At 40.0% G+C, this 46,544-nt stretch carries 39 protein-coding genes, 7 tRNA genes, 1 rRNA gene and 2 pseudogenes; 5 read left to right on the top strand and 44 right to left on the bottom strand.

The features are described from left to right. Positions 1-173: 173 nt before the first annotated feature. The 11 genes from EDD59_RS14030 to EDD59_RS13980 all read right to left on the bottom strand — a co-directional run bounded on the left by EDD59_RS14030 (position 174) and on the right by EDD59_RS13980 (position 14,085). A complete protein-coding gene (locus tag EDD59_RS14030) occupies positions 174-1,601 on the bottom strand; it encodes an ATP-binding cassette domain-containing protein (protein WP_132382955.1) in 1,428 nt (475 codons plus the stop codon). An 8-nt stretch (positions 1,602-1,609) separates the two neighbouring features. Next, positions 1,610-2,383: a sensor histidine kinase gene (locus EDD59_RS14025; RefSeq protein WP_132382953.1), complete on the bottom strand. Its 774-nt coding sequence runs from the start codon at positions 2,381-2,383 to the stop codon at positions 1,610-1,612. 14 nt (positions 2,384-2,397) lie between these two features. Continuing rightward, complete coding sequence (locus tag EDD59_RS14020) at positions 2,398-4,008, bottom strand: response regulator transcription factor (RefSeq protein ID WP_165920950.1); 1,611 nt, start codon at positions 4,006-4,008, stop codon at positions 2,398-2,400. Between the two features lie 128 nt (positions 4,009-4,136). After that, positions 4,137-4,772: a TetR/AcrR family transcriptional regulator gene (locus EDD59_RS14015; RefSeq protein ID WP_132382949.1), complete on the bottom strand. Its 636-nt coding sequence runs from the start codon at positions 4,770-4,772 to the stop codon at positions 4,137-4,139. A gap of 27 nt (positions 4,773-4,799) precedes the next feature. After that, complete coding sequence (locus EDD59_RS14010; protein WP_132382947.1) at positions 4,800-5,243, bottom strand: aconitase X swivel domain-containing protein; 444 nt, start codon at positions 5,241-5,243, stop codon at positions 4,800-4,802. A 2-nt stretch (positions 5,244-5,245) separates the two neighbouring features. Then, complete coding sequence (locus EDD59_RS14005) at positions 5,246-6,517, bottom strand: aconitase X (protein ID WP_132382945.1); 1,272 nt, start codon at positions 6,515-6,517, stop codon at positions 5,246-5,248. A 12-nt stretch (positions 6,518-6,529) separates the two neighbouring features. Further along, positions 6,530-8,812 (bottom strand): oxidoreductase, encoded by a 2,283-nt coding sequence (locus tag EDD59_RS14000; RefSeq protein ID WP_132382943.1) that lies wholly within the window; start codon positions 8,810-8,812, stop codon positions 6,530-6,532. A 229-nt stretch (positions 8,813-9,041) separates the two neighbouring features. Then, positions 9,042-9,899, bottom strand: coding sequence for an AraC family transcriptional regulator (locus EDD59_RS13995; RefSeq protein ID WP_165920949.1), 858 nt, complete (start codon positions 9,897-9,899; stop codon positions 9,042-9,044). Between the two features lie 5 nt (positions 9,900-9,904). Next, positions 9,905-12,340, bottom strand: a complete 2,436-nt coding sequence (locus EDD59_RS13990; protein WP_132382939.1) for a glycoside hydrolase family 31 protein — start codon at positions 12,338-12,340, stop codon at positions 9,905-9,907. A gap of 45 nt (positions 12,341-12,385) precedes the next feature. Next, a complete protein-coding gene (locus EDD59_RS13985) occupies positions 12,386-13,180 on the bottom strand; it encodes a carbohydrate ABC transporter permease (RefSeq protein WP_330572150.1) in 795 nt (264 codons plus the stop codon). A gap of 29 nt (positions 13,181-13,209) precedes the next feature. Continuing rightward, positions 13,210-14,085: a carbohydrate ABC transporter permease gene (locus EDD59_RS13980; RefSeq protein ID WP_132382935.1), complete on the bottom strand. Its 876-nt coding sequence runs from the start codon at positions 14,083-14,085 to the stop codon at positions 13,210-13,212. A 192-nt stretch (positions 14,086-14,277) separates the two neighbouring features. Between EDD59_RS13980 and EDD59_RS13975 the strand changes: the two genes are divergently transcribed. Both EDD59_RS13975 and EDD59_RS13970 read left to right on the top strand, forming a co-directional pair. Beyond that, positions 14,278-16,086 carry a sensor histidine kinase gene (locus EDD59_RS13975; RefSeq protein WP_132382933.1) on the top strand — a complete coding sequence of 603 codons (1,809 nt, stop codon included), beginning with the start codon at positions 14,278-14,280 and terminating at the stop codon, positions 16,084-16,086. After that, a complete protein-coding gene (locus EDD59_RS13970) occupies positions 16,064-16,819 on the top strand; it encodes a response regulator transcription factor (RefSeq protein ID WP_132382931.1) in 756 nt (251 codons plus the stop codon). The genes EDD59_RS13975 and EDD59_RS13970 overlap by 23 nt, the downstream gene beginning before the upstream one ends. A gap of 93 nt (positions 16,820-16,912) precedes the next feature. Here the strand turns inward: EDD59_RS13970 and EDD59_RS13965 are convergent, their stop codons facing one another. The 8 genes from EDD59_RS13965 to EDD59_RS13930 form a co-directional block, all read right to left on the bottom strand. Then, positions 16,913-18,241, bottom strand: a complete 1,329-nt coding sequence (locus tag EDD59_RS13965; protein ID WP_132382929.1) for an ABC transporter substrate-binding protein — start codon at positions 18,239-18,241, stop codon at positions 16,913-16,915. A 177-nt stretch (positions 18,242-18,418) separates the two neighbouring features. Continuing rightward, complete coding sequence (locus EDD59_RS13960; RefSeq protein ID WP_243117437.1) at positions 18,419-18,697, bottom strand: hypothetical protein; 279 nt, start codon at positions 18,695-18,697, stop codon at positions 18,419-18,421. Positions 18,698-18,702: 5 nt separating this feature from the next. Continuing rightward, positions 18,703-19,842 carry an aminotransferase class V-fold PLP-dependent enzyme gene (locus tag EDD59_RS13955; protein ID WP_132382925.1) on the bottom strand — a complete coding sequence of 380 codons (1,140 nt, stop codon included), beginning with the start codon at positions 19,840-19,842 and terminating at the stop codon, positions 18,703-18,705. 3 nt (positions 19,843-19,845) lie between these two features. After that, a complete protein-coding gene (locus tag EDD59_RS13950) occupies positions 19,846-21,213 on the bottom strand; it encodes a hypothetical protein (protein WP_132382923.1) in 1,368 nt (455 codons plus the stop codon). Between the two features lie 172 nt (positions 21,214-21,385). Further along, positions 21,386-22,114, bottom strand: a complete 729-nt coding sequence (locus EDD59_RS13945; protein ID WP_207670411.1) for an amino acid ABC transporter ATP-binding protein — start codon at positions 22,112-22,114, stop codon at positions 21,386-21,388. Continuing rightward, a complete protein-coding gene (locus EDD59_RS13940; RefSeq protein ID WP_132382919.1) occupies positions 22,102-22,767 on the bottom strand; it encodes an amino acid ABC transporter permease in 666 nt (221 codons plus the stop codon). The genes EDD59_RS13945 and EDD59_RS13940 overlap by 13 nt, the downstream gene beginning before the upstream one ends. Positions 22,768-22,771: 4 nt before the next feature. After that, positions 22,772-23,584: a transporter substrate-binding domain-containing protein gene (locus EDD59_RS13935; protein WP_132382917.1), complete on the bottom strand. Its 813-nt coding sequence runs from the start codon at positions 23,582-23,584 to the stop codon at positions 22,772-22,774. A 4-nt stretch (positions 23,585-23,588) separates the two neighbouring features. Then, the gene (locus tag EDD59_RS13930) at positions 23,589-24,161 is read right to left on the bottom strand and encodes a CD3072 family TudS-related putative desulfidase (protein WP_132382915.1); all 573 of its coding nucleotides are present in this window, start codon (positions 24,159-24,161) and stop codon (positions 23,589-23,591) included. 253 nt (positions 24,162-24,414) lie between these two features. Between EDD59_RS13930 and EDD59_RS13925 the strand changes: the two are divergent. Further along, positions 24,415-24,633, top strand: a pseudogene (locus tag EDD59_RS13925) (type II toxin-antitoxin system RelB/DinJ family antitoxin); the annotation flags it as partial. 138 nt (positions 24,634-24,771) lie between these two features. Here the strand turns inward: EDD59_RS13925 and EDD59_RS18315 are convergent. From EDD59_RS18315 to EDD59_RS13845, 17 genes and pseudogenes are all read right to left on the bottom strand, one after another. Beyond that, entirely contained in the window at positions 24,772-24,906 is a 135-nt protein-coding gene (locus EDD59_RS18315; RefSeq protein ID WP_279233366.1) for a hypothetical protein, read from the bottom strand. A gap of 212 nt (positions 24,907-25,118) precedes the next feature. Next, positions 25,119-27,113: a glycoside hydrolase family 31 protein gene (locus tag EDD59_RS13920; RefSeq protein ID WP_132382911.1), complete on the bottom strand. Its 1,995-nt coding sequence runs from the start codon at positions 27,111-27,113 to the stop codon at positions 25,119-25,121. A 31-nt stretch (positions 27,114-27,144) separates the two neighbouring features. Next, positions 27,145-28,221 (bottom strand): substrate-binding domain-containing protein, encoded by a 1,077-nt coding sequence (locus EDD59_RS13915; RefSeq protein WP_132382909.1) that lies wholly within the window; start codon positions 28,219-28,221, stop codon positions 27,145-27,147. A gap of 18 nt (positions 28,222-28,239) precedes the next feature. Next, the gene (locus tag EDD59_RS13910; RefSeq protein WP_132382907.1) at positions 28,240-30,513 is read right to left on the bottom strand and encodes a beta-L-arabinofuranosidase domain-containing protein; all 2,274 of its coding nucleotides are present in this window, start codon (positions 30,511-30,513) and stop codon (positions 28,240-28,242) included. A 33-nt stretch (positions 30,514-30,546) separates the two neighbouring features. Then, on the bottom strand, positions 30,547-31,395 hold the full coding sequence (locus EDD59_RS13905) for a carbohydrate ABC transporter permease (RefSeq protein WP_132382905.1): 849 nt from the start codon (positions 31,393-31,395) through the stop codon (positions 30,547-30,549). Between the two features lies 1 nt (position 31,396). Further along, the gene (locus EDD59_RS13900; protein WP_132382903.1) at positions 31,397-31,840 is read right to left on the bottom strand and encodes a carbohydrate ABC transporter permease; all 444 of its coding nucleotides are present in this window, start codon (positions 31,838-31,840) and stop codon (positions 31,397-31,399) included. 71 nt (positions 31,841-31,911) lie between these two features. Then, the gene (locus tag EDD59_RS13895) at positions 31,912-32,409 is read right to left on the bottom strand and encodes a type 2 periplasmic-binding domain-containing protein (RefSeq protein WP_165920948.1); all 498 of its coding nucleotides are present in this window, start codon (positions 32,407-32,409) and stop codon (positions 31,912-31,914) included. 317 nt (positions 32,410-32,726) lie between these two features. Next, positions 32,727-33,917 carry a uroporphyrinogen decarboxylase family protein gene (locus tag EDD59_RS13890; protein ID WP_243117435.1) on the bottom strand — a complete coding sequence of 397 codons (1,191 nt, stop codon included), beginning with the start codon at positions 33,915-33,917 and terminating at the stop codon, positions 32,727-32,729. Positions 33,918-34,018: 101 nt separating this feature from the next. Further along, positions 34,019-34,768 carry a response regulator transcription factor gene (locus EDD59_RS13885; RefSeq protein ID WP_132382899.1) on the bottom strand — a complete coding sequence of 250 codons (750 nt, stop codon included), beginning with the start codon at positions 34,766-34,768 and terminating at the stop codon, positions 34,019-34,021. A gap of 2 nt (positions 34,769-34,770) precedes the next feature. Continuing rightward, positions 34,771-36,552, bottom strand: coding sequence for a cache domain-containing sensor histidine kinase (locus EDD59_RS13880; protein ID WP_132382897.1), 1,782 nt, complete (start codon positions 36,550-36,552; stop codon positions 34,771-34,773). A 116-nt stretch (positions 36,553-36,668) separates the two neighbouring features. Next, the gene (locus EDD59_RS13875) at positions 36,669-37,781 is read right to left on the bottom strand and encodes an autoinducer 2 ABC transporter substrate-binding protein (protein ID WP_132382895.1); all 1,113 of its coding nucleotides are present in this window, start codon (positions 37,779-37,781) and stop codon (positions 36,669-36,671) included. A 33-nt stretch (positions 37,782-37,814) separates the two neighbouring features. Next, a complete protein-coding gene (locus tag EDD59_RS13870) occupies positions 37,815-38,792 on the bottom strand; it encodes an ABC transporter permease (protein ID WP_132382893.1) in 978 nt (325 codons plus the stop codon). Further along, a complete protein-coding gene (locus EDD59_RS13865; protein ID WP_132382891.1) occupies positions 38,792-39,784 on the bottom strand; it encodes an ABC transporter permease in 993 nt (330 codons plus the stop codon). The genes EDD59_RS13870 and EDD59_RS13865 overlap by 1 nt, the downstream gene beginning before the upstream one ends. A gap of 1 nt (position 39,785) precedes the next feature. Then, positions 39,786-41,306 (bottom strand): sugar ABC transporter ATP-binding protein, encoded by a 1,521-nt coding sequence (locus EDD59_RS13860; protein WP_132382889.1) that lies wholly within the window; start codon positions 41,304-41,306, stop codon positions 39,786-39,788. 979 nt (positions 41,307-42,285) lie between these two features. Then, positions 42,286-43,095, bottom strand: a complete 810-nt coding sequence (locus tag EDD59_RS13855) for a CPBP family intramembrane glutamic endopeptidase (protein ID WP_132382887.1) — start codon at positions 43,093-43,095, stop codon at positions 42,286-42,288. Between the two features lie 422 nt (positions 43,096-43,517). After that, the gene (locus EDD59_RS13850) at positions 43,518-43,994 is read right to left on the bottom strand and encodes a cation transporting ATPase C-terminal domain-containing protein (protein WP_132382885.1); all 477 of its coding nucleotides are present in this window, start codon (positions 43,992-43,994) and stop codon (positions 43,518-43,520) included. Continuing rightward, positions 43,994-44,266, bottom strand: a pseudogene (locus EDD59_RS13845) (flavodoxin family protein); the annotation flags it as partial. The pseudogene EDD59_RS13845 and the gene EDD59_RS13850, both read right to left, overlap by 1 nt. Before the next feature lie 278 nt (positions 44,267-44,544). Here EDD59_RS13845 and EDD59_RS17850 point away from each other — a divergent pair. Together EDD59_RS17850 and EDD59_RS13835 are read left to right on the top strand one after the other, a co-directional pair. Then, positions 44,545-44,715 (top strand): hypothetical protein, encoded by a 171-nt coding sequence (locus EDD59_RS17850; protein ID WP_165920947.1) that lies wholly within the window; start codon positions 44,545-44,547, stop codon positions 44,713-44,715. Positions 44,716-44,878: 163 nt separating this feature from the next. Further along, positions 44,879-45,406, top strand: coding sequence for a tyrosine-type recombinase/integrase (locus tag EDD59_RS13835; protein ID WP_132382883.1), 528 nt, complete (start codon positions 44,879-44,881; stop codon positions 45,404-45,406). Positions 45,407-45,413: 7 nt separating this feature from the next. Here EDD59_RS13835 and EDD59_RS13830 read toward each other — a convergent pair. The 8 genes from EDD59_RS13830 to EDD59_RS13795 all read right to left on the bottom strand — a co-directional run. Continuing rightward, positions 45,414-45,498 (bottom strand) — tRNA-Leu (locus EDD59_RS13830). A 187-nt stretch (positions 45,499-45,685) separates the two neighbouring features. Continuing rightward, a tRNA-Val gene (locus EDD59_RS13825) sits at positions 45,686-45,758 on the bottom strand. 6 nt (positions 45,759-45,764) lie between these two features. Further along, positions 45,765-45,838, bottom strand: a tRNA-Asp gene (locus EDD59_RS13820). Positions 45,839-45,888: 50 nt separating this feature from the next. Continuing rightward, a tRNA-Ile gene (locus tag EDD59_RS13815) sits at positions 45,889-45,962 on the bottom strand. A 42-nt stretch (positions 45,963-46,004) separates the two neighbouring features. Continuing rightward, positions 46,005-46,077: transfer RNA gene (locus EDD59_RS13810), tRNA-Thr, on the bottom strand. A gap of 100 nt (positions 46,078-46,177) precedes the next feature. Continuing rightward, positions 46,178-46,249, bottom strand: a tRNA-Glu gene (locus tag EDD59_RS13805). Positions 46,250-46,312: 63 nt separating this feature from the next. Beyond that, a tRNA-Asn gene (locus EDD59_RS13800) sits at positions 46,313-46,384 on the bottom strand. A gap of 69 nt (positions 46,385-46,453) precedes the next feature. Further along, positions 46,454-46,544: ribosomal RNA gene (locus EDD59_RS13795) — 23S ribosomal RNA — on the bottom strand; the annotation flags it as partial.

Raw genomic sequence — 46,544 nt, 5'->3', positions numbered from 1 at the left:
TTATACACAAAAATATCTTCTTTTACTCCAAAACTGCCAGTATTCAATTTTCAATCTGCATTGGAATTAGATGATTCTAATTCCGAGAACTTATTTATAGTCATATTTTAGAGGCATCAGATAAACATAACAATGCGTTAACCTACAGAATAGGTGCAATTTTTCTATATTACCTAGAAATCAAAACTATTCTCCACTAATTTTCCTTCTTCCCAAAACAGAAATCGATCCGTTAACTGATAGTTCTGTTCCACTGTTTTGGCCATTATCAAAATTGATATTCCGGCTTTTGCCAACTCATGCAGCTCCTGTTGCATCATCCCATAAATCAATGCGTCCGTATATCTGCTTGGGTCTATACAGAATATTACCCTGGGTTTATATAAACGGATTCGATATAATAAAATTGCCATTTTATCTTTTTCACTCAAATGCCGGCAGTCGCTCCTCCCTCGCAGCTCTTCATTCGGATACCAGTTCAGAAAGTCTCTTTCTATATAATCCATACTTTTTTGTCGGTAAAATCCGGCGGTTGATATTTTGTGAAAGTTACCGAGGCATAAATTATCCTGTAAAGATATTTGTTCAATAACACTGTTTTTCAAGTTAAAGTCTACAAATAAGCAATCTTCGCTTCTGTCTGTAAGTCTTTTTCCATTCATTATTTGATTCAGATGATATAGCTTTCCTTTTTTCATTTTTTCCAAGTTCATCAGACACTCAAACAAACGTTGATTATTGATTCCCGAAAAATCCACCAAGGTTACTATCTCCCCTTGGCGCAATTTGAATGAAATCTCCCCGACTTCTTCTATACTTACCCTTTCTGCCTGGAAGACAATATTCTCCTTTTCCTTTATCTGATTCTTTTTGTGTTTAAAAGTAGGCATTTGAAAGATGAGATTTTCATCCACTTGTTTCCGTTTGACATTTGTTATAATCTTACCTGTTGTTCCATTTGTAAGAAATAGAATTCGCTCAGAACATATCTGCAAATTATCCATTCGATAGCCTGCTAATATAAAGGAAATGCCTAGAGCACTTAATTTTTTTAACCAAACATATAGCTGTGCAATTTCATTTGTATTAAATTCCTGTGAAAAATCATCTAGCAAAATAACCTTTGCACCCATAATGTACTTTTTTATGATTTCCACCATATAACATTCGATTCTCGTTAAATCTTCCACTTTACTGTTAGGATTAATATTTATTGATATTTTATTCAGTTGTTCTTTTGTCTGTAGATAATAGGACTTTTCACGGATCCAAAACTGGTGATGACGGTGCCTGCGTATATGAAAAATATTATCAGTGACAGTCATGTTTTTTTCTAATAATGGTTTCTTTGTTATCAGAGCTATTTTATTTGTCAATAAGGAAGAGTACTGGCTCACCTTAGTTTCATTAAAAAAAAGGGTTCCCTTATCAAGCTCTTCATCTCCTGTCAAAATACGAAAAAGCAATGATTTCCCACTGTCACGCAAACCCATAATACCTAATATTTCTCCCTCATATAAATTCATGGAAAAGTCATTCAATATTAATGTATCGCCAATCTTTTTATATAAATGAGATACTCTTAAAATTTCATTGCGCATAATTTTCTTTACCCCAACATGTCCAGTTTCAATGGAATATAAATTTCAAAATCTGTACCTAAATTTTCTATGCTGGAAACTGAGAGACCATATTCTTGTCCAAAATATAACTGAATCCGCCTGTTTACGTTATATAGGGCAATTCCATTATTCGATGAAGATTTCCCCTGAGCCGGCATCTCTGCAGCATATATTGTCTCTTTTAATTTATTTAGCTTTTCCTGATTCATCCCACAGCCATTATCGGAGATACGAATATTTAAATGCTTCTTGGTATGGAGAATTTCAATGCATATACAATTATCCGAAGATCTCTGTGCAAAACCATGCTCAATTGCATTTTCGATAATAGGCTGTAGACTTAATTTGGGGATTTGCCCAAAGAGAATATCAATATCCGTCTGATCATAAATTAAATCCAGCGAAAATCTATTGGAAAACCTAAACTGTTGGATCTTTATATAGTTTCTTATATTCTCCAGTTCTTCCTTAATGGTCACTATATCTCTTTTGATATTAATGCTGTAACGAAAGAATTTAGACAATGCTTCTGCCGTATCTGCTATTTGGGGCACATCACATAATAAAGCCTGGCCCCGAATACATTCAAGCACGTTATATAGAAAATGAGGATTAATCTGCCCCTGCAATGTAGCCATCTCAATCTGTTTACTCAGCAGGGTAAGCTCGTAATCCTCATGTCGCTTTTTTGAGTAATTTTCGACCTCTTGTTTGATGATTTGATCTAACTGATCTTGTGTCATGATTCTTATTTTTTTCAATATTCCCTCCAGATCTATCCATATATTTTCCTATATTCAGAAGGCTTTATCCCTACCACCTTTTTAAAAAGCTTGCTAAAATATCTGGTATCTGTATAGCCTGTCTGTTCTGCAATTTCACGAATTGTATTGCCTGTGTCCCGCAGTAATCTTTTCGCTTCCTCCATCCTGTATTTTGTCAGGTAGTCAGTGAAATTCTCACCGGTTTCCCTTTTAAAAATATTTGAAAAGTATACTGGATTTAGATTCACATATGCAGCAACATCTTCTAAACGCATGGGGTTTTGATAGTTTTCTTCCACATAAACCATTGCAGACCGAACTGGTTTTGTCTTCTGCTGATCCACCCGCTGTATGAGACTTTCCATCGCCTCACTGACAGGTTGTTCAACTGCCCTTTGTAATATTGATAAGCTTAAGGCATTATGAATTCCATATACGTATTGTTTACGGACATAGTCTTCATTGAGAACCCCTGCAAAAAGTTTTTCTTCCGTTTTTAAAAATAACTCCAGAATAGTTTCTAATATATCAGCTAATGCTAAAGCGGAAAAATGAGTCCTTACCACATGAAAAAGGTTCTGTAAGTCCTCCTGAAATTCACTCACATCTAATAATTCAAAATCCTTTTCAAGGTTTCTATAAAAATCATGTTTTTCACTATCTTCCATGATTGTTTCCGGCTGCTTGAGTGCATCCCAATAAATTATTCTGTCACAGCCAAGTAACATACGGCTGCTTACAGCTGCCTGTGCCTCTTTATCAGAAACACTTAGAAATTCCATTTTCTTGTACGGATGCCCCAGCCCGATGGTCAGCTGATACTCTTTAAAAAGATCTACAAGATTTCTGATACGTTCAAAATAGTTTCTAATTTCTTCATATATTACATATTCTTTTTCAGCCGGATAGTTTATCCCGATTTTCAATGTATCAAAAGTTGGGTCTGTCAAAATATTGAAGCATATTGGCTGAAATTTCTCATAAAACACGGACGAAATCTTCTCTTGGATTGATGAAAAGTTTGCATCATAATCCTGCATACTGTTCTGCATATCTGATTTTACATATATTACTTGGAATAATCCCTCCTGAAAATTAATTCCGTACTCTCTATTTACATCCTCAAAGGTTTTTTGCTCCTTTGGCAGATTCGGAACCACTTTACTTAAGAAAAATCTTTTTAACAGCTTTTCTCCCTGTTTATTTAACAGCTTTTCATTTCTGCTTTTTCTCCCGGTGTCAATTTTATCCGACAACTTTTTTATCGCATTATTTAATTCCCCGGAATCTACCGGTTTTAAAATATAATCCTCTACGTTATATTTTAAAGCATTATGTGCATATTCAAACTGACGGTATCCGCTTACAATAATAAAATGACAGGGAATGCCTTCTTTTCTTATTTTTCCTATTAACTCAATTCCATCCATTTCAGGCATAGATATATCAGTGATAACAATATCCGGAGCTTCTTTTAAAATTACATCATATAGTTCTTTCCCGTTATAGACTTCCCCAGCCAATTTTAGATTTAGTCTTTCCCAGTCAATAAGTTTTTTCATTAACTCGCAGATTAATACTTCATCGTCTGCAATTATCACTTTCTTTATTCCTTCCGCCATAGCAACACCTCCCATTTTCTTTTCTTGCCGCTAATTATACCCTATTTCACAGAAAAAACAAAATATAAAAGCGGATCTCTCAGATGTCCTGCCTCTTTGAAATCCGCTTTTATATTCTATCTATTTTATCACAGTCTTTTTATTTCACTTTTTATCACTCCCCGCCCCTTCTTTTCCTTCGATGTTAAAAATGGCCTTAAGTAAAATTCCATCTCACTTTTTACTTTATCACTGACAGAATATATCCCATTATGCAGACACCAGTCAAAAATTGCTCCGCGGACGCATTGAATCAAATATTCAGCTATTGCCTTTTCCTTCAAACTTATATCTATGCTCCCAGCCTCCTGGCTCCGTCTGACATATCGCTTTACAGCTTTATAATATTCCCGCTCAGGACTTACTGCATTCAGGTAATTGCGCTGCAATAAAACACGATAATAGTCCTGCATCAGCAATACTCCTATTGACTCTGTAAATAAAGCCTGGTCGACTAAAATTGTCTGTAATGCCTCCAGAGCCGGCATCCTATCGTATCTTTCATATGCCTCCTCGGTTAACTGATTATCAAATTGCAAAAACGATTCATTCAATACTTCATCTTTTCCGGTAAAATGATGATAAAAAGCCCCTACCGAAAGTCCGCTTTCTTTTACAATATCCTGAACCGACATCTTTTCAAAACCCTTTTCTTCTGCAAGCTTCCTTGCTGCATCCAGGATCATGCGTTTACTTTTTTCTGACTTTTTATATTGTCTTTTCATCGTCTGCCGCCTCACTATGCTTAGCCTCTACTGATCCACGGTTACGGTTCCATCTTCTTCTACCGTAACCAGCATACCGGATTTTACGTAATCAAGAAACTCTAATCCAAGACAGTCGATAGTTGGCACTGGCGTGTTCGTCCACACTGCTGAAAGAATGGTCCCGGCTGCTGCCAGACTATCAATTTTCTGTGAAAATAAAAAGCACGCAGCCTGCCTTTCCATTTTAGTTGCAGCATATAATACCATTCCGCCTGTTGTACTGCCAATCGTTTGGGGGAGACATAACACCTTACCCTGCATCGGCTTTCCGAATAATTCAGGATTATTCTGATCTGAACATTTTGCCTCTTTGTCGCCGAACATCAGTGACTTTTGAAACGACGCCAGAGTATTAAAACCACTTTTTGTTACTAATGCTTCTGCTTTTATGTTGCCGGGTACAATTACACGTCCTTTAAAAGTCTTCATTCTTAAACGCCTCCTTTCGTGAGTTTCTCTAAAATTTCTTCATCTCTATAATACCGTGCTGTAGTATAAGTACGTAACTTATTGCTGTTGGTTATAACCGGCATTTTTCCGCACAATGGATTATTCATATACATTAAAGGGCAAATACTGGAAAGTACAATACCGGCATTTGCTAAACTTTGATACTCAGATGTTTTCCGAAATTTTTCAGCAACCTTTGGTGAGGCAGTAAATACCGTAGGAATCGCCACTTTTTTCTGTCCATGCTGTTTTAGCATATCACAGATAGAATTAGTCCACTCTTTCAGCTGTAACGATGAAAGATGGGGACATCCTATAAAACACATTTTAGGTTCGGCAGCGGGATCCTTCCAGATTACAGGATAATTAGCCTGAATCCGTGCTAACTTGGCATCATCAATACGGTATACCGCCGCGCCCTCTTTAACCAATTCTTCTCTCTGTGCCTTTGCTTCCGGGGTCAAATTTTCAACGTGATACAGTCCTACGGCCCCATTGGACGCAGTAGCCGCTCCCATATCTTTAAGATAATCACATACTGCATCATTTAATTCAGTGCCCAGCCATTTATCCAGCCCTTTGATATATGGAACATCCTCCAGCACTTTCATTCCAATTGCACTTCCCAGCACCTGTGCCTCTGGTTTCGATGTCGTATCAACCTCAATAATCCAATCAGCTTTTCGGCCTTCATCTGTTAATAAGCCAAAATATGGTACAAATCCGGCAATACTGCCAAAAAGTTCAATGATTCCCGAATTTCGATTACACCTGGCTCCAAGGACACTATTGGCATATACAACAGCACTGCTCTCCGCCCAACTAAGTACATCACCAAAACGTGGTTGATTTCCCACTTCTGTTTCGTAGCAGGTACAGGTAAATGCACTCTCATCCATTAATCCCAGTTTCGACAACTGTTGTTCATACATATTCTGCTTTGAATACATTACTTTGAAGAAAACATTTTGCAGGAAATTTGCCGGTACATTCTTTTCTGTTGGTCTGGGATCAACAGAAAAGCTCTGCTTAGCCAAAACACCTTCCGCTATTAATTCATCCATTATTTCATATACAGGCTTTAATACAGATAAGCCGAAACTGGTCACCAAATGTCCATGGTCCCCCGTAACCGGCACCATCTTCTCTGCATCAAAACAATCCCCGTACATTTTAAGCGTCTTAACAACCTTGGCCATTGCTGCACCCTTTTTACCGTCTAATAACTCTTGCTGCTCCTGATTAAGAATCATTACTTCACCCCCTTATATTGATATACCAAGACGGTAAGCTGCCCTTACCGCTTCTTGGATCCGACCGGGAGAAAAACTATCTCCTATGTTATAAATCTCCGCCGCACTTCTATTTTTGAGTGCTTTATAGTAGAGACTGTCATCCGGCCTGCCGCCGGCAGCCAATACCACCAGATCCGCCGGAATTGTCTCTTTGTGCCAATCCTCTCCTATCTTTGGCGCCATAGGATTTTGAATATTCTCCGGCAAAATAGGTGACCATGAATTATATGGATTCGGCACATTCTTATCATGATTCTGCTCAATCGTAATACCGGCAGGAGATATATTCACTACCTTGGACATATTCAGTAATTTTACATTTTTACGTTTTAATGCATGCAGGAGGTGTCCCCGGTTTGCTGTACAGACGCCTTCCATAAAGTAATTCAGCATTTCTACAACCGTTACCTCACGGTTATATTCATAAGCTAACCACTGCGCCATCTCACAGCCGACCACTCCCCCGCCCACTATTACAATTTTCTTTGCTTTGCCTAATTTTTCCGGGTGGCAAAATAGGTCCGCTGCCTGCACTATATTTGTTGCTTCTCTGATTCCTTCGATGGGCGGCACTGCATCTTTTGTGCCAGCTGCTGTAATGATCACATCATAGCCTCCTGCTTTAAGAGAATCTGCATCCGACAACGTATTCGGACGATACTCAAGCCCATACTCAGCTTGAGCCTGGGAAACTTCACGCACTAAGTATTCCCGGTAATTCTCCACATCATATTTTATCGCCGCAATGGAGCCAGCAACAATACGTCCGCCAATATCATTGGTTTTTTCAAACAATGTAACCTTGTGCCCTCGTTTAGCTGCTGTCACAGCAGCAATCACACCGCCAGGGCCGGCACCAATCACAGCTATCGCCCTTGACTTCTCTGCAAGAGGAGGATTTTCAGGCATCTGCGACTCAAAACTAGACCGGGGATTCACTGCACATTGGGGATGCCCGGCTTCGACAAATTCGTTCAGACAGCCTTCCTGACACCCTATGCAAGGTCTGATTTTCTCTACCTTGCCGGCATATACTTTATTCGGCCATTCCGGGTCTGCCAATAACGGACGTCCCAGCATTACCATGTCACAGTCCCCAGCTCTTAATGCTTTTTCTGCGATATCCGGATATCCCAGTTTTCCGACTCCAACAATGGGCACAGGTATACCCGCGTTTGACAATATCTTATTCTCTTCAAAATACCTTTTCGCTTCACGTGCCACTTCCAGAAAACATCCGGCCGGCATACTTGATGGAGGATGCGGCAGCCACCAGTTGTCGTAACATCCCAGGTCAACATCAAAGATATCCACTCCTGCTTTCACCAGATCTTTCATATATTCAAGAGTTTGTGAAATCGTACGTCCACCCTTAAACCGTTTTAAATAGGTTTCATTCATCGTCCTATCATCGTAACATTCCTCTAACGCTAAGGATAAATCGATCCGATACATAATCGGATAATGAGGGCCTACGCGTTTTCGGATTTCCTTTACTATATCAACGCCAAAACGTTTCCAGTCAGCATACTTACTCATTTTCCGATGATTAAATGCAGGATTTGTCATCTGTTCAAGCAGGTACCCCTCATGACCATGGAGGTATACCCCATCCAGCCCCATTGCATGTGCATCAGCCGCAGCCTGCCCAGTGCTCTTGATGATCTTATTTAACTTTCCATCTGACAGTCGAAAACACGGGATAGATGATATGTAGAAATTAGGCAAAAAAGAAGCTGATTTTGGCAGTTTCTTTTGTGTTAATAAACACTGGGGATTCCCCACTCTGCCCAGTCCTGCTGTCAGCTGTACAAAGATTTTAGCCCCATATGCATGTACTCCTTGTGCCAAATCACGCCACCCGGAGAGCACTGTCCGACTGCGGTCAATACGCGGAAAATAGGAAAGCTCACCCAGCTCCGTTACCGTTGAGTCAATCCCGTGACTGGTCGGAATAAGCCCTGTGGTAAGCAAACCGGTGCCGCCCTTTGCCCGGGCAAAAAAATACTGCAGCATCATGTCATTGGGCCGCCCCGTCTCTTCGCACATATCTATATTGCCCATGGGAGCCATCACAATACGATTTTTTACTACCATACGATTGATTTGGATTGGAGAAAAAAGGTGATCATACGGTGCAAGCTCTGAAGTCATTCTGCCTGTTCCGCCTGCACAGTTTTCAAACACCTCCTTCTGTATCGGCCAATCATCATAACTGTTTACGAGTTCCTGTACTAAATTATCTTTTCCCATACAACCACTCCTTACAAAATAGGTTTATAGTTCAAAAGCAGAACGTCATTCTGTTTTTATATTTCTCTGGTTGTTTTTAATAATATTATTTATAACGTGCCATTAATCATATATTTTTTTATTTATTATTTCCATTTAATCAGATCATTTGAAATGTCTTCTGTTGCTCGACATGCTCGATTTCGAATAAATTTTAAAAATTCCCCGGACGAACTATCAATGTATTGCATCATATTGCCTGTCTATGCCGCTCTTCTCCCGGTGCAATTCCATAATACTTTTTATACAGCCTGTAGAAGTTTGCTGTATTGGAAACTCCACATTCCTGTGCAATTTCCAAAATCCCATCAGAAGAATGATGCAGCATTTCTTTTGCCTTTTCCATCCGAATCTTTGTGAGGTACTCCTGGAAGCTGCAGCCGGCCGTTTTTTTGAAATAGCCGGAAAAATAATTAGGGCTCATACAGACAGTAGCTGCCGTTTCTTCTAAAGTGATTTTTTTACCATAATTCTTTTTTATAAATGTGAACGCCTGCTCTATTCTTCTGACAGAATCCTTTTTCCCTGCAAAAAATTCAATCCTGCTATTTGCACGCTCATAATACCGCACAAGAAGAGTCAGTATCTTTAATATATCCGCTTTAATCATAAGACGATTCCCAGCCTGTCCCCGCCAATCTTCCTCACTAATCTCATCCAGCAGGGCCTTAATATCTTTTGTGAACTTTTCTCTGCCTGGAATCCAATTTTCAAAATTATTTCCCCTCTCAAGAAATGGCACGAGATAATCCATATCCAACATTCTGCTTCCGTCGGAAATTATATCTGAGGAAAACATCAGCACAGTAAGCCGAACTTCCTCTGTGAGCACCTCCCATTTATGAGATTCACTGTTATTGAACAAAATCACATCTCCACTTTCCACATCATATATATGGCCATTCACTTCATACCTTGCATTTCCCTCATCCACATAGGTTATCTCAAAAAAATTGTGCCAGTGGGATGTGTCCTTATTCTCACATTTAGTCCGTTGCTGGCAGTAGCTCTGTATTTCAAAGGGGAAATCTGCCGGCAGTTTTTTCATATCTTTTACAAGCATATTCTCACTTCTTCTCCCTGATAAACAAACTCTTTACATTTTTCACCTGCAACGGCTATACATTTTCTTCCACGTATACTCTGAGGAAAATCATACGCTGAAGAGCCTATTGCTAATTCTTGTTTTTCATCATTCCAGGACATGGAAATCAGGTTATAATGTCCTTCCTCATATCCATAATCGTCTCCTGCATCCTCATATAATTCATACTCCCCGTCACCTCCCGGATATATATGAATCTCCAGCGCCGTATCTACAGCTTCCTGCGCATACTGCAGCTGCTTCTCCATGGGAATGATTGCCCCCGCCCTGACAAAAACAGGAATTCTGTCAATCTCAGCCTGTATGTCTACGTTCCGCCCTCCTTCATAATATTTTTCTGTATGGAAATCATACCAGTAAGTCCCCCCCGGAAGATAACAATTCCATGTTTTATCCTTCTCCAGCTTTCTACTCTCCCGTTTGTAATACATCGGGTCTGTTACAGGACAAATCAACAGACTTTCTCCGAACATGTATTCACTGTCTAAGGCTGCTCCTGCATCATTCGGGAAATCAAACAATAACGGGCGCATCATTGTGTCATTTTTTAACCATACTTTCCCCGCCATCGAGTAAATATATGGCATCAAACGGTATCTCAACTGTATTGTACTTACTAGTGCATCGTAAAACATCTCTCCCGGATTTCCAAAATTCCATACTTCCCGGGGTGTGTCAGTACCATGTGAGCGAAACATGGGGAGAAACGCTGCGAATTCAAACCAACGTACATATAACTCCCGATATCCATAATCATTCACACCTTCTTCGTAATCTCCCCGCCAGAACCATTTTGGTGACGAATCCTTATTACATCCGCATCCGCGGTTCTGCCACTTTTCGTTCACAGTAAAAAATGCCCCTATATCTAATGTCCAGTATGGCATCCCGCTTAATGCCATATTCAGTCCCTCTGTTATTTGGCATTTAAGGGTCTTCCAGCTTGCTTTAATATCGCCCGACCAGAGCATTGTTCCGTATTTCTGGATAGACGCATACCCTGCTCTTGTCAAATTCAGGACACGTTTTTTTGGTGCTGCTTTCCTCTGGTTTTCATAGATACCCTTCGCATGTGCAACTGCATAAAGATTCGCACGGTCAGCTCTCAAAAATTTATTATGTTCATTTCCAACCAGACAGAAACGCTCCCAAGGTTCCCGCAGGAATTCTCCATTCCAGTCCGGACCAGAGAAGGGCTCGGTAGAGTCACACCACCAGGAGTCAAAACCCCCTGAAAACAATTCCTTTTTAGCCTGCTTCCAATATAACTCTCTTGCCCCCTCATCAAACGCGTCATAAGTTGCATAGTCATTTAATAAATAACCTGCGGCCCGCATCTCTTCATAGTTATCTGTACCTGCATTCATATTCGGCCATACCGACACCATAGAATGCACATGCATATCGTGCAGTTTCTGATTCATTTCTGCCAGATTAGGATACCGCCTTTTATCTACTATCTTATTTCCCCAAGCTCCATCTTCCCATGTGTTCCAGTCCTGGACGACACAATCCAGTCCAATCCTGCGTTTGCGGTATTCCTCCGCTACTTTAACCAATTCCTCCTGGGTGTGGTATGCTTCCTTTGACTGCACATATCCATAAGCCCACTTTGGCAGAATCACTGCTTTTCCTGTCAATGTGCGATAACCTGCAATAATTTCATCTGCTGTCTCACCGGCAATAAAATAATAATCTATCTGCTCAGCCGTATCAAAGTACAAATAGGAGCCACGGTTATCATCATTGAATGACATAAGACTTCCGCAGTCTGCCAGAATTCCATAATTTTGGTCAGAAAGGAAAAAGGGAATCGGAATCCGCATGTTGTGCTGATACAGATACTGTACGTTTCCACGGTAATTATAAATTCCCTCCTCCCCCTGGCCCAGGCCATGAATTGCCTCCTTTTCCTTCCACCGGAAATAAATTTTCCCCCGGTATGCCATATGATCCATCACCGGCTTTAGGTTTTCCACAAAATTTCGTTCTCCATCCACCGTCTGCACACGGTTAATGATTGGTTCATCCTCCCCTGTGGTATAAATCATAAGAGGATGCTCGCTTAATTCCTTCCCGGCTTCCTGAAGCAATATCTTTTTATTTGTCTGACTTCTCCATGTAAAGCGTCCGGTGCTTTTCTCCACCTCAAGGCACACCCGGCCGGCTGCAATTATGTAAGCGTTTTTTGTTTCCCGCAGCTGTAACACTGTCTTTGCTTCCACCCAAATCCCAAGAGGAGAGGTTAAACATATCTCCTCTTGTTTTGTATATACACAGCGGATAATATTTTCCGTTATCCCAAATAGCATCAACAATCCCTGACTTGTTTTTAACTTTATAATTGACCTGTTTTGACAGGCCTCACTTGACTCTATCCTCATGGTTCTCACCTCACACATTTTCTGTTTAGCCTTTTTTGGACATGCTTATCCTTTCACTGCACCTTCTGTCTGCCCCCCTACAATATACTTCTGACATGACAGATACATAATAATTACCGGCAGGCAGGTCAGCAAAATATCTGCACAAATAAGATTCCAGCTCTTCTCATACTGCCCGAAGAAATTATAAACAGCCAATGTCATAGGCCACTTTTCTGATGAATTTAGAAAATACAAAGGCATTACGAACTCATTCCAAGTGTTCAAAAAGCATAAAACTGCAGCAGTCACAATACTGGATCTCATCATTGGAAAAATAATGCCAAAAAACAGCCTGACCGGTCCACAGCCGTCTATTACAGCCGCTTCATCCAAATCTACGGGTATCTTTGACACAAATCCATAGAGCAGGAATACGGTAAACGGAAGCTGTGTCGCCGTATACAATAAAATGATTCCTGGTACTGAGTTATTCAGATGAGTCACTTGCATGACCTTCATCAGTGCCACATAGTTAATAGGAATTACAATTCCTAACACCATATACATATAAGCGGCATTGCCGGTGCGGTCTCTTCTTCTGGAAAAAATATATGCCGCCATAGAACCGAACAATACTACTATTATTGTTGCACACCCGGCATATAGTAAACTGTTCAGGAAGCTCTGCAGCAGTTTCCCCTTTTCAATGACAGTTACAAAATTAGAGAAGGTCCATTCTTTAGGGAGCGATAACGTGAGTGTCAATGCTTCGGCATCCGATTTAAACGCATTTACAATAATCAGTACGAGCGGAATCAGCATAATCAGTGAAATCAGCCATGCCAGAATATTTTTCATGAAATTTATTGCTTTTTTCTTTGTCTGCATTATTCCTGCACCTCGTCTTTCGTCAGAACCTTAATCATAAAGAATCCTGTTACAACCATAATAATAAACATAACGGAACTGATGGTTGTTCCTTCTGCGTACAGTCCCTGTGAAAATTGTTTGAATACTGCGGTATACATTACTTCGGTTGTGTGCCCCGGTCCGCCGTTCGTCAAAGCATAAACCATATCAAACACTTTCATGCCATACAGAACATTCAGTACGATAGTCACCGCAAGAGTTTGCTTTAACATAGGCAGTGTAATATGTATAAATTTGTTCCAGCCACTTGCACCGTCAATCCCGGCCGCCTCATAATACACCTGGGGAATTGCCAGGATTCCAACAATCAGCATGGTCATAATATAACCGGTGCCTCTCCAGATATCCACTGCCATAACCGACCAAAATGCAATCTTAGGATTCGTGAGCCATTGCTGCGTCATACTGTCCAGTCCTACTGTTCTCAGAGTCTGATTTAAAATTCCCACCTTCGGATTCAAAATTGATGTAAATACCAGACCGATGATCAGAATTGATAAAACAGACGGCATATACATCACTCCTCTGTGGAAATTCTTCAACTTAATGTTTTTGCTAAGTGCAAGTGCAAATAACAGTCCCAGTCCACTTTTTGCAACTGTTGTAACAGCGGTAAACAGCAATGTATTTGTAATATACTTCATATAATTTGTGTCTGCACTGAACAGTTTTTTAAAATTTTCCCACCCCACAAAATGTATTTCCTTGGAATATGCAGACCAATCCGTAAAGGCATACCCGATACCTATAATTCCCGGTATCACGCACAGTGTTGTATAGATAATGATTGCCCCCGCAGCAAAATACCATGGATATAACTTTGACTTTTTCACAAAAATCCTCCTTTGCTTTTTCTATTTTTATCTATTTTACAGATTATGGGGGCTGATTCACATGCATATACCAAGTCACTTTATGTGTTTTTTTAACCATTCCATGACTATTCCAGTACAATATGCTATACTAATCAAGTCATCGGTACTTAACAAAATATATCTGTTCCGGTTTGCTATCAGGGGGTGCCTATGCGATCAAAACCACAAAGTATTCAGAAAATCCTTTCTTCTTATTTTATAATTATCATGTTGGTCATGTTAAGCTGTGCGGCATTTATTTTCTCATTAATTCAATACATAAATCTCCGCTCAAATGCAGAACGTGATATTCAAAGAACCTGTTCTGCCATTGCCGAAGACATTGACCAGCAGTTTGCCCAAATGGATAACGTATGTCTAAATACGATTCACTCAACTTCCATCAAAAATACTTTTGCCGCATATAACGAAGATTCCAAAGCTACCCCTTATGAGCAAAATCAGCGCAAAAATAAACTTGCAAACGCAATGACAGCCATAAAAGGAGTAGATTCTTCAATTCGTCAGGTTAATATTTACGGTTTTACCAAGGGCTCCTACGGTGCGGGAAATTATACGGGTGATCTTCAGCTTACTGCCTCTGCACAACCATGGTTTACGGACACAGTCCTGTGCCATGGCCACCGTTATATTCCACAGGCTCGAATCAATCCTACATTTTCTGCAAATACAGGCACCAATTCCAATCGATATTACCTCTCTCTGTACCGTATGTACTATGATGAATACCTGAAACCCGCCGGATTTGTAGAGATAATGAAATACTATGACGTGCTTTTCAGACAAGCCTACGCCCCCAACAGCAGTTATGATCTTGGCATCATGGTTTATGATACTGATGGAAACCTCCTGTTTCCACTGAAGGAAGAGGGGGATGTAAAAGCTTTCTCTTACTTTTCCCATAAATCTGCCAAAGGACAGGAAGTGTTCAATACCCAGAAGAACACCATGGAATATACCTGTTTTTCGGAGGCTGAATATTCCGGGTTCACTGTAGCTGTAGCTGTCAATCGGAGAGATTTCCTGGCTCCTGTTTATCATTCTTTGCTTTGGATATTTTTTATTTTTGTTTTACTCTTTATTGTGTGTCTTATTTTTGCTACTGCGATCTCCAAGAAAATCAGTGCACCTATCCAAGACATTTATCACTTTCTTTCTCATATTGATCCCCAGAATCAGTTTCGTGAAATTGAAATGAACGACTCTGGAATTATTGAAATTGAGAAGCTTTGTAATTCTCTCAATGAGGCACTGCGCTCACAGAAAACCGCCACGGATTCCATGCTGCTCCTAAAAGAACAGGAGCTGCAGGCTCAGATGCTGGCACTGCAGTCTCAAATGAATCCGCATTTTCTATATAATTCTCTATTGAATATTGCAGCAATGGCGGAAGAAGGACTTACAACACCGGTAGTACAGATGTGCCAGGATATCTCCTCTATACTACGCTATATTTCTTCTAACCGGGAACAGGTTTCCACTGTTGAAGAGGAACTGGAGCATTGCAGCTTATATTTAAAATGTATGAAATTGCGGTTCGGAGATTCTCTTCAATACGAGTTTAATGTGGATGACGCCATGCTGGATTGTTCAATTCCCAAGCTTTGCATTCAGCTTCTTGTGGAGAATGCGGCAAAATTTTCAACACAAGTTTCACCCCCATGGCACGTCCTGATCCGCGGATACACAGACGAGGCAAATTGGTACATTGAGGTAAAAGATAACGGACCTGGATTTGATGCGGAGACTAATTCCCGTCTTCGTTCCCAGATGGACGAAATCCTCAAATACGGACTGCTTCCCAGTCTGGAATTAAACGGTATGGGAATTCTCAATATTTTTATCCGTCTTTACCTTATTTATGGAATTCCATTTATCTTTGATTTTGGGAACCTGTCAAATGGCGGTGCATTTGTGAAAGTAGGAGGAAAGCTTAATGACGAAACTAAAGCATTATAACATTTTGATTGCAGAGGATGAGGCTTTACTGCGTCAGTCTCTAGCCAACAGTATTAATTCCCTGGATTCCGGATTTAAAGTAATACATCAAGTTTCAAATGGGGAAGAGGCGCTTAGATACCTCAAAACAAATACAATTCATCTTCTTATTACGGACATCAGAATGCCTGCGATGGATGGCCTCGCTCTTGCCAAATGCGTCCATGAACAGTATCCGCACATTTTTACTGTTGTTCTCACAGGATATACCGATTTTGATTATGCCCGTGAAGCATTAAAACAGAGAGTCTTTGATTATCTGCTGAAACCAGTTTCTGCGGAGGATCTGGAGAGTACCCTCAGCCATGTACGGCTGCCTCTGCAAAAACATTACGAGCTTGAAGAGGACCCTGAGTTAGTTGGGAAAGCCGCGGAAGAAATCGTAGAATATACAGTATTATATATGAGGGAACACTACATGGACAACATTGACATCAGTTCCTTTGCCTCCGCCAATGGCTTCACTTCCGCTTATCTGACTAAATTATTTAACCGGTATAAAGGTGATACGCCATCCAAATATTTGACAGACATTCGAATCCATGAGGCGAAACGGCTATTAACTGATACAATGCTGCCAATCCGCGAGGTTGGAGAGCACGTCGGCTATCCTGATCAATTTCACTTCAGTAAAACATTCCGCAAACATATTGGGATGAATCCTTCGGCATATCGAAAAGAAAAGCAACAATAGACTACACTTTTGTTACATAAAAGGCTGCAGCGGCACATTTTTTTGCCGCTGCAGCCTTGCTGTCATATACAATCTACTGTAAGAACTATTTTATTATTTCCAGGCTTCATCGCCTGCTGCCTCAGCCTGCGTTGCCCTTCTTGTATCAATCTGCTTCAGAACATCATCAGAAGTCATATCACCGATAAACATAGAAACAATATCCTGTCCAAGTTCCATCCACTGAGGATTCAAATACTTGATTGTATCCTGGAATACAGCGCCGGATTTATCAAAGGATGCCAAAAAATTTTGTGTTGCCTCACTGTAAGCAGGCTTCTGCCCTGCATCATACGGAAGGTTCTCTATTTTTGCTTCATTATCAATCATATATTGCAGACTGTCCTTTGTGGTAATATACTTCAGATACTGTTTTGCCTCGTCAATATGTTTTGAGCCGGAATAAATAAATCTGGAGGGGCCGCATGGATGCTCATTTAATACATTATTATCCAATGTAGGAATCAGAAACATGCCAAAATCATCTTCTGTATATGTACCGCCGGAAGCATCTGCTATTTCTTTGATAGAGCCCGGCTTGCAGACTGCCATTGCATATTCGCCGGCTGCCATATTGGCCGGAAGGTCTGCATACTCATCAGATAGATAATTATCTCCAAAATAGCCTTTTTGAGCCAGTTCATTTAACTGATCCAGTGCTGTCTTGAATTCCGGAACATCTGCAAATTTTATCTCGTTATTATTCAGCTTATCTACAATTCCAGGAATTAAATCTTCATATTTCCCGCCGATTTCACAGAACCACATTACGTGATGCCAACCGTCCCCCACAGGTTCATACACCGGCATAACCCCTTTATCCAGAAGCTTCTGACAGACCGTTTCAAAATCTGCGAAGGTACTCGGCGCTTCGATTCCATTATCTTTAAAGATCTTTTTATTGTAAACCATGTAATAATCTGTTGTCGTATCAAAATAGGTCGCTCCATAATTCACACCGTCGGCAGACGTCTGTTCACAAGAAAGTTTATTGTAGTACTTCATCCATGGTTCATCTGACAAATCAACCGCATTTTCCTGAATATTATACTGAGATACCAAATCATAAGAGCCCGACTGTCCGCCGAAAATATCTGGTCCTTCCCCACTGTTCAGCTTCGTCATCAGCAGGTTATAATACTGGTCTGACGGTACAATCTGATAGTCTACCTTGATTCCCGTTTCTTCCTCAAACTGCTTTCCCAATTCCATCTCTGCATCATATACCCAGTCCTGACTTGCCATAATGGAGATTGTTGTGTCCTTTTTGCCGCCCTTGTCACTGTTGGATGCTTTATCCCCAGAATCTGAATTACCACATCCGGCTAACGCAGAAACTGCCAAAGCTCCGCTCAATACCACCGCTACAATACGCTTTCTCATATTTCCTTTCCTCCCATAATTTTAGTTCATAATAGTATTGTATCAGTAATATTTTCATTTTACATGTATTATTTCAATTGATTTTTGTCATATTTTAACCCTTTGTTACGTTTATGTGCTCTTTTCTTTGCTACTTTTCACTCTATATTTATAAGATATGAGAGCACATTTAGCTTTCTATACAATTCCTTCAATAAACTCTTCTATTATCTCCAGCACCTCTTGGTGTGCTTCATGCACTGCGATTCGGAAAAAATTATCTCCTTCAATTCCTTTTATTAAAAAATAGTCCGACTCCACCTTGAAAAAAGGCTTTGCCAGCATACTTAAATAAACAAAGTTTCCCAAAGGATGAAGTCTTCTAATAAACTCTGGTTTCATTTGTTCATCAAACAGATAATCATATGCATACCATCCGGCTTCCGCACAGCGTTCCCTGGATTCAATTCTGTCCATAATTTTCACGCTATTACTCCTCCTGCTGAAATTTCTGTCATCGCTGACAAAATAGATTGAATTTCCTTTTCCTGTGTCATATCTGAAATACTGACTCGTACGGTTCCGTATTTCCCGGTTCCCATTGCGTTATTAATCAGCGGTGCACAGTGCAGGCCGGCTCTGACAGTTATATGATATCCATTCTGGAGTATATATGCTATATCTGAAGACTGAAGGCCTGAAAAAGTAAAGCTCATAACTGGACCTTGATTTTTCATTGCATTTCCATACACTCGAACCCCGGGAATGTTTTCCAGTCCCTGATACAACATTTTCATTAAATTTTGCTCTTTTTCTGCAATCCTCTCTACACCTCTTCTGAGGATATACTCTGCCCCCGCATTTAATGCTGTAATTCCCGGCGTATTCTGCGTTCCCGGCTCAAACTCATAATCTCCCTTCTCATAAGTAAGCTGTCTGCTATCCCTCCCCGTTCCACCGTATTTGTACGGGCGAAACTCAACCCCTTCTTTTATGTAATACCCCCCGGTTCCCTGTGTCCCGAATAAACTTTTGTGCCCTGTAAAAATAAGAACATCAATTCCCCAGAGATCAGCCTCAATTGGAATGCATCCCGCACTCTGGGACACATCAACAGCTAAAATGACACCTTTCTTCTTTGTGATTTTTCCAATCCCGGCAATATCTTGAATCATTCCGGTAACATTGGAGCAATGATTTACAAAGACGGCTGCTGTCTCCTCACTGATTGCCGCTTCAATATCCGCCGGCTCCACTTTCCCGTCGGAGTCGCAGGGTACAATTGTCACACTCCCCACCTGCTCTCTCAAATTCAGCAGGGGACGCAGAATACTATTGTGCTCTGTCTGTGTAATCACCACATTCTTTCCGCTCAGTGGAAGTCCATAAATAACTGCATTTGCAGAATCCGTGGCACCGGAAGAAAAGAAAATACGCTTCCATTCTTTTATGCCAAACAATGTTCCCAGACTACAGCGGCACTTTTCAAAAATATCCGGCTCTTTTGCAGTGGAACTGCTGCGGAACTGTCCAACAGGCCCGCTATATAAAGAGGCAGTGTGCGCCTCAAGCACACACTGCGGTTTTGGATATGTTGTGGCAGCCTGATTCAGATAAATCATGCTTTATCCCTCCAATACTTTAAATCCCATCACTTCTGCAATCTTCTTAATCTGACTTATATAGTTGCCAAAAATCAGCACCTGGTGATGTCCGAATCCTGCCAGATTATGCATATATGTTCTCGCATCGTCCATCTTGATATAGTAATATGGACTGCAGTACACATCATCATATTCAGAACGGACAACTTCCCCTGTTTTCACACACATGGTGTCTCCTGCCGGATTAAATCTTCCCAGGGTTACATACTCTTCCTTATTTTCCGTAAAATCTACCTGAAGCTTACCGCCAAATCCCTGTCCGGTAAATGCCCACAGTTTATACTGTAGAGGCTCTGTTCCATATCCATTCATACAAAGAGCCGGAACTGCATGGTGAAGTCTCAACAACTCATCTGTCTCATGATTTGGGTTGCCCATAAATGCCGGACGGTTTGCTGCATACTGCATAATCATCATTGCCATCATTGCATTCAAGTCTTCTTCGCAGCCACTGGGGATTCCTTCATCTTTCATCAGCGAATGGCAGGTACATGGGGTAAATTTCATTTCCTGGGGAATTTCAGATGTACACAACTCATGACATGCCGTTGTAAACGCATTGCACTGATATACATCCATCATCCTCTTTGCCGCAAGATAATACTTAATATCATTAATGAACCAGTCTGTATTCACCTTTGTATCCCGGGAACCATTAATTATCCTGTCTGCAATGGGTTTTGCTTCTTCATCTGTAATGGCCTTCATATAAGGAACAATTGCCGTATAGGGAAGCTTTACCACCTCAAACCCATACTTTTGTCTCAAAATCTCGGGATCCCGAATCAGGCTCTGAATTCCAAAAGTAGGCTGCCCGCCTGCTGTCAGAACAAGCGCTCTTGTATTTGCAACAGCCTTCCTAACCCATAGTATATGTGCAATCTCATTCAAGTCCTGGATATCCATTGCAACATAAGCCTCAACTCCGATAGAGCGGCAGTATGCGGCAAAGTCAATTCCTTCATTTCCGTTTTGCAGAATCACAACCGGTTTTTTATAGCGTTCCAGCTTGGGAATCCTCCAGTTTATGCACAGAAAAAAATCCACCTTGTCCATGTCTTCCTCAATCTGTGCAAAAAGCTCCTCACTTACAATAAACTTTTCATCGTATCTTGCATCAATTGCATCCAGAAACTTAATCTCATCAGCAGCGCTTTCCAACGTCTTCTTTGCAGCAGCAAAAGCAGTGTCAGCCGCCTTTGTTTCCGCTTCCGGTGTCATATCTTCCAAGTGCCCTGCACGACAAGGGCCTTCCCAAAAATGAGAATGAGTCAGACATCCAATAATAGGTCTTACAATCAACTTAATATCCATTGCTTTCTGTTTCACTATACCGTCCTCCGAACAAATTTTTTAGTGTTTCCTTGCTCGTAATATAGCATAGCTTCATGCTTACTTTCTTCCACAATCTTACGAAAAAATTCTGCTTTTTTATGATTGCAGATTAAGGGCATAAGATGCTTCCTGACTGCATCCTATGCCCAGTCTTTCATTTACAATTTTATAAATCAGAAAACTCAACTCTTTCCAGAAATTTCTTTAAGTTTGGATTATTCATATTGTTTAAAACATTTTCAATGCTGCCTTCCACACATATATTCCCATGCTCCATAAAAACAATTTTATTGGCAAAATGACGTACTGCACTAATTTGATGTGTAACGACAATCATTGTATATCCGTTATCCGCAAGATTTTTGATGGTTTCAAAAACCTCGTAAGCAAGTTCAGGATCAAGAGAAGAAGTTGGTTCATCATAAATAATTATTTCCGGCTCCATTATCAAAGCTCTTGCTATTGCAACCCTTTGTTTCTGACCTCCTGACAGCGTGCTGGGATATTGATTCTGGGTATCCTCCAAATGCATTTTTTCAAGTAAAGTTTTTGCTTTTCGGAGAGAATCAGTTTTATTAATCTTTTTTATTGTATGGTAAGGATAGGCAACATTTTTTAAAACGGTATAATGCGGAAAGAGATTAAAGCTTTGAAAGACCATGCCGATTTTACCTTTGGCAGTCTTGGCATCCATGATAGGAGCTCCATTTAATGTCACCAGGCCATCATACTTTTCCAATCCTGCCAGGCATCTAACGAGTGTGCTTTTTCCTGATCCGCTGGGACCTATTATAGCCACAACATCTCCTTTATCTATTTTGACATTTACGCCATTCAAAACCGTTTTATCGCCATATTTTTTTACCAGTTCTTTCGCTGCTATCAAAGCGTCCATTTAGACATCCTCCTCTCCAGCATTCGAGCAAAGAATGTTGCAAAATATGTTAAAACGAAATAAAGAACGCCAAGTGTTATATATATTTCAAAGGGGTGATACGTTCTGGCATATATCTGATTTCCTAGTTTTGTCAATTCTACAACGGGTAAAATGGAGACAATGGATGTTTCCTTGACCAATGACGAAAAGCCATTCATAAAAGAAGGAATGGCTATTCTAACCGCTTGTGGCAATACAATATGAACAGAGGTCTGAAAAGAAGTGTAACCTAACATTGCCGCGACTTCATACTGCCCTTTATCAACAGCTAATATGGCTGCCCGTACATTTTCTGACAAGTATGCACCACTATTAAGTCCCATAGTTAATATAGCTGCAACTAATGGGGTCATTTTTATTCCGAATGCTGGCAGTCCATAATAAACGAGGAATAGCTGTACCAGCAGTGGGGTCCCACGAAATGCTTCCACATAAAACGTTAATATCACACTGATAATTCCAGGGAGTTTAATGCTTCGTAATGTTCCTACTATAATTGCAATAAGAAGAGCTAATAAAAACCCCAGAATACCGATTTTAATCGTCGTCAAAAGTGCTGACGGTAATAGGTGCACATATTGTATTAACACTGAAAAGTTTAAATCACTCATTTGATCACTCTTCTATAAACCATTTACTTATGATTTTATCATAAGTACCGTTTTCTTTTAATGTATCCAATGCTGTATTGAATGTCTTAACTTTATCTTCATTTTTCTTGCTGAATACGCCTGCAATTTCAATCACTTGGACAGGATCATCAACAATCATGGCTTCTTTATTGTCTTTCACCTTTTGCTCTGCCCAGGGAAGCTCGACAACCATTGCATCTATATTGCCATTTAACAGATCTGTAAAGGCCTCTGAATGGCGATTATACGGCACGGATTCTTTAATAGTTACTCCTTGGCCGTTTAAGCTTTCTAAAGCAAATTCAGAAGCACTTCCTGCATGACATCCCACATTTTTCCCTTCCAAATCCTCTTTGCTTTTAATATTTTTATCTTTTGTAACAATGATTTCTTTCAGAGCATAATAAGATTCTGTGACAGCCACCTTATCCCCTGACTCCTTAGCTTCTTCTGGAGACATACCTGACATAATCACATCAAAAGTATCATTGTCAAGACCTGCGATGAGTCCTTCCCAGGGGGTATTAATATATTCCGTTTCTACACCCATCTCTTTACCGATAGCTTTTGCCAGATCTACATCAAACCCCTCAATATCCCCATCAGAGTTGACACTTTCAAAAGGCGGATACTCTGGACACATTCCAACTAACATTTTCCCCTCTTCTATAAACCCTCTTTGGTTATCAGGAGATGTATCTGCTTTTGCTTCCTTATTTTTTGAGCTGCACCCTACGGATGAACCGACTAATACTATCAGTAACAATAATGATATTCCCAATTTCCCTTTTTTCACCTTTTTACTCTCCTTCTTTTGATATATCTGAACGTAAAGCCTGCATTATCTTATTCTTGTTTTCATATAAATCAACTTCGTTTAACGCATAATACTTTACTGTCAAGTTTTTCCTTTTTAACATTGTTTCTAATTCCTGTATCATGATTCCGGGGGCAGGCTCCATCTGCATATTACTGATTCGATCACTATAGTTTAGCTCTGAGTTAAATTCCCCGTACCAGTCACCAGTGGGAGTAAAATGTATGCCGCACGCCGGACTTCCATCAATTCCGATAATACCCAGTATTTTATAGCCTTGCTTATCAAAATCACAAACTTGCTGAACAATGGGCTTCAGTCGTTTTCTGCAGCGGTTTCGAAAGGCTTCGTGGTCGAGTTGTTCCCTCACTTGTCCCCAGCGCCTTAAACCACACATTTCCATTTCAATGCAGGGCATCTGAATGATACCAATATTTTCATCCATTAAATCCTTGATAATAGAATTTTTCAAATCACTTTGAACAAGCCCATAGACTTTAGCATTAGGATTAAGGATACAATTTGCCACTAATACAATTTGCCGGCTTCTTTTCACGGATATCCCCCCCCTAACTAACCTAAACACACCTTGCTGATTATATCATGAGGGCTTATTCTTTGTCCACATATCGAACATTATATTCGCTTTTTCAATAATAACGTTTTGTTTATAGGTTTTATCAATGCGAGTGAACGTGATATCGTCTGACTGCCATCTTGTATAGTCAGATCTCCATTTGCCAGGTAGAGGACATAATCTTTCGTTTCTGAAAACTGCAGAACACTGTAAATAGCATAAAAAACAAGCCAGCGGCCTGTTTAATGACCTCGGTCTTGATATGTCCGGTGCCGTAAATCTTTTCCTGCATCAGTGTATCCTGCATGGCGGTCTTCCATTCAACGTGGAACTCCCCCGCTATAGTCAGCGCACACTGGATGCAATGGAAGAAGCCCTGCATATCTCCCGTGACTCTGACATCAAGGGATATACCAGTATGGAAGAACTCAAAAAGGCTCTGAACGAATAAATGTACGAGCTCAAATTTACTACCGCTTATAAAAAGAGCTACAAGCTCATGAAAAAACGAGGCAGGCCTCCTTTCTTGGTATTCTGCCTTATTTGCTGCACTGCTCTTTCTTTCAATTCTTTATAATATCACTGTGTGTTATAAGTCCTCTTGTTTTCCTTCGTCCTTGGCATAAATCATCCCGATTTTAGCCATACCACCTTTATATAAATTTGTTATCAGCTCCAACACCTTCTTATCTCGTGATATCGACTCATACTGTTTTGTAAACACATCGTAAATTTTACTTTGTGCTGCATAATAAAGTCAAGGAGTATAGAATCCAACATTTCGGTGCCCGAGTGTTATGGACTTTTCTGACAACAAATACTATACTCACCATACAACATGTAGTTAGATAATTTTAGCAAATAAGGAAGTGAGGAAATTGACTACCTGGCAATGGATTTTGTTGATAACTTATAAACTGATGAAAATATATCTGATTACTTGTACCATTTCTCAAAAACCGGCATATAGTCCAGTGGAGCCTGCTCCTCAACAATACATTTACCTTCATATACTTTCCCGGTATAATCACTCATCCAATGACCTTCCGGCAAATACACCTTCCGGATCCGCAAACCATATTTCATAACCGGTGCCACCAGTATCTTGTCTCCAAACAAATACTCATCCGCAAGATCATATACATTTGCATCTCCGGGATAGTCATATACAAGCGGCCGCATAATCGGTGTCCCTGTTCTTCTTGTAATTGTGAGCTGTTCCTTAATATACGGAATCATCTTATCTCTGATCTGTATATAGTTCAGCATAATTTTATATGCCTCTTCACCGAAACTCCAAATTTCATTTGGGCCCCCGCTGCTGCATTCTCCGGACATATCATCCATATTACCTTTTTCTACATACGGTTTTCGGTAGCCATGCATCCGCATAATCGGACAAAATGTTCCAAACTGAAACCAGCGGATCATCAATTCCCTGAACTCCTTTTCTTCAGGATCTCCACCATAAAATCCTCCAATATCTGTCGTCCATAATGGAATACCACACATAGACATATGAAGGCCTGCTACAAGTTGGTTTTTAAAGCTTTCAAATGTGGACGGTACATCTCCTGACCAGATAACCGCCCGAAGCTTTTGTGAGCCAATCCACCCACTCCTTACAAGATTAATGCCATCCGTTTGTCTGTCTCCATCTCCGCTCCATATATTGTCTTTCCGAAGCCTTTCCTCCACTCCGGCGGAATACGCATATGGATAGTAATTCGATCCTTCCAAGCCGTTCCCTATCCGGAGACGCATATTCTCATAATCATAGGGGTAGATTTCCGGTTCGGCCTCGTCAAGCCAAAAAGAAGAAATTCCATACTCAACATAGTTATCTCTTAATTTCTCCCATAATACATCAGCGGCCCCGGGGTTTGTCATATCTACATAAGTTTCTGCTCCCCTGCACATAAAAAGCACGTCAGGTCCTCTCTCCGAAGTAATCAAACCTCCCATCTCCTCCAGATTCCTGTAATTCTCGCTTCTTCTGTCTACCGTGGGCCACACAGACACCATCAAACAGACGCCGGCTTCATTAAGCTCCTCCACCATTGCCCCTGGATCCGGAAAATATTCCTCATCAAACCTCCAGTCCCCCTGATACGGCCAATGAAAATAATCCAATACAATCACGGAAAGTGGAATTTGCCTCCGCCGATATTCCCGTGCCACCTCCAAAAGTTCCTTTTGTGTTCGATATCTGAGGCGGCTCTGCCACAATCCGAAAATCCAGTCTGGAACCTCTGGCATTCTCCCCGTCAGCTCTGTATAATACTCCATAATCCTGCGTGGTTCCCCACCTCCTATCACAACATAATCAAGCTGCCGGCTCATTCTGGCTTCCCAGAGTGTACGGTTTTTGACAAATTCAGCTCTCCCTACGGCAGGATTATTCCAAACAAATCCATAGCCTAAAGTAGAAATGTAAAATGGAATCGTACATTTTGTGTTCTTCTGGCATAAATCAACGGTACAGCCTTTCAAATCAAAGCAGCCTGTATTCTCCTGCCCCATTCCATAAATATGTTCTTCCTCACTGGGTTCAAAAAAAATTTGCAGGTGAAATCTTTCACCACTGATTCCCTTATATTCACGGGCCCGTTGGAAGGGGGGCATCCCATTTTTTTCGTCAATCCACATTTCCTTCAAAATTTTCTTGTCTCTGTAGTAAAAGGTAACCCGTCCTTCATCATATATCTCTGCCCTCAGATTTCCGGCACAAAGCATGGCCCCTTCTTTGGTCAGACATGCCTTCCCTTCCAGATCCTCATTTTTCTTTAGATTATGATTTCTTTTCTCGTCAACCGGATTACCAAAAGATGCTCTGACACGGATGCTCTCCGTGCCACAGACTTCAGCCAGAACCTCTTCACCCTTAAAAGCCCATCTTATTCTGTTATCCTCAATCTTATATTCCATCATTTGATCTCCATCTGCAGTGAATCAGGCCCCATTATTCCATATCACTGCACTCAAAATATACACAGTTACTGGCAAATACAACATTCAGGGGCAAGTAATAATTCTCCTGTTTCATTCTTTTTCCGTAACATATATATTCAAACATCAGCTGCACAGCTTTATAGCTCTGGGATGACAAATCCTGATACACAACGGCATCTATTGTTGAGTTCTTGATATACGGTACAATCTCTGGATAAACATCATACCCAAGTAAAACTGTATTTTGCTTTCCCCTCTCTTCCAGATAGCGGGCAGCATATTCCAGATTGCATACAAAGTCCAGCACCACATCGGGATTTCTTTCTTCCAGAACCCTGCGGATTTCTCCTTTTTCCTCCTCCGGCACAGGTGATGTCCATGCATTTTCGAGAATTTCAAATCTCTTCTTTGATTTTGGCAAGGCATCATAAAACCCTGCAAGGCGTTCCCCTACTACCAGATTATCATGATGATTATGCTCACTGATCAGCAGCTGGACTCTGCTTCCTTCCGGAGCAAATTTATGCAGAAGCTCCATCATCAACTCCCCACTCAGATAATCGTTACACCCCACACTGCACAAGGGCTGCACCTCTGGTATCCGCCTGGAGAACAGCATGACATTTTTGCCTTTTTCTATTAATTTCTGAATTTGTGGATAAACATACTCATAATGGTAGCAGAAAACAATAAAGTTCTCAATTCCCTGCTCATCCAGCTCTTTCAAATCTATAATCTGCTGCCCGGGATTTTCTCGGTCTGAGTACTTTTTTATAATCTGCAATCCATCATCTTCATAATCGGCAAGTGCCCTTTCTATTCCCGCATCTATCTCATCAAAGAAATATTTAAAACGCATAGAATAAAATCCTACAAATGCAATCTTGTATTCTCTGTGTTTTGCCAGATTTCTTGCATTATTATTTGCCCTAAAATTGTAATCTTCCAGCGCCTTAAATACTCTTTTCTCCGTTTCCTCTGAAAATGCCCCCTTCTGGTGCATGATATTGTAAAGAGTCGTTCTTGAAATATTTAACTCCTTTGCCAATTGGTTCATTGTCATACGATTTTTCGTATTATTGCTCATACATTTATCCCTACTCTTCTAACATACTTTTTTCCAGTAAACGTGAAACCGTTTATCCTCTACGTCCGCCAGCGGAACCCACAGAATATCTTTCCGGGAATTTATTCGGAACCTCAGGCCATCGGCTCCTATCTTTTCAGGCTCCATCTCTCTGCCATCCAGCTCCAGAAAATTCCTTTGCTCCGATAATGCCGCCAAAATATAAGGTCCATATGCCCATGCTTTAATATCCCCGGATCCACTGGCACATTCCATACGAATCTCACACTTAAACCGGATTTCAACCACATCTGTGGTTCTCTTCCTATTAATATTAATATACCCACCCGAATCACATTTTGCAATTACTTTTACGCTATTTACCAGTACCTCATATTCCCCTTTACACCAGTACGGGCAACGGATTTTCAACACAAACTCTGTGTCTCCTTCTATACAAAGCTTTATATTCCCCGGACTTTCTTTATCAACTGCCTGCCGAATCCAAACGTCTTTTTCTTTCCATACAGTTTCAGAATTAAGGAATAAGTTAACATATAATTCATCCTTTGTGTGAAAATAAATGGCTTCCGTATATTTCATCTGGCTCTCCATTCCGGTCCCATGGCAACAGGAATTTATAGATTTAGGTTCTTTCACTCCACCTGGCCCAAGGGGAAAGAAATACGTTGTTTCTCCGGTTGGCTTTTGATCCACACCTGCCACAATATGGTTGAACATACACCGCTCATAATAATCCATATAAAATGCTTTAGGATTGTACCGAAACAGCTCCTTAGTCAGCTTGAGCATATTGTAAGAAGCACAGTACTCCGCAGTCTCCGCTGTCAAATGCGCTGCCGATGCATCAGGTTCAAAAAACATCTCATTTTCTCCTGTGCCCCCATTAACAAAAGTATGAGATCCTGTCACAATTTTCCAGAAAAATTCTGCAATATCATGATAATGTTTCTCTCCTGTCGCTTTGAACAACCCCATGCAGCCTATAATCTGAGGTATATGCTGATTCGCATGAAGCCCCTCCAGCACATCTTTTTGTTCTTGCATTGGTACAAACAACCTGTCGTTGTCAAACATTTTTGCCGTTATAAGAAATTCTTCCTTACCTGTAATTTCATAGAGGCCTGCAAAAGTTTCATTTATCCCACCGAATTCACCCGCGATATAGGTATCCCACATTTGCTCACGCTCATTTTTCGTCAGCCTGTTCAGCCTCCTATATACCCACATTCCGGCCTTGATTGCAATATTGAGAGCTTTTTCATTTTCGGTCCAATAATACGCTTCCAACATCCCCGCCAGTAATTTGTGAAGTGTATAATATGGAGCCCATATATCCGGGTACTTTGCTCCTTTTTCCAGCAAATCATACTGTTCTTCTGAATAAGCCCCAAGATAACCCTCGTGATACCCGGACAATCCAGAAAATGCTTTCTGGCACCTACCCAATTCTTCAACAATATACTGAAGTTTGCTAAGAATCTCTCCATCCTTCGTTTCCCTATAGCAAAGTGCCAATGCCGACAGATAATGTCCGGTCGTATGTCCCCTCAGCAGGCACTCCATCGAATCCCAGCCCTCCATGGCTTTTGCTCCCCGGGTGTCAAGCCCTGCTGCCACACGAAAATTATAGAGCATTTCATCATCATTTACACTTTTAAAATATGTTACGGCATGTTCCATTGCACGATAAAATTGACTCCCGGCAGTCAGATGTGTCTCGCCCCCGTCCATTGCCGTAACTGCAGGTACCGTGCTCATTTTTTCAGTTTCTGCCTGTTCTTTGACATGAATCACAATATTGGCAGGCAGTTTCTCTTCTTTTATCTTCCCACATAGCCGGACAATGCCGCATTTTTTAAATACTTGCTCATTTCCGCCCTCCCAGTCCACACGCCTTGAGAAGAGATGCCCATTGTCTCCCCGCAAGATTACCGCATGGGGAAGCATCGTCAGTACACCTGCTTTTACGGTCCTCTCCAGTGTAAGAACCTCAACAATATCCACTCTGCCTTTTTCCTCTAAAATATGTACTTCATATGTTTTTTCTTTCTTAAGTCCCCCATAGCTAAAGGTTCCCTTCAAATGAACCTTCCGATTACCTATCCCATTCATTGGCCTGGTGACAGATCCGTCCGGACGCAGGAACAGCTCATTATCCGAAGACCACGTAATCTGTGTACCCTGCGCTCCTTCCTCTGGAAGCTTCAAATTAAATTCAACAGTATTCAGATTACCAAGATATATTTTTTTAATATCTTCATCTATGATCATTTCTGGCGTCTTTGCCATTGTAAAATCCTCCTATTATATAGTTTTCTCAAATCATCCTTTTACTGAACCGCTTGTCAGGCCTGAAACAAGAGATTTCCTCATAAACAGAAATAATACAATAATCGGAATAATTACCATTGTGGCTGTAGCCATCAATGAATTCCAGTTTACCCTATATCTGCCCATAGATTTGTACATCATAACCGTCATGGGAAGTTTCTCTCCATCTGACAGGAAGGTCATGGATGCCATTAAGTCCCCCCAGGCCGACATAAATGCGAAAGATGCACAAGCGAAGATTCCAGGATAAGCATTCGGCAGGATAACCTTAAAAAAGCAGTTGAATCTGTTACAGCCATCTACAATGGAAGCCTCTTCCAGCTCCTTAGGAATCGAAGCAAAATATGGTCTCAATATAATGATAGACATTGGAATCGAAAACAATGCATCAAACAATATTACAGAAGCATAGCTCCCCGTAATTCCAAGCTTATTAAATGTTTGAAGCATCGGCGCAAGAAACATAACCATCGGAAGCATCTGGGTAACTGTCAAAATTAAAATCAAAGTCCTCTTTCTTTTCATCCGGTATCTTGCAAGCCCATAAGCAGCGAACATGGCCAGGATTGTTGATATCAGCGTTGCACCTACCGCAATAATCATACTGTTTTTCAAATAAGAAAACATAGATATCCCATCATGCACCGTAAACTGTGTGATATAGGCATCCAATGAAAAGCTCTTTGGCCAAAAGGTCGGAACTGCACTGAATATTTCTTCTTTCGTCTTAAAGGACGTAATAACCATCCAGTACAGAGGAAACAGATAAATCAGTGTAAACACAACGGCAATTACTGTACAGACATAACTTTTTATCCTTTTTCTTGCAGCTTTATGCATATTATTCTTCCTCCTTTATTACCAGTTGTGAGTAGAATATTGCCACTACAAAAATAATCAGAAAATACACATTGGCCATGGCACTTCCTTTTCCAAAGTCAAATGTGGTGAAGTTTTCCTGATAAATCAGTGTCGAAATCATTTCCGTTGCATGATTTGGCCCTCCCTGGGTCATTCCCACGATTAAATCATATGCCTTGAATGTGTAAATAAATCCAATTGTAACCGCACTGACCATCGTGGCCTTCAAAAGAGGAAGTGTGATATAACGGAGGCTCTGAGATTTACCTGCCCCGTCAATTCTGGCAGCTTCATATACATCGTCTGGGATCGTCGTCATACCGGTCAGCACCAGCAGCATATTAAATGGAATGCCGACCCATATATTTGTTATCGTTACAGCCGCAAATGCAAACTTTGGTTCACTCTTATTCCTTTCATAAATGTACCCACCTTTTTAAAACAGGTGCTTTATTTAAAAGCACCTGCATGATTTTTAAGGGACACTCCCCAACTCTATTTTTCTACATATTGCTGCATGTTCTTAATACCGTTCGCCGCTGCTGTCTCTGCGTCTGCTCCTGTTCCAACCTCCTGCAGCATATCACGCAGTACTTGCGAAATCTGAGGCCAGATTGGGGACGGGCCTCTCGTTTTAGCAACTTCCATATTTTCAACAAATACCTTCATAACAGGATCATCTGTAAAATATTCATCCGCCATGGCAAAAGTCTTTACTGTTGGAATCATACCTGATTTTTTACAATAATCATTCATCATATCTTCGTTAAACAGACTCTTTACACATTCCCATGATCCTTCCAGGTTATCATTATTTACAATTGCAAGGTTTTCTCCTCCAATACAGGTAGCGCTTCCACTATCTTCATCATAAGCCGGTATAGGGGCAAATTTGTAAGTGAAGTCTGCAAAAATTCCCATTGCAGAAAATGAAGCATGATCACATCCATCGACCTGGATAATATCCGGAAGACTTTTGCTCTGGGCAGCCACTGTGATCTTGCTGACAAGCTGTGAGAACGGAATCTGCTCAATCTTTACCGTGTACTCGTTTTGTCAAACTTTTTTTCTTCATAATATTTCCTCCTTCATCTTAATGTTAACGCGTGTTAACTAATGCTCAATATGTGGTTTACACGTGTTAATTATATTATGTTCTCATTATAACAACAAATCTTGATTCGTCAATACTTTTTTTGATACACTGAATTACTTTTATGGTACGTATGAGTATAATCATTGTTAAAAATCCCTGTCAGAAGCGCTTGCTTCGACAAGGATTTTCCTATTCCAAAAAGAAGGGGCCTAGCTTATAAATCGGCACCACATTGTTTCATCGCTTCTTTAAGTCTACTAATATAGTATTTGTAATCTTCTAAAGAAGTACTCGGGGCTACTTGATGATCAGAGCCGGGAATATATCCACCACCACGTATAACCGGTAAGATCCTTTCAAACTCACGATCGATTGCCTCTTTTCCATTGGCAATCTCCAATTTGTTAAAACTACCAATAAATTTTAGTGTTGGAAATTGCTCGCGGACTTTCACAATATCCATACCGGCGTTTACATCCATCGGCAAAAATCCATCAACACCGGATTCCATAAAGTTGGGAATCAGCTGAGCAAAATCACCATCCGTATCAACGAAAACATTACCCACACCATGTTCTTTAAATAGAGCAATAATCTTGCGGTAATACGGAGCCAAGAACTCTTCAAAACAATCACCGGAAATCATCGGTCCATTTTTACCACTTAAGTCTTCCATGATATAAACTACGTCCGGTTGAATTCTATCAATAACTTTTAGAAGCTTTGTGCAATAAACTTCATAGATAAAATCATTGATATCTTTCATCATCTCCGGCTCATCATAAAAGGCATACATGTGTTGCTCAACGCCCATTAATTCTCTAGGAACCCAGAAGAAGCCTTCAACATTAAGGCGAATAGAATAGTCACCTCTTTCGTGTGCTTCCTGTAAATGTCCATACGCCTCTTCAAGTAGCTCATCTGTATAATATATTTCCAGTTCTTTACGGGCATGCTCTTTTAAAGCTTCCCAGTCCTCTCCTGTTTCGATAACCGGTTTATAGTTAAGCTCTAAATCAGAACCTGCTTTTTGAATAACTTGCCGCCCATAGATATCTTGCTTAATTACATGCTCAGGTACATCTTCAATTACTTTCTCTTCGAAGCGCCTAAAGGGTAAAACAAAATGCACTCTTCTAACAGCATCAAACCCTAAATACTTTTCATACTCCATTACACCGGCCCCCCAACTAACCGGTAAATATTTTTCAGCCTGGTTCTCTTTATTGCCAACCAAATCATTTGTAATATCTTTAGCCCCTTCAGCAATTTCTTCAGGCATTCCTTCTTCTTTGAAACGAGTTGTTGTGAGTACCCAAGGGTAAAATGTCTCTTCAACTGAGCCTCTATCCTCAGGCTTCATGAAGTTTAACGTTTGCCGTTCTCTTTCTCTATTCGTCAACATTATAGTCTCCTCCTTTACATTTACTAAATCATATCTCATCCCTTAATAAACGTACATGGAAAAACCAAACGCTAATTTATAATATACAAAACAAACACCATCTATTCCAATATCTCTTTTTTGTATTCTCGAGGTGTCCTACCGACGGTATTTTTGAAGACCTTGCTAAAATAAAATTGATCGGTAAAACCCAGCACTGCTGCAACTTCACCAATAAGGTAATTTCCTTCATGAAGCAATTCTTTAGCTTTATCTATTTTAATGCCAATCAAATATTCGTGATAAGTACACCCTTTATATTTTCGGAATATTTTACTAAGATATGGTTGACTAATCATGAACTTACTACATATCTGGACAATACTATTGTCATCCGAAAGATGATTATTCACAAAACTATCAATGCTATTTATTAGTTCTTTACCAGATATCCTTGCTGCTGGTAGTTTTAGATTCTCACTATTTTCTTTAGTCGCTATCAAAAGCCGATAAATACGGACAAATAGGTCTTTGAGTTTTGCCGGTTCCACCGGTTTTAATAAATAATCGTAAGCCCCATACATAAAAGCATCATGAACATAACCAAAATCTGAATAGCCACTAACCGCTATACAGATACTACCATTATCATCCTGCTCGGAGATATACTTAAATAAGTCAACCCCCGTCTGTTTCGGCATTTTTATATCACTCAAAATTACATCCGGCTTATATTTCTCATATATTTCTATTGCCTGCTTAACCGTATATGCTTCGCCAATTATTTCAAAATCTTCCACATAATTGTTTATTGCTCTTCTTTCTGATTCTAAAATCGCCGGTTCGTCATCTACTAATAGCACCTTATACATCCCTAGTCCTCTACTTTCATTCTCAAAACAACAGTTGTTCCGCCTTCATCATTTTGACCTAAAAACGTATATTCAAAATCCTCACCAAAAAATATGGATAAACGTATCAAGGTTCCACTAAGACCCATACCGCCAAACTGGATTTGTTCAATAATATCCTTTGCACTTTCGTCATCCTGAAATCCTTCGACACGTCCTTTTATTTTTTCAATATCTTCTAAGGACATCCCTTTGCCATTATCTTTGACTTCAATAATCATATGCCGATCAAAATAAATTACATATACTTTAACTGCTACTGTCTCGGTTTCCAACAAACTATACTTAATTGCATTCTCAACAATTGGTTGCAAGGTGAGTTTTGGAAGCCCTACATTTTTAACGCGATCGTCCAGCTCGATCTCATAAATAAAACGTTGCCTATACCGGCTCTTCATAATTGCAAAATATGCAAATAAATTCTCGATTTCTTCTCCTACAGTCACTTCTGCTGTCGTGTAATTTGATGTATATCGTAATATTTCAGTTAAAGAATAACAAGCATTGGCCGCTTCATCTGAATCGCCACGCTCACACATATTAGCGATACTACCAAGTGTATTGTATAGAAAGTGCGGACTTATTTCTGACTGCAGTACGCCAAAAACCGTTTTGGTCTGAACCTCCAAAAGTTTACTTTGCTTTTCCAGTGATTTTTTCAAACGACTGGTCATATCATCATAAGAGTCAATTAACGTTTGAGTTTCCCAATCCGTTTTCGCCACCTCTGATGAAGGCCTCATACAATTCAAATCTGTATCCTGCATCCTTTTTAGAAACTGATTAAATGGACGCATATTTACTCTCGTTACAAGGATGATATAAAAAACAGTTCCAATAACCAATAGTGCTGCTAAGGCCATTATCCAACGCATTGTTTCCCGAACCGAATGATAAAGAAGATCTTTTGGAAGTGCCAAAATCATCCGACAATCATAGAAATTAGAATCCGCCATAGCGGCAACCTCATCCGGAAAATCTTTATACTGAGTATATTCATCAACCATCTTGGCATACAAACCTAAATCGGCTTCACTAAGCTTCTTATCATCACTTTGATAGAGCATGTCGTTGTCGTGTCCCCAAAGAATAATTGTCTTTAGACGTTCATCACCCCATTTAACATCACAGATACGTTCAATATAAAAGCAATTTTGTTGAACCTCTATGTAGCCCAACACCTTACCCAGCCGATCTTTAATTGGTCTGATTTGAGTAATAACTTCGACTCCTGTTTCCGGGTTCCAGAAATCAATTCTCGGACCTAAAAAGACGCGGCCATTTATCAGTTCCAATTCTTCAATCTTGTTGACATCCTGAACGTATTTGTTAATATCCCTTTGATTAATACTTTTTACGCCGGTGACAATATATCTGCCGGCGGCATCATATACCGCCACGCGCCGAATGTCCGAGCGATTTTTATAGCCATCCGTTAAAATACGCTTTACGGAATTACGCTCCTCCTCATAGGGACTAACTTGAAACGTTTGCCAACTGGTAATAAAATCTCGATTGGAGAGGATGTCGATAATCGTCTGCTCCATGTTTGTTAACCGACTATCTACTTGCGTCATAGTCGTTTCTGTCAACTGTATAAGTGTAACCCTGCCCTCTTTATAGGTTCTCAATGAGTTATAATAGTATAACCCCCAGACGGCAATTCCGACCGCTACAATGACACCAATTACGTATGCCAGACTAAGACGAGTGCTCATTCTTATTTTGAGCTTTGTTCTCTTCATGGGCCTCTCCTTTTACTACCTCAATTAAATGTAATATCGTATGTCTACTATAGCATAGCCAAGGTCATCTCCCAAATTTAATTTGAGAGATGACCTTAGTTAAACACTATTACATTTTAGTAATCGAATTCGTCTACTGTCGCTGAATCAAATACTAAAGCATCTCCCAGAATACAAACTCTGTCAACGATTTCCTTGCCGCCAATACGTCCTGCTGTAATACTTGATGAAGACTCATCAATAGTCCCTTCATTAAGTTGATAAGCAGCTTGTACTGCCAAGTAGCCTAAGTCCATACAATTCCATAGAACACCTGAGTTCATCGGATTTTCATCATCCTTAATATATGTTTTCAGCGCATTTGGTGTTGCTAGTCCAGTTATAGAAATTTTAGAAATATCTGGTTTACTAGATGCTGATTGGAATTGAGCTCCGAGTGCCGGTGTAGCCATTGAAGACAAACCAATCGCTGCTTGAATCTTGTCATCGCCATCACCCATTCGACCAATCAAGGTTGCCGAATCACTATTTACTTTTGTTTCATCTGTACCCGGATAGTATACATCTGTTTCCCTATTTTTAATCTGCATAAAGCTATAATCACTAGTTTCTAACAACACATCAATAGCTTCTTCCCATGCCTTTTGATTTGCGTCTGTACCGGAACTTGAAACTAGTGCAATATTAGCTTTCTTACCGTCTCCATAACCCTTTTCCTTTAGATTATCAGCAACACCATCCAGTAACCCTTTAGCAGCACTTTCAGGAGTAATCTGATTTACAAAGATATCTCGGGAATCCTCTTGTGCATCAGCATCAAAGGTTACTATTTTAATACCCGCATTTTGCGCTTTCTTAAGTGTTGGCGCAATTGCTGTTGGGTCATTTGGTGATACAATGATTACATTCACTTGCTGCGCAATCCAACCTTCTAAAATATCTACTTGCTTCTGATTTGTCGCCTGATCTTGCGGAGGGCCATCATAAAGTAACGTAATATCCAGCTCTTCTGCTGCTTCTTCTGCACCTGTCTTGCACGCGTCAAAATAGTTTTCCCCCTTAAACTTAGGAAGCATTGCTACGGTTACACCGTTTGATTTACTCCCGGAATCATCTTTTGATGTGTCTTTTCCGGAAGAATCAGTTTTACTACACCCCACAACTCCTAGCAGCATCACTGCTAATAAGAATGTTGCAACTATTCTGCTCTTCATCCTGTTCTTTTTCATACCATTAATCCTACCTTCCTTTTTATGTAAATATTAAATTGCTACCGCTTTCTTAACTTCTATTATTCGTTTCTGTTTCGACCTTGCATTTACAACCGCATTGGCGACCAAAGCAATGATTAGTACCGTTCCTTGTATAATTGTTTGAATATCAATCGGAATATTCATTACTGTTAAACCACTATTCAATGTGGCAATGATTAGGGTTGCCAAAATTGTTCCCCGCATATCACCAATCCCACCAGCTATGGATGTTCCACCAAGAACTACAATCGTAATAACCTTTAAATTAAAATTTGTTCCAGCATCGTACTTAACACTGGTGAATCGCCCAAGGAAAATCAGTGCCGCTAAAGCACAGATAACACCACAAAGACAATAAATTCCTATTTGCACACGGTCAGTATCAATACCACTATAGCGTGTGGCATTAGGATTCAACCCGATACAATATAGTTGTCTGCCAAAAGACGTCTTACCCAGTACAAATACAAAGATAATTGCTAATAAAATAAAAATCCATATCTGCATTGGAATTCCTGCAATCGATGTATTTCCCATAAAATCCGCTAGTCCATAGTAGTAAACACTGTCACCCTTTGATATCCCTCTAGCAAGTCCAAGGAATAAATACATAGTCGCAAGAGTGGCAACCATCGACGAAATTTTGATTTTAGCTATAATTATACCATTTATCAAACCACAGATTAGCCCTGTTAACAAGGTTACTAAAAGCGCTGCTATATTTCCCCATTTCATATAGGCTAGTCCACCTAACATTGCTGATAATATCATAGTATTACCCACTGACAAGTCAATCCCACCAGTGATAATAATGAAAGTCATTGGTAAAGCAACAAGACCTATTTCTACGATATTCCTTAGCATTACATTACATATATACGGCCAAGAAAAGAACGAAGGCGCCATAATTCCGATAAAAAGAAATATCAATACCCAAATTACAAATAATGCCTTATTAAAAGAAAAACTTAGGATTTTATTTTTCACTATGCCGCCTCCTTCCTAAGTTGCTTTTCTGTCAGGGGCTCAATTACGCGTTTGCGCTTAATGTGTCTTGCACCACTAACAACCACTGAAATGATGATAATTGCTCCCTTAACAGCATCTGACCAGTTAGGGCTAATTCCAAGGTAATTAATCGCTGGTGAAATCATTGACAGAATAAATGCACCAATCACCGTTCCAACTATACTTCCGGAACCACCGGCCGTACTTGTTCCACCAAGAACTACAGCAGCTATCAAAGTCATTTCTAAACCAGTTCCCATAGTTGTCGTTACTCGTTGTCCCGCAGTTGCAATTATCGTAGATGCAACTCCAAAAAGTGTACCCGCTACTATATAAGTGATTACAACGATCTTATCGACCGCAATCCCCGCCAGTCTTGCACCTTGCTTGTTGTTGCCGATTGCATATATCTTTTTTGCAAAACGAGAATATTTCATAAAAATAAGTGCGGCAACCGTAACAATTAAACAAAGTAGAACACTTGCCGGAATCACTCCAAATATCTTCGCATCGAACGCTAACCATGTAAAACTTGCCGGTAAATCGTATATAGAACCTTCTACCATTAGCGGTAGAATCCCTTGAAAAATCTGAGCCGTGGCAAGTGTAGCTACAATTGCCGGAATCTTCATACCGGTAATAAATAAGCCGTTGATACCACTTAACAACATACCAATTAGCATCGCTAATGGTAATAATCCAGCAAACGGCAATCCACCTTTACCCGCTGCCGCTAATGCTAAACAAATTACCGATACTAAGGCTCCTGTAGAAACATCAATATTAGATGTAATAATAATAAGATTCATCCCTATCGCTGCAATTAGAGTATAACTAAAGGTATTAAGTAAGCTCATTATATTGTTCATGGTATAAAAACCTGGAGCTAATACTCTTAACAGAATTAACGCAACTAACAGGAGGACTGCCAAATAAAACTCCGTTCCTGTTGCTAATTTCAGTTTTTTCATCTTATGCTTTCCCCTCTCCAGTTTCTGTCCCTAGGGCCATTATCAAAATCTTCTCTTGAGTAACTTCATCCCTATCAAAGCTTCCGGCGATGCGCCCTTCCTTCATAACGTAAATTCGATCACACATACCGATAAGTTCTGGTAATTCCGACGAGATCATAATAATCGTTACTCCTTTTTGTGTTAACTCACTAATAATCTTGTGAATTTCCGCTTTCGCACTTACGTCTACGCCTCTAGTAGGCTCATCTAAAATTAATATTTTTGGTTTTAGTGCCAGTGCTTTAGAAACAGATACCTTTTGCTGATTTCCACCCGATAAATTTGCCACCAAAAAATCACCATCTGGTGCCTTAATTCCCATCTCGCCAATGTACTTATCTGCGGCCTTTCCCTCGGCCGGAATATCCATCACACCTAGTGCTTTTGAAAACCGATGCAACTGAGGTAAGGTAATATTCTGCTTGATTATCATATCGACAATCACTCCGTATTTACCACGATCCTCAGAAACATAAACAATGCCTGCTTTTTTAGCGTCACGATAGTTGTTTATTTTTATTTCCTCACCTTCTAAGAACACCTGACCGGCGGCTCTTTCCGTGAACCCGCAAAGAGATTCCATTACTTCGGTCCTTCCAGCACCTGCTAAACCTGAGAAACCTAGAATTTCACCTTTTCTCAAATAGAAATTTATATCGTTAAGAAATCCCTGATCGTAATAATGTTTAACCTCCAAAAGCTTATCACCAATTTTTGTTTCTGTTTTCGGATAATACTCTCCCATCTCACGACCAACCATGTCAGCTACCAGCTCATTCTTAGTAGTCTTTTTAGTATCCTTTGTGGAAATATATTTACCGTCACGAATAACGGTAACTCGATCGCTAATTTCAAATATCTCTTCTAAACGATGACTAATATACACAATTCCCATTCCACTTTTCTTAAGTTCATCAATGATCTTAAATAATGCTTCGACTTCTCTTTGAGTCAGTGAAGCCGTTGGCTCATCAAAAATAATAATATTAGCATTGAAGGTTAATGCTTTCGCGATTTCTACCATCTGCTTTTGAGCCATACCTAGCGCCTTGATTTTTGCATCCAAATCTATCGTTGTATTTAGTCTCTTGAATATCTCTGTAGCCTCCTCTCTCATCGCTGTATAATCAATATGAGAGATTCCCATGGTTTTTTTTGTCTTCTCATGACCCAAAAACAAATTATCAAGAACGGTCATTTCCTCAAATAGACTTGTCTCTTGAAAAATGATAGAGATTCCTTTTTTATATGCTTCCATTGGATTCTTAAAGCACTCGGTAATACCATTTACAACCATTTCTCCCTTGTCTGCTTGATGAACACCACAAACAACCTTCATCAGCGTTGATTTACCAGCACCATTCTCGCCACATACCGCATGAATTTCACCACTACGCAAATTAAGATCTATACCATCCAGTGCCAATACACCCGGGAACGATTTTACAATGTTTTCAAGTTGTAAGATTGTTTCTCCCATTTCATATTCCTCCATTCCTTAAAGCCTTTTCTTGTATCGTTAACTAATCCAAATGAAATACCGGATTTAAATCAATCAAAACTGGACTGTTATCGGCATTTATTTTCATATTATCAGTCATAAAGTTTTACCATTTACGACACACCTCTTTTCCACTACTCTTTTCCCATTTTCCTTCACCTTTTTATCATAATTATATAGGTCGTCCACCTGTTAAGACATCTGCGACTTATTTATGTGTGACATGATCAAACCAAGCTTTATTCCTTCACGTCACTCCCTTTGTGGACGGACGATGCAAAACTTCTATAACAGGAATATACCAGGATGCACAATTATTGATAATATGATTGCGGACTTCTGATTACGGCAAATAGTAGTCTATCTGCCTTTCATAAAAATAAAATTTGTGCAGGGTTTGTTTGCTATGCCCCTTTTATTGGCTTACCTCTACGTTTTTGTTTCAAACTGCACCTCATTTTGTTAAGATAGCTATATCTTATGTCAAAATTACGTTTGATAACATGGAATATCTAAATGCTTTTATATAAAAATAAAACCTAGCAAAATTTGTATTCCTACTGATTTACTTTAAGACAAGTATCAAGTTCTGCCTTATATTTCTTGGCATTAGTAAATACATCAGCCCTGTCTTTAAACAATAGATTAGAAAAGTTCTAAGTCAGGGGCTCAAAATCAAGAGCTTGAGAAATACTTCAAGCCTCTGATTTAGTACTTTTCCTCTGAACCAAGTCACGTATGCGGACAGTATATGCAGTTTTGAAGCTTTATTACGAGGCATTAATCTTCCAATTATCTGACCCGTATGAAGCAAAATCACATCCGTTTAAAGAGGCTATAAGAAGAATCTGCGTTTTCACGGCATGCCCTATAAGCCGTCCTGTTTCAGGCGACTTTTCAGTTTGTCATTATCAGAATTGTAAGGCTGTCAATGGAACGCCTCTTGGCAGGATTTCCTTTATAAATAGTGTTTCGTAACCGATGAATCAGCTCTTCTTGAAAAAACGCAAAACCCAGCGATCAAAACAATGTTTATAATTAAAACCACTATACTCCCCTCGATTTTGGACACACCACCTGTTAATAGTCCATTTCCTTTAAATTCAGTAGAAAATAAATATGGATAATCATCCGCTAGAGATACTCCCCCTAGAATAATAGCTCCGACAGCGTTCCAGATGAAATGCATAATAATTGGTGCAATCAATGATTGTGTATACTCTAAAACTATAGTCATTAAAACACTCATTGATAAAACATTTAAAACAGAAATAATTCCAGCCTCAAAAGCGCCTCCATGCATAAATGTAAACAAGGCTGTCGTAACTATTATAGCTGCCAACATATTATAGTTTGATTTTATCATTTGATATAAATATCCACGGACAAGTAATTCCTGCATTACGGTGTTGATAAGAGCTGAAATCAACCACAGCCACAGCATAGGTATTGCCTTATAATCATTTATTTTCATTACTCCGCAAATCATTAAAACAGCAGTAACAGCTCCCAGCCAAATAGCGCTGATAATCAAACCTGCAATACTGTTTTTTATAGGTTTTGAAACAAGGCACAACCCAATTTTCCGCTTATCAATCAGCCAAAATATAGCAGTAAACACCACTACACACAAGAAAGGGATTAATTCTGCCCAAAATCTCCAGATGGCAGCATTTTCATAGTTTGGTATTGGAAACAATTCCACTAATAGGACCCAACCAATAAAAAACATACTTGTTCTAAGTACCGTAGCTGCTAATTTTTTCATAACTCTTTCCATCCTTTTTTCTTGTTTATTAGAATAAATTAAATTTTCTCAATCAAATTATTCATTCAGTGATGACCAAAGTAGATACTAAATGGTTTTACCAAAATCAAACCAGCTAATACTAAAATTACAGTTAATATAGTTCCTTTCTTCATCATAGCCTCACTCGTTGAGTATAACGGATTTTAGACTATTATTGGGGAAAGTGTAATGAAATACCTGTTTTGTGTACTGACTTTTTGAAGACACCTCTATTTCTGACGTTTACATAAAATTAGATATAGCTCCTATATAGAAAACCTGCCACTGGCAACTTTTCTTGCATACTTTGGTATAAAAATAACCGAATGATTTTCGTTTTTAAAGTCATCCGGTTATTCAATACATACCTTATTGAACATTAGCAGTTCAATAAGTATATATTACCCGGCCTTTTCCTCATGCCGGATACGAATAATAACTTTTGTAATCTCTACAAGTACTAATGGTAGCAGGGAAAGACCTAAAGCGATCATCCACTCCAAGGTTGTAAGTGTAGTAAGACTGAAAAAGCGGCGCAGAGTAGGGATCAGCATAATAAAAGCAAGAATTACTCCTGACACAAGCATTGTGCAATATAATGCTTTGTTATGTGCATTTCCCCTTGCAAAAACAGAGTCTATATTAGAACGCTGGTTTATCGCATGGATTAATTGTGAAGTTGCCAGAACAAAAAAGGCCATTGTCATTCCTTTGCTGTGACTGTCTGTGGTGATACCAAACTGATAGGCCGAAACCGTAGCAGCCGTAATAAATATACCATGCAGGATAACACGAATTACCAATCCACGTTCGAACGGAGTTCCTGGTTTTACTGTTAACTTCCCATAATCGCCCGACTCAACCCCAAGTTGCCCAATAACGGATACTTTTCATAACGACCTAAAGGGGGATTCTTATCTTCCTCGGCAATGCAGTAAAATCTCTCAATGAATAATGCCTCCTTCTGTATACATGGTTTGCCATATCGGCAGGCATTACAACCCACGCACCCCTTTACTTCTGTCCTAAGAAGAGACACAATCTCCACCTTGTGCCCAGCGTACCGCACTCCATTGATAAAAGCATCTACAAGTTGAACGGTGTTTCCGTTAGGACGACCGCCGTCCTGAATAACCAATATACTCTTCATATCCTTAACCTCACCAATTATAATCTTCTGTTCATATTCAGCTCTAAAGTAGGAATCTACACATTATTAATTGCCTCTAAATCTTATTCTCAAAATTACAGCTCTGCATCGCAAAGCCATCTGCCATGATTTGAAATCTATCCTACAGGCAAGAATAATTCCTGTACCTGCTGTTTGGTGAATTTCTTTTCCAAAGTATATTGAATCAATTTCTATGCTCCCTTTGCATTATAATCACATTTTTGACACTGTAAAAGAGCGTTTTCATTATCTTCTTTATGGATTATTATACCTATGAATTTGAACACAATCATGTGAAACCCAACACGGTAATACGAAAACATGCAAATATACATAAGTGCCTGGAGTATGCTGTAAATATCAACTTGCTTAAGGGAAACTCGGCAGACCGCATTGAACGACCGGAAGAAAATGATTACTCATCTTAGTATTATAATGCAGAAGAACTAGCAGAATTATTCAAAGCGGTACACGGAGACCCGATTGAAATCTGTGTAATTCTTGCCGCATTTTATGGCATGCGTCGAAGTGAGGCCTTAGGAATAAAATGGTCCCATATTGAATTTGTCAGTAAGACCATCTCTATAAACCATGTGGTCACGGATATCTATCTGGAGGGCCATTGTCAACATATTTCTACGGACAAGACAAAAACAAAGTCCAGTACCAGAAAACTTCCACTGGTTCCACCTTTTGAAGCTGCTCTTGTACAGCTCATGCAAAAACAGCAGCTACAGCGGGAACTGTGTGGTGATTCCTATTGCCTGGACTCTCTGGATTACATTAATAAGAAATGATTTGGGCGAACGTTTAAAACCAGGTTATATAAGCCAGCATTTTGCTCTTATATTGAAAAAATCTGGTCTGCGCAAGATTCGTTTTCACGACCTTCGGCACAGCTGCGCTACACTGCTCTATACCAATGGGGTAGACTTAAAATGCATACAGGAGTGGCTTGGTCATAGTACAATTGGCACTACAGCTAATCTATATACACATTTTGATTATAGCCAAAAAATAAACACTGCCAATGCCATTGTAGGTAATTTTCCTTCCGCCGCCATGACGGGTGGCTATGTACGGCAAAAGGCTCAAACAACTGATTGTCTAAGCCTTTAGTGAATACTGCCGGTGACCGGACTTGAACCGGTACGGGATTAACTCCCGAAGGATTTTAAGTCCTTTGCGTCTGCCTATTCCGCCACACCGGCAAATCTGTTAACAATCTCTCCTTTTCCTTCCGAATTTGAAGGGATATTTTGGAGGGATGCAAACACATTTGCAAAATATTAAATTATAAAATCCTTGGAATACAAGGTATTCTTTGCCAAAGTGGACGCCCAACGAATTGGATTTTAAGTCTCGGGCATCTGGCCTGTTCCGCCACTGTGGCATATATGGGACCTATAGGGCTCGAACCTATGACCCTCTGCTTGTAAGGCAGATGCTCTCCCAGCTGAGCTAAGATCCCACACAACGACCCAGAAGAGACTCGAACTCTCGACCTCCGCCGTGACAGGGCGGCGCTCTAACCAACTGAGCCACTGGGCCATATTTAATTATTAATCAAATACAATTATCAAGTACCTATTATTAAAAAGTGGACCTTCGGGGACTCGAACCCAGGACCGATCGGTTATGAGCCGATTGCTCTAACCAACTGAGCTAAAGGTCCACATGTATAATGTCCAATACATCCAAAAGACATAAGGACCAAAGCCGATGATCGGACTCGAACCGATAACCTGCTGATTACAAATCAGCTGCTCTGCCAATTGAGCCACATCGGCAAACTACCTAAACTTCAGAGCAACTGATTTGTAACCAGCGCTCTGCCTGAGATTGACGCAGTCAATCTTAAAGAATTGAGCCACATCGGCAAACTAACAATGACTCCTACGGGAATCGAACCCGTGTTACCGCCGTGAAAGGGCGATGTCTTAACCGCTTGACCAAGGAGCCTTACTACTTTTAAATAGCTCATTATATTTTTATAGACCGTAAGTTAAGCCCACGGTCTACAAGCTCCCCGAGTTGGGCTCGAACCAACGACCCTTCGGTTAACAGCCGAATGCTCTACCACTGAGCTATCGAGGAATATTTCAATATTGTGTACCTTCAAAACTACATACAAAGAATCATCCTTCTTATCTCCTATCACTTTGTCTGGTTATGCCCTCGACCTATTAGTAACAGTCAGCTCCATGCATTGCTGCACTTCCACCTCTGCCCTATCTACCTCGTCGTCTTCAAGGGG

The organism is Muricomes intestini (genome assembly GCF_004346165.1).
GTDB lineage: Bacteria > Bacillota > Clostridia > Lachnospirales > Lachnospiraceae > Muricomes > Muricomes intestini.
This window is presented reverse-complemented; position numbering and strand designations above follow the sequence as displayed.

What these genes read in the sequence shown, in the direction of transcription:
- EDD59_RS14030 (WP_132382955.1), bottom strand. Translation starts at nt 1,601, where the DNA reads ATGCGCAATGAAATTTTAAGAGTATCTCATTTATATAAAAAGATTGGC.
- EDD59_RS14020 (WP_165920950.1), bottom strand. Translation starts at nt 4,008, where the DNA reads ATGGCGGAAGGAATAAAGAAAGTGATAATTGCAGACGATGAAGTATTA.
- EDD59_RS14015 (WP_132382949.1), bottom strand. Translation starts at nt 4,772, where the DNA reads ATGAAAAGACAATATAAAAAGTCAGAAAAAAGTAAACGCATGATCCTG.
- EDD59_RS14010 (WP_132382947.1), bottom strand. Translation starts at nt 5,243, where the DNA reads ATGAAGACTTTTAAAGGACGTGTAATTGTACCCGGCAACATAAAAGCA.
- EDD59_RS14005 (WP_132382945.1), bottom strand. Translation starts at nt 6,517, where the DNA reads ATGATTCTTAATCAGGAGCAGCAAGAGTTATTAGACGGTAAAAAGGGT.
- EDD59_RS14000 (WP_132382943.1), bottom strand. Translation starts at nt 8,812, where the DNA reads ATGGGAAAAGATAATTTAGTACAGGAACTCGTAAACAGTTATGATGAT.
- EDD59_RS13995 (WP_165920949.1), bottom strand. Translation starts at nt 9,899, where the DNA reads ATGAAAAAACTGCCGGCAGATTTCCCCTTTGAAATACAGAGCTACTGC.
- EDD59_RS13990 (WP_132382939.1), bottom strand. Translation starts at nt 12,340, where the DNA reads ATGAGGATAGAGTCAAGTGAGGCCTGTCAAAACAGGTCAATTATAAAG.
- EDD59_RS13985 (WP_330572150.1), bottom strand. Translation starts at nt 13,180, where the DNA reads ATGAAAAATATTCTGGCATGGCTGATTTCACTGATTATGCTGATTCCG.
- EDD59_RS13975 (WP_132382933.1), top strand. Translation starts at nt 14,278, where the DNA reads ATGCGATCAAAACCACAAAGTATTCAGAAAATCCTTTCTTCTTATTTT.
- EDD59_RS13970 (WP_132382931.1), top strand. Translation starts at nt 16,064, where the DNA reads ATGACGAAACTAAAGCATTATAACATTTTGATTGCAGAGGATGAGGCT.
- EDD59_RS13965 (WP_132382929.1), bottom strand. Translation starts at nt 18,241, where the DNA reads ATGAGAAAGCGTATTGTAGCGGTGGTATTGAGCGGAGCTTTGGCAGTT.
- EDD59_RS13960 (WP_243117437.1), bottom strand. Translation starts at nt 18,697, where the DNA reads ATGGACAGAATTGAATCCAGGGAACGCTGTGCGGAAGCCGGATGGTAT.
- EDD59_RS13955 (WP_132382925.1), bottom strand. Translation starts at nt 19,842, where the DNA reads ATGATTTATCTGAATCAGGCTGCCACAACATATCCAAAACCGCAGTGT.
- EDD59_RS13945 (WP_207670411.1), bottom strand. Translation starts at nt 22,114, where the DNA reads ATGGACGCTTTGATAGCAGCGAAAGAACTGGTAAAAAAATATGGCGAT.
- EDD59_RS13940 (WP_132382919.1), bottom strand. Translation starts at nt 22,767, where the DNA reads ATGAGTGATTTAAACTTTTCAGTGTTAATACAATATGTGCACCTATTA.
- EDD59_RS13920 (WP_132382911.1), bottom strand. Translation starts at nt 27,113, where the DNA reads ATGATGGAATATAAGATTGAGGATAACAGAATAAGATGGGCTTTTAAG.
- EDD59_RS13915 (WP_132382909.1), bottom strand. Translation starts at nt 28,221, where the DNA reads ATGAGCAATAATACGAAAAATCGTATGACAATGAACCAATTGGCAAAG.
- EDD59_RS13910 (WP_132382907.1), bottom strand. Translation starts at nt 30,513, where the DNA reads ATGGCAAAGACGCCAGAAATGATCATAGATGAAGATATTAAAAAAATA.
- EDD59_RS13905 (WP_132382905.1), bottom strand. Translation starts at nt 31,395, where the DNA reads ATGCATAAAGCTGCAAGAAAAAGGATAAAAAGTTATGTCTGTACAGTA.
- EDD59_RS13890 (WP_243117435.1), bottom strand. Translation starts at nt 33,917, where the DNA reads ATGTTGACGAATAGAGAAAGAGAACGGCAAACGTTAAACTTCATGAAG.
- EDD59_RS13885 (WP_132382899.1), bottom strand. Translation starts at nt 34,768, where the DNA reads ATGTATAAGGTGCTATTAGTAGATGACGAACCGGCGATTTTAGAATCA.
- EDD59_RS13880 (WP_132382897.1), bottom strand. Translation starts at nt 36,552, where the DNA reads ATGAAGAGAACAAAGCTCAAAATAAGAATGAGCACTCGTCTTAGTCTG.
- EDD59_RS13875 (WP_132382895.1), bottom strand. Translation starts at nt 37,781, where the DNA reads ATGAAAAAGAACAGGATGAAGAGCAGAATAGTTGCAACATTCTTATTA.
- EDD59_RS13865 (WP_132382891.1), bottom strand. Translation starts at nt 39,784, where the DNA reads ATGAAAAAACTGAAATTAGCAACAGGAACGGAGTTTTATTTGGCAGTC.
- EDD59_RS13860 (WP_132382889.1), bottom strand. Translation starts at nt 41,306, where the DNA reads ATGGGAGAAACAATCTTACAACTTGAAAACATTGTAAAATCGTTCCCG.
- EDD59_RS13855 (WP_132382887.1), bottom strand. Translation starts at nt 43,095, where the DNA reads ATGAAAAAATTAGCAGCTACGGTACTTAGAACAAGTATGTTTTTTATT.
- EDD59_RS17850 (WP_165920947.1), top strand. Translation starts at nt 44,545, where the DNA reads ATGGATTATTATACCTATGAATTTGAACACAATCATGTGAAACCCAAC.
- EDD59_RS13835 (WP_132382883.1), top strand. Translation starts at nt 44,879, where the DNA reads ATGTGGTCACGGATATCTATCTGGAGGGCCATTGTCAACATATTTCTA.